We start from the raw sequence: 54,693 nt of genomic DNA, 5'->3' as shown, positions 1-54,693 counted from the left end.
GAAGTGGAGGCGCGCTCCGGCGACGACTCGTGCCATACCGGTGGTTAGCGAGCGACGGGGTTCGTAGTTCCGACAGTGGCAAAAACTGGTCAGGTTAGCTCTTCGAGGACGTGGCTGGCCACGCGCTCGACGCCGTTGTCGTGGTCGGGCGACTCGGGCGGCTGGCGGACCGCCCGTGCGACGTGCGTAACCGAGTGTTCGACCTGAAAGCCCTCGACGCCGCGGCGTTCGATGACGCGGGTCACGCCGTGTTGCTCGTCGGTGAACGGGTAGATTACGCAGGGGGTCCCGCCGACCGCGGCCTCCATCACGGTCGAGTAGCCCGAACAGACCACCACGTCGGCGGCCCGAATCCACGGCAAGAGTGCGGGCACTGCCTCCCAGTCGTCGTCGCCGACCAGCGTCACGCGGTGGCCCTCTGTCCGAAGGGTCTCGGCGAGCACGTCGAAGTTCGTCGAGTAGACGCTCGGCACGACCAACACGTCGATTTCCTCGTTCGGGCCGCGACAGTCGTCGGGGTCGAGCGCGACGGGCGGAACGTGGGTCACGCCCGGCGGGTCGCCGCCGTCGGACGGCCAGACCGCCGGGTAGAGGAACGTCTCGGCCGCGCCCAACTGGTAGCGGTTGAGCAGCCAGGTAAACACCTGTTCGACCGCGGCGTCGTAGTAGGAGGCCGCGTTGTGGGTGACGATGTAGAGGGGCGTCCCCGTCAGCGGCGCGGCCATCGCGGCGAACATGTCGTCGGTCACCAGCGCCGCGGGGTCCTCACGTCGGAGCCAGCGCACGAAGTCGAAGACGCGCTTGCCGCTGTAGGGGAGGCTTCTGGTCAGCACGCGGCCGAGCGACCCCTGTTGGTAGTCGCCGATGTAATCGACCGGCGCGGCCCGGAACACGTCGTAGCCGTTGTGTTCGATGAAGCGCGAGCCGGGACCGCCGCCAGCGAGCGCGATGTCCGCCCCCGCGTCTTCGAACGCTTGCCCGACTGCGAGCATCCGGGTGGCGTGGCCAGCGCCTTCGGGGTAGTGCGCGACGGCGACCGTCAGGTCCATGACCTCTTTTCGACGGCCGCCCGAAAAGTATGTTCTCATTCCGAGATTTTGTCGGGCGACCAAGATGTGTCCTCGCGGTGACGCGAGACAGGTCGTCGGGCGGATACACGGTGTGAGCGACGACCACCGGCGCGACGATTAGCTACTCGGTGCGAGACCGAACGGCGCGCCACGCTGGTCGCTCTCGACTAGCAGCAGGTACATCGCCTGACTCCACTGGAGGTTGGAGTTCCACTGCACGTCGCCGTTGCCGTCCACGCGCTCGGGCAGGAGTCCGGCGGCGGTGGTCCACTGCTCGGCGTGGTCGAAGACGTAGTCGCTCATGGCGTTCGAATCGACGCCGCTCTGCCACCGAACCACGTCGGCGTACGCCTCGCAGAGTGGCCACCCGCCGTCGTTGGCGCTCCCGCTCGGCGTGTAGTCGTCCTGTGGATACCGACCTAAACAGGGCGTGTCGTCGGCTTTCCACGCGGTGTCGTCGGCCTTCTGGACAGTCGAGGTCATCTCGGGACTGCTCGCGTCCTTGACGTTCCACGGCCACGCGGCCATGAACGCCGCGGCGTCGGGACGAACGTCGGCGTCGAGCGTGCCGTCGTTGTACGTCGGGCTGTCGGCGGTGACGTAGTGGTCGCCCAGATAGGCGTTCGTCTTGTAGCAGTAGCCGTCAAAGTTGCTCGCCCACGTATCGGCCTTGTTCCGGCAGTCGTCGGCGAAGGCCGTCTCGCCCTTCGCGTCGGCCAGTTCGGCCATCGCTCTCAGTCCAGCAATCGCCGACGCCGTGCCTTCGGTCGAGTAGCCCCAGATTTCCTCCCACGGGTCCTGATGCTTCTTCGGGAAGCCGTAGCCGTTGTCGTAGCCGAGCAGGAACTGGCCCGCGCTCTTGGACATCGAGTAGTGGTCGTCGAGGACCGCGCTGTCGCCGGTCTCCTGCCATGTCAACCAGTGGGCGTAGATGGGACCGCCGACTTGGTCCAGTTGGAGCGCCTCCCAGTGGGCCGACCCGTCTACGTAGTAGTTCTGCCACCACGTTCCCTCGCGGTCGATGCCGCGGTCGTCCGTCGTCGCGGTCTTAATCTGGTGGTCGTCGAGCCACTGGAGGGCCTCTCTGGCCTCGGTGGTCGCGTCCGCCGAGAGGAGCGACTGAATCATGACGACTTGGTCGCGCGGCCAGACGTAGGTGTACTCCTCGCTGCCGGGTTCGAACGCTCCCGCAATCATCGGCCCGCGGGGGTCTTGAGCGCACTTGAGGCTGGTCAGGGACTTCTCGTACATCGCGTCCGCGGTGGCGTCGCCCGTTGGACCCGAGGAGACGCTGGCGTGCCAGTCGTCCCACGCCGAGACGAAGCCGTTGCGCTCGGCCGCGTACCCGTTGTCGAGCGCGGCGGTGGCGTTATCGATGGCCTCGCTTTCGGACTTCCCGAAGCCGATTGCGGTGAGCCACGTCACATCCGTCGCGCCGCCGACGTAGAGACCGACGCCGGAATCCACGTTGCCCGAGGCCGAGGAGTTGGCGTCGATGTAGCCGTCGTTCTCGCCGTAGATGTCGTGCCACGCGCTCTTGTCCGACCCGGAGGTCGAGCCTTCGACGCCGACCCGGTGGCCGTCGAAGGTCGTCTTTCCGGTCGAGGGGCGCTGCTGGGCGTACGCGAGGTACCACGACCCGTCGGACGCGACCACGCAGTCGTAACCGTTCGCGGTCGTGACGTAGCCGCTGTCGCCCTCGCCGCGACTGTCGAACTCGTCGATGGCCGGGTTGACGAGCGTAAAGAGGGTGTGGTCGTTTGCTTGGTCGAACTGCGCGTTGTTCTGCACGAGGAGCGCGGGCTTGTCGGCGGTGACGAGTACGTCCTGATACAGGTCGGCGGAGTAGCCGCTGTCGAACTGGAACCAGTTGTGGACGTGGACCTCCGGCACCGTGCTGGACTCGTAGGACACCTCGCTCCCCGCGGCGTCGTTGCGCACGTCGAGGGTCTGGCCGAGGTCGGCGTCCCAGAGTATCGTGTGAACGTCCCGAAGATGCTCCACGTCGCGGCGGAACGCCGAGGTGTCCTCGATGAGGGTGCCGTACCGGTCGCCACCGGCGGTTCCGGGGTACTGGTTGAGCGTCGCCAGCACGTTTTGGCCCGCGCCGTTGGGCGCGCTGACAACGGCGTCCTTGTCGCTGTCGGGGTAGTTTTCGCCCGCCGAAGCGGGGGTCGAGACGCTTCGCAGGAGGGCGCTCCCGGTGGCCGTGCCGCCGATTCCTTGCAGGACCGTTCGTCGGCTGAACCTGTTGTTCGACATGTAGTGTTCCTATCTTGGATTGCCTGAGTAAAAAATTTACTTAGAATCAAGTTAATATAATATCCTGGGGTTCGAGGCTCGTTCGAGAGCAGTCGAACAGCAACATCTGTCCGAGGGCGGCAACTTAAGCCCCTCCGCGGTCATGCGGACGTATGACCGAGAAGTCCGGAAATCTGCGGAGCAGCGAAGTCACCGAGGGCGTCGAGCGCGCGCCCCACCGCGCGATGTTCCGCGCGATGGGGTACGACGACGCCGACCTCTCGTCGCCGATGGTCGGCGTCGCCAACCCGGCGGCCGACATCACACCGTGCAACGTCCATTTGGACGACGTGGCGGCCGCGGCCTACGAGGGCGTCGATTCGGCGGACGGGATGCCAATCGAGTTCGGGACCATCACCATCTCCGACGCCATCTCGATGGGGACCGAAGGGATGCGCGCCTCGCTGGTCTCTCGGGAGGTCATCGCCGACTCGGTGGAGTTGGTCGCGTTCGGCGAGCGCATGGACGGGCTGGTCACGCTCGGCGGGTGCGACAAGAACCTGCCGGGGATGATGATGGCCGCGATTCGGACCGACCTGCCCTCCGTCTTCCTCTACGGCGGGTCCATCATGCCCGGCGAGCACGAGGGCCGAGAAGTCACCGTCCAGAACGTCTTCGAGGGCGTCGGCGCGGTCGCCGAGGGCGAGATGAGCGAGGACGAACTCGACGACCTCGAACGCCACGCCTGCCCCGGCGCGGGGTCCTGTGGCGGGATGTTCACCGCGAACACGATGGCCTCAATCTCGGAGGCGCTTGGTCTCGCGCCGCTCGGGAGCGCGGGCGCACCTGCCGAGTTTGAGGAGCGATACGACATCGCCGAGCGCGCCGGGGAACTCGCGCTCGACTGCATCGAGAACGACCGCCGCCCCTCCGACATTCTCGACAAGCGGTCGTTCGAGAATGCCATCGCGCTACAGGTCGCCATCGGCGGGTCAACCAACGCCGTCCTCCACCTGCTCGCGCTGGCCGCCGAGGCCGGTGTGGACCTCGACATCGAGGAGTTCGACGAGATTTCTCGGCGGACGCCCAAGATTGCGAACCTCCAACCCGGCGGCGAGCGGGTGATGTTCGACCTCTACGAGCAGGGCGGCGTCCCGGTCGTGATTCGCCGCCTCGTGGACGCGGGCCTGTTCGACGGCGACGCCATGACGGTGACGGGCCGGACGATTTCGGAGGAACTGGACGAGTTGGACCTGCCCGCAGACGACGACATCGACGCCGAGTTCGTCCGCCCGGTCTCCGACCCCTTCCACGAGGAGGGGGCCATCAAGATTCTCACGGGCAACCTCGCGCCCGACGGTGCGGTCCTCAAGGTCACGGGCGAGGACAACTTCCACCACGAGGGACCAGCCCGCGTCTTCGAGACCGAGGAGGACGCGATGGCCTACGTCCAAGAGGGCCGCATCGAGTCGGGCGACGTTATCGTCATCCGCAACGAGGGACCGAAGGGCGGTCCCGGAATGCGTGAGATGCTGGGCGTCACGTCCGCAGTCGTCGGCGCGGGCCACGAGGACGACGTGGCGATGGTCACGGACGGCCGGTTCTCGGGCGCGACCCGCGGGCCGATGATCGGCCACGTCGCGCCCGAATCGTTCTCGGGCGGTCCCATCGGGGCGCTGGAGGACGGCGACCGCGTGACCATCGACATCGCCGAGCGGACTCTCGACGCGGACCTCTCGGACGAGGAACTTGAAGCGCGCCTCGACGCGCGCGACGAACCGGAAATGGCCTACAAAAACGGCGTGCTGGCGAAGTACGGCGCGACGTTCGGGTCGGCCGCGAACGGTGCCGTGACGAATCCGGGTGTGAAACGCGACGAGTAGGCGAATGGCGTTTTACGGACGTGACGGCGCGCTCTGTACGCCGTTTCGCCGCGTGCGAGCGAACGAGCGTAGCGAGTGAGCGAGCAGGCGTTTCAAACCACGATGCGGAGCAGTTCGTCGGCACCCTGTTGGAACTCGAAGGGAACCGACCGAATCTTGGTCTCGTACCCCTCGTCGGCCAGCATCTCTCGAAGGTCGTCCAGTCGCGGGTAGCGTTTCCCGTCGAAGCGTTCGAGCGGGTAGACTCGAACCTCCTCGCTGGCCACGCGGGCCAGTTCCAGTAGGGACTGTCTGTGGAACTCGTGGTCGAGTTTGTCCATGTAGAGGAACATGAGGTGCGCCGAGAGGACCAGGGAAAACGAGTCGTCGGCGTACGGGAGGTCCGGCAGTTCGGCCTTCACGTATCGGTCGGTGTCGTGGTAGTCGGCGTAATCCGCGATGAACTGTTCGTAGGCGCGGGTCCAGTGGTTTCGAACGTCGGTCACGTCGTCGTAGAACTCCCAGACGAACTGGTCTTCGACGCCGTCGAACCCGGCGATGGCGGTGTCGATGTCGCGCTCGCACTTCTCCCGTAACTCGTCCGGCGGGATGTGATACAGCATGTCCACGCCGACTGCGTCGATATCGCGCCGATTCGCCTCGGCGACGAACGCGCACGCTCCGCCCGGACAGTCGAGGACAGACTCGCCCCCCCACGCTGAGAGGTCGATGTCGAACATCTTCTCGTACTCCCCCACCGTTCGACCGATGAAGGCAACATCGTCTATCGCGTACGTCTCCGTGTCACCCATGTATTATACGCCTAACTTTCGGATTATAAAATTATCCTCCGAGACACATCATATAACGTATGGTCAATTTGCATAGTATAGCTTCTGAAAATCCAAAATTCACCATACCGGAACTCGATTTCCAAACCCCACTACCATTATCAATTATCATAACTGATAATATTACACCGTTAAACCTATGTTAACTAAACATTATAGGGTGAGTATGGCACAACAGAAAGCGTTCAGTCGAGATGGCGAAGTAAGCGGACAGACCGTCCGGTCTATCGTTGACGGTGTCGCCCAGTTCTCCAGCACGTACGAGGATCGTGCGCTCGACATCCTTGACAACCACGGCCTGCCCGAACCGGAAGAGGACGACTGGTACTCGTGGGGCGCGTACATCGACGCCTTCGAAGAACTCGCCGACACTGTCGGCCCGAAGACGGTGACGAAGATCGGTTCCGAGATTCCCGGTCTGGTCGATTGGCCGCCGACCGTCGATAGCGTCGAGGGCGGTCTCGCGGCCCTCGACGAACAGTACCAGAACACCCACCGCGGCGACGACATCGGTTACTACGACTTCGAGAAGACCGGCGACAGCGGTGGCGTCATGGAGTCTAAGAACCCCTATCCCGCAGCGCTCGACGAGGGCCTGCTGAAGGCCACCGCCGAGAAGTTCAGCGGCGACGGCGCATTCGTCCGCGTCGAACAGACTAGCGACGGCGAGGTCACGACGTTCCAGATTTCGTGGTGAATCGCTCGCCGTCGCGGTAGTTGGGCCGTCGTTTTCGGCGGGCCGACCGCTTTTGAGACCCTATCGCGGTGAGGTGTACTCCATCCCGAGGAACTCCCGAGCGCGCTCGGGGTCGGTAATCACGTCTCGGCCGAGCAGTTCGGCGAGTTCGACCGCCATCTCTACCACCTCGGAGTTCTTCTCGATCAGTTCGTCGCTGTGGGGATATTTCCAGTAAGCGTCCTCGATGCCGACGCGCACGACGTTTGCGCCCGCGATGAGTCCCATCGCCAGCGTCGGAAGCCAGTTTCGCCCGCCGGGGTAGAGACCGACGACGCTCTCCGGGACGCTCTGGCGCACGTTGTATATCTCCGAGAGGACTTTGAAGTACGACCACGGGTCGTTACCCGTGGTCAGCGAGTCGTGAGCGCCCGCACGGATACAGAGAACGAACGGGTCCCAGACGGCCTCGTTGGCGTCCAAGATGTGGTGTTTCACGTCGCGCAGGACGTGGGTATCGTACAACTGGAAAATTGGCTTAACGCCGTTCTCCTCGTAGAACCGGACGCCCTCCGTGATGGACGACAGCGAGTGAAGTGCGCCCGCGCCGAACAGACCGGGCGGGAGGACGACGCTCCCTTGGCAGTATTTGTTCCCGTCGCCGCGCTCCAGCAGGTCGGCGACGCCCGAGACGTAGTCGGCGTGGGCGCTCACCTCCCACCCCTGACTGAACGTTATCACATCGCCGCACTCCTCGAATACGGGGTCAAGCAGGTCCACGAGCAGGTCGTTGTCGTTCCACTGCGGGCGGCGGTTCTCGTCGCGCGGATGGACGTGGACGGCGGCGGCACCGGCCTTGACGCTGTCCACGAGTTCCTGTATCTGCTCGCCTTTCGAGTCCGGAACCGCAGGGTAGTGGTCGCCGCCGGGTTGCCACCCCGGACATGCGCACTCGATGACGACGGGACTGTCCATCGTGTCAATCTGGTCGTCCTCGTGGACCGGGAAGAACTGCTTGGCCGCATCCCGCGTGAACGTGCCCGCTGGTTCCAACTCGTCGAACGCGAGGTCGTCGTAGAGGTTTCGGTGTAAGGAGTCGCCGTCCGAATCTGGGCTGTCCGGTGCCATAACGTACGAAGTTAGAGTATGTTTTATTTAATATTTTCTTTAAAAAATAAATATAGGTGTGGCGGACGACGAGCCGATGGTTTCTTCCCAACTCCCTGACACGATGCGGTTACTATCAACTTCTACAGGATGTTCCAAGAGACTTGGAATTCGGTCTTGCCGGAGTCGGCGTCGCCGTCCGGCGACTGCGGATGTCGGGACGATGCGCGGCGCGACGGCTATGAAACGTAGTGTCGCGTAGAATTTGGAATGGGACTACCGACGTATCAAACCGCGATACCTCGTGCTCCCATTTTTGCTTCGCAAAAAGTGGGACCGCCGAGATTCGAACTCAGGTCCAACCGACCCCATCGGCTGAGGATACCGCTACCCCACGGTCCCGCAATGCACTCCGTGTGCATATCGACAAAAGCCCGTCTCCGAGTTAAGCGCTTCGTTTCGAGTCGAGTAGCTCACGCCGAATCGCCGTCTTCGTGCGAATCGTCCGCATTGCGCGGGACCACGAGGTCGCCGTCGTCGCGGACCGCCATGCTCGCCAGTGCGTCGTTCTCGTAGACCGCGACGCCAGCCATTCGCCCGAGGACGTAGCCGTCGTGGTTGGACTCAACGGTCGCCTTCGACTCGCCGTGGGGCGTGCAGATGTCTGCGATTGGGTCGCCCTCCGACACCATGTCGCCCGCTTCGACGCGATGGCGCGCGATGCCCGGCGTATCTGCGTGGGGATGGACCGCGCGCTTGACGGGGTACTCGACCGGTGGTTCCGGGCCGACGGCGTCGGGGTCCGGGTCGCCCGGAAGCACACCGAGTTCGCGCATGACGTTCCGAAGGCCCTCGACGCCAGCCTCGCGGATGTCCCCCTCCACGACTTCGTGGCCGCCCAACTCCGCGGTGAACGCCGGGATTCCGGCGTTGTTGAGCGCCGCGCCCGCCGTCGAACGCTGGAGGTTCTGCTCGGTGTACTCCTCGGCGGCGTACTCGTTGACGATAGGCATGCCGAACGCCTCCGCGAGCGATTCGAGGTCGGCCGCGAGGTCGCGGGCCTCCGACTTCGTGCGCTCCTCGCCATAGAGGACTCTATCGCGGATGAGGAACGGCATCGACCCGACGTGGGCAGTGTGAAGGTCAACGAGCGCGTGGGCCGAGTCGGCGAACGCCTCGTAGATGCGCTCGTCAACGAGTTGCTGGACGCTCGGCGGGCGACTGCTCTCGGCGTCGGGGTCCGGGAAGTAGCGGTTGGGGTCCTCGTCGTCGTAGTAGGAGGTCCGGGAATTGCGGCGCAGGCCCGCGGGGTTGAGATTTGGGATGCAGACCACGGTACCCCGGATTTCCGCCGCGAGTTCGTCGGTCATCACGTCTTGGGCGACGGCGAGACCCGTCACCTCGTTGCCGTGGATGGCGGCGGTAATCCAGAGTGTTGGTCCCTCTTCCTCGCCCTCGGCGACGAGGACGGGCAGGCGCTCGGGGGTGCCGGTCGGGAGGTCGGTCACGTCGAGCCACCCGGTAGCGAGTTCGCCGGGGGCGGATTCCGCGGTTCCGAGTTGCATGTCGGTGAGGTTGCAGGGCGCGGTGAAAAAAGTGGGCGTGGCGGCAGAGGAGAGCTTCGAGTCTCGGAGATTCGAACCTCCACTCCGGCGCGCGCTGGCGTCTGCGCGAGCGGATGCGAGCGCAGGCTCGTCGGACGCGGGTTGTCCGACGGCGCGGCGCGACTGCGCACCGCCGAGGTTGGGGAGGTGTGAGGCTGATGCGGTGCTGTGCGGGGCGGTCGGGGTATGATTGGTGTCGGAAATAGCTATCTCTGCTTTCTGTCTCGTTTCGTACGTCGCACCTCTTCCCAAAAACCAGAGAAAGAACCGAATTTACACCAACACGCGCTCTAACTCCACGACTAACCCCTCTTCGGCGTCGGCGTCACCGACCATCGTCCCCAAGCAGACCGCGGCGTCGTCGGGGGTGAAACAGACGACCAATTGTCCGTCCGCCGCATCCTCCGCGTCGATGACGCCCGGCGCGTACACCTGCGCGCCCCGCGCGACCTGTTCGGCCGCGCTCGGCGCGATGGTCACCGCGGGGAGGTGCGAGAGGGCGCGCTCGGCCGGTTGGACGACCTCTCGGAGCCAGTCGTCCTCCCCATCCTCTCGCCACCTCGCCAACCCGTCCGCGAAGTCCTCCATCGTCGCCAGCGTCGTGTCGTCGAAGGGGTCGGTCGCGGTCCGCCGCAAGTCGCCCATATGCCCGCCCGTGCCGAGCGCGAGACCGAGGTCGTGACAGAGCTTCCGGATGTAGGTGCCGCTCTCGCAGCGAATCCGGAGCAGGGCTTGGCGGTCTTGCACCTCCAGCACGTCGAGGTCGTACACTTCCCGGACGCGCAGTCGGCGGGCGACCGCGCTCTTGCGCGGCGGTTTCTGGTAGAGCGGGCCTTCGAACTCCGCGGCGATGGCCTCCGTGTCGGCGGGGGCGTCGTCGTGGAGTTCCAGCACCGAGACGTACTCCTTCGCGCCTTCGAGGAACACCTGCGAGAGTCGGGTCGCCGCGCCGGTCAGGACCGGGAGACAGCCAGTGACTTTCGGGTCCAGCGTTCCGGCGTGGGCCGCCTGCTCGACGCCAGCCATGTCCCGCACCCACGCCGCGACCTGATGGGCCGAGGGACCGGGCGGCTTGTCGAGATTCACGACGCCGAAGGCGAGCAGTTCGTCGGGAGTCCGTTCGTCCGGAGGTCCGCGGAGCATGGCGTCAGAAATCGTAATCCGTGTCCACGGGGTATTTGCCCTCGTCGGTCTCGGGTTCGTACTCCTCGACTGCGGTCACGAGCATGTCGAGTACGGCCGGGGCGTCCCACCGAGCGGTGTTGACCGAGAGGTCGTAGATGGTCAGGTCGGTGATGTCGATGCCGTAATACTCTCGATAGCGCTCGGCCTCGCTCCCCTGCCGGGCCGCAGTCTCCTCGCGGGTTTCGGCGACGGCCTTTCCCTCACGGTCGGCGATGCGCTCGGCGCGGACTTCGAGGGGCGCGTCGAGCCAGATTCGGAAGTCGGCGTGGTCGCCCGCTAGCCATCCGGCGAGACGCGACTCCAAGACCACGTCGTCGCGCTCGGCCGCGATTTGCTGGAGGCGACGGTCCAAATCGCGGTCTATCTGGTCGTCCTCCTCGGCGAGCTTGTTGAACTCCAAGGTGGTGTAGTCGCGCTCGTCGGCGAGTTCGCGGAAGATGTCCCCGCCGCTGACGTGGTCGAAGCCGAGCGTCGCCGCCAGTTCGGAGGCGGTCGTACTCTTGCCGCTCCCCGGTGGTCCAGAGACGGTAATTAGCATAACTCCACTCGGAGCGGCGGTTTGAAAGAGGTTTTGAACTTCGCCGGGGCCGGTGCGACGTTCGCGGCGAGTACGTCGCTCACGGACTGCAAATCGACCGCGGAGGAACGCTGCAGAGAACTGGCCGTCGGCGGACCCCGACGAAACGAAAGAGAAACGCCGCGAACCGACCGCAGAAACGCCGCGTTATGTCGGCGTCGTCTGGATGTTCAGCGACTTCCGGATGAGCTGAGTCAGGCTCATCGAGCAGAGGAAGTACCAGATGATCCACATTTGCATCGGGCCGAGGACCTTCGCAGTCCACGTCGCCTCGCCGATGAGCGGCGCGACGATTTGGGTCTCGCTCGCCGCGACGTGACCGTCCAGAACCATCCAGTATATCCAGAGGAACACCGGAATGGTGACAAACATCGTCCAGACCATCGGGCGGAACTGCTCTTTGAACATGCCCAACTGGTCGCCCATCGCGTCCATCTGCTCTTCACGAATCTGTTCGAGTGCCTCGTCGTCGCCGCGCTCTTGGGCCTCCTTGCGCTTCTCCTGAATCGCCTTCATGCGTTCCTGATAGGCGCTCATCTTGTCCATGTTCATCAGGTTCGCTTGCAGGAGCGTGCTGAACAGGCCGGTCAGGAGCGCGACGACCAACACGACCACGTAGAAAGGCAACACTTGGTCGATAGGCCCGATGAATACCTCAACGGCGCTCCCCACGACGTTTCGCACCGGCTGTTGGGAGTAGCCGAGGAACAGTCCACCCGCGCCGACCGCCGCGAGTTTGTCCCACGTCGTCCACGACGACCCTTCGGTGTCTGCGTCGTCTCCGATATCCGGCGTCGAAGTCGAGACAGTCGCCGACGAATCGTCGTTCAGCGCCGTCTCGACCGCGTCTGGGTCGGCGATTTGGAACTCGTCGCCGACGCTCTCCAACACGTCCTTTTCGATGAGTCGGCCCCACTGACCGCTCGTGAGGTCGTCGTTGACTTCGGCCCACTCGATGCGCTCGGAGCCGCCGTCGGTGCGGTCGTAGACGACCGCCAAGGCGTCGGCCATCGCCGAATCATCGGCGATGAGCGACTCGATTTTGTCCGCGGTCCGTGCCATTGTGAGGGATTTGGAATCCCCCGGTTAATCAACTTTCGCTCTTGCTCGCCAGTCAGAGCCAGTTATCGGTCGCTCCGCGGAAGAAAAACGGCCGCGCTCAGGCGTTCGATTCGATGGCGTCCCTCACGCCCTCCCAGACCTCGTCGGGGGTCTGCTCGCCGTCAACGCGGACCAGACGGCCCTCGTCGTCGTAGAACTCCACGACGGGCGCGGTGTTCTCCTCGTAGACGCGGATGCGCTCGCGGGCGGTCTCCTCGGTGTCGTCCTCGCGCTGGTAGAGGTCGTCGCCACACTCGTCGCAGACGCCCTCCTCTTCGGGCGCGTTGAAATCGACGTGGTAGGTCGCGCCACAGTCCTCGCAGACGCGACGACCGGTCAAGCGGCCGACCAGCACGTCTTCGTCCACGTCGAGATAGAGGACCACGTCGAGGTCGGTCATCTCGGAGAGCGTTTCGGCCTGTTCGAGGTTCCGGGGGTAGCCGTCGAGGACGTAGCCGTCAGCCTCGTCGAGCGCGGTATCGACGATTTCGTTGACGACTTCGTCGGGGACGAGTTCGCCTTGGTCCATGTACTCGCCCGGCGTGTCGTATTCGAGGCCAAGGTGGCTGATGTCCATCTCCTTGTTCGACCGAAGCGCGTCGCCCGTGGTGACGTGTTCGACGCCAAACTCCGAGACGATGCGGTCGCTTTGAGTCCCTTTGCCTGCGCCCGGCGCGCCCAGTATCAGAATGTGCGGGTCCATGTGTCTGAACCTGCGTCTCCCACATATAAAGGCTTTAAAGAAAGTCGTCGCGCGCTCCCGCGGGGACCGTCGGTGCGCGACACCCCGACTTCCTCGCCCCCGCCCGGCAGGTTTTTGATTTGGCCCTGACTAGCCACGGGCATATGCTCACGGTGCGGGCCCCGGCGACAACTGCGAATCTCGGCAGTGGCTTCGACGTGTTCGGCGCGGCGCTCGGCCACCCCGCGGACGTGGTGCGAGTCGAACGCGCCAGCGAGACGACGATTTCGGTGACCGGCGCGGGCGCGGAGTACGTCCCGACCGACCCCGAGGAGAACACGGCGGGCGTCGTCGCGCGCGAACTCGACGCGCCAGCCCACATCCGAATCGACAAGGGCGTCAGACCCTCGTCGGGACTCGGCTCTTCGGCGTCGAGTGCCGCTGGCGCGGCCGTCGCGCTCAACGAACTCTACGACCGCGATCTCTCGCGCGAGGAGTTGGTCCGGTTGGCGGCCGAGGGCGAGGCGGTCGTCTCGGGCGAGGCCCACGCCGACAACGTCGCACCCTCGATTCTCGGCGGATTCACCATCGTCACCGACGACGGCATCACGGCGATAGACGCCGACCTGCCGGTCGTCGTCTGCCTGCCCGACCTCGTGGTCTCGACCCGCGACGCTCGCGGCGTCGTCCCCGAGACGGTGGCGATGGACCAGCTGGTCGAGACGGTCGGCAACGCCTCGACGCTGGTCGCGGGGATGGCCCGCGACGACCCGGAACTGGTCGGGCGCGGCCTGACCGACCCGGTGGTCACGCCCGCGCGCGCCGAACTCGTGGAGGGGTACGACGCCGTCACCGAGGCGGCCCATGAGGCGGGCGCGACCGGCGTGACGATTTCGGGCGCGGGTCCCGGCGTCTTGGCGGTGTGTCGCCACCGCGGCCAGCGTCGGGCGGTCGCCTCGGCAATGGTCGGGGCGTTTGACGACGCGGGGTTAGACGCGTTCGCCTACCAGACCGAAATCGGCAACGGTGCGGAGATTTATGAGTGAGTTCGGTCGCCCGCAGAACGGCAGTTAGCGCGGGGGTGGTCTCGGAGTTCTCACGGAATTACGTTCGGGGGAAGTCGTTGTTGGAGTAGCCACTCCGAGTAAGTAGAGCGTTTAGATCCCAAATCAGGGTTGCGTCGGCTCGAAACCCACGCGCGTCCCGTCCGCGCGAAAAACGGTCGCTTTCGAGGCTCAGTTTCCGCGACCCTGAAGCTTCTCTTCGTCGGGCAGGTCGGCGTTGGCCTCGCCTTTCATGCCCGAGCCGATGTCCTTGCTGATTTCGGCGAGTCGTTCGGGGTCGTCCCAGTTGTTCGTCGCCTCCACGATGGCGTTGGCCATCTCCACGGGGTCCTCTGCGCCGAAGATGCCCGACCCGACGAAGATACCGTCACAGCCGTGGTGCATCATCAGCGCGGCGTCCGCAGGCGTGGCGATGCCGCCAGCCGCGAAGTTGACGACCGGCAGGCGACCCGCCTCGGCCGTCTCGTGGACGAGCGGCGCGGGGGCCTCGATGTCGCGGGCGAAGGCCTCGCGCTCCTCTTTGGTCATGCCCTCCAGCTTGCGAATCGCGCTCTTGATGTTGCGCTGGTGGTGAACCGCTTGGTTCACGTCGCCGGTTCCGGCCTCGCCCTTCGTGCGAATCATCGCCGCGCCCTCCTCGATGCGGCGAAGCGCCTCGCCGAGGTTGCGCGCCCCGCAGACGAAGGGACTCGTGAACTCGCGCTTGTCGATGTGGTACTTGTCGTCGGCCGGAGTGAGAACCTCCGACTCGTCGATCATGTCCACGCCAATGGCCTCCAAAATCTGGGACTCCTTGGCGTGGCCGATTCGGGACTTGCCCATCACCGGGATGGACACCTCGTCGATGATCTCCTCTACGTCCGCGGGGTCGGCCATCCGCGCGACGCCGCCGCGCTTGCGGATGTCCGCCGGGACGGCTTCGAGCGCCATCACCGCGACCGCGCCCGCGTCCTCGGCGATTCGGGCTTGCTCGCGGTCCACCACGTCCATGATGACCCCGCCCTTCTGCATCCGCGCGAACCCGCGCTTGACGAGTTCGCTGCCTCGCTTTAGCTCCTCGATGTCTGTCTCTTCGGCCATGTCTGAGAAGTGAGGACGCGATGGGCTAATGAGTACCGGTTGGTCACGGCGTTGCCGGGAGCGACTCCCGTCGTCGCTCCGTTCGCCTCCCGGCAGCGGCGTCGGCCTACGACGTGAGATGCCAACTACTTAGTTTTCCTGCGATACAGTTCCGCCAATGTCTGACCCCGACGCCGATTCACTCGACCCGGAGGAGTCGGTTCGAGAGGCGGTCGAACGCTCCAGAAGCGGTGCGCCAGCGGTCGGGTCGGTCGTTCGTGACCGATTCTCTTCCGACGAAATCTTCCAGCGAATCACCGCGGCCGCCGACGAGGAAATCACGTCGGGCAGTCGAGAGTTATTCTTCAGCGCCCTCGCGGCCGGGTTCGCAATCACGATCACGTTCATGCTGTACGTCTCGCTGACGGCCTCAACGGGCGGCGACCCCGTACTGAGCGCGCTGCTGTATCCGCTCGGGTTCATCTACATCATCATCGGCGGCTACCAGTTGTACACCGAGAACACGCTCCCGCCAGTGGCGCTGACGCTCGAACGACTGGCCAGCATTCCGGCGCTGTTGCGCAACTGGACGGTGGTGCTAGCCGGGAACTTCACCGGCGGCGCGCTCGGCGCGGCCGCGCTCGCGTTCGGCGGCGTCATCTCTCCGGAGGCCGCGACGGTGGCCGCGGACCTCGGACAGAAAGGCGTCGCAACCGCGTGGTGGAGCCTCTTCTCGAAGGCCGCGTTCGCCGGTCTCATCGTCGCTGGCGTCGTCTGGGTGGAGTACGCCGCCCGTGACACCATCTCTCGCCTCGTGGTCGTCTACATCGCCTTCCTCTCGATTCCGCTCGGCGGACTCTACCACTCGGTCGTCTCGTTCACCGAGATGGTGTATCTGGTCCTCCACGGCGACCTCGCAATCGCGGTCGGTCTCGTCGAGTTCGTCCTCCCGGTGTTGCTCGGCAACACCCTCGGCGGGGTCGTCCTCGTCACCGTGGTCAACTACTTCCAGACGACCGAGCATCGACTCGAATCCGCCCGCTTCGAGGGCGCTAACCGACAGCTCTCGGTCCGCGAGTGGCTGTTCGGCGGACTGGCTGGCCGGTCGTACGTCCCGCTGATAGACACCGCCGAGGGACACGCCAGCGAGGGCGACGACGACTACCGAATCGTCGTCCCGATTTCGAACCCGCGGACCGAGACGGCGCTGGTGGACTTAGCGTGTGCGTTGGCGAGCCAGAAATCGGACGCCAGCGTCCACGTCGTTCACATCGTCCAGACGCCCGACCGGACGCCGCGGGGCTACAGCGTTGACCAGCGCGGCCGTATCGTCGCCGAGTCCAACGAGTTGATGGCGGACATCCGCTCGATTGCGGAGGATTACGACATCGACTACGAGACTTCTACGGTCGTCTCCCACCGCTCGTTCGAGGAGATATTCGACATCGCCGAGCGCAAGCACGCCGACCTCGTGGTGATGGGTTGGGGCGACGACCGACTCTGGTCGGCCGGGCGCGCGGAGCGCGCGCTGGGCGAACTCACGAGTACACTTCCGGCCGATTTCCTCGTGTTCAAGGACCGCGGACTGGACGCATCGCGGATTCTCCTGCCGGTCGTGGACAACGCTCACGCCGACCTGAACGCCGAAGTCGCGCGGGCGCTCCGCACCACCGCCGGGTCGGACATCGCGCTCCTACGAGTCGTCAACGACTCCGACGAGCGCGAGGCGGGCGAGCAGTTCCTCGCCGACTGGGCCGCCGACCACGACTTAGCGGAGGCGACGTTCGTCGTTGACGACTCCGGCGACGTAGAGAGCGCAATCGCCACGCGGGCCGCCGACCACTCACTCGTGCTGGTCGGCGCGACCGAGCAGGGACTGCTCTCTCGCCTCGTCACCGACTCGCTGCACTTCGACATCGTCAACGAGACCGATAGCTCGATGGTGCTGGCCGAGCGCGCGACCGACCGGAGCATTCGCCAGCGACTCCTCGGCCGTCGGTAACGTCGGCGACTCCGGCGCGAGACCGCCAAAGCTTTGCGCCGGACGCGAGAGGACTCGGGTATGCTCCCCGACCGGGCCGACCTGCCGCGCTATCTCGCTCCCCTGCCGGAGTCGCTGGAGGATTTCGCGCTCCGGTACGCGTGGCTCATCGTCGCGGTCAACCTCGCCGGGACCGCGTTCGGCTTCTGGTACTACGGGTTCCACCCGCTCCCGCTCTCGGACCCGCTGATAACGTTGCAGTTCGCCGTCGAACCCCCCGTGATGTGGCCGTTCGTCCCCGATAGCCCGATGGCGACGTTCTTCATCGCGGCCAGCCTTGCGCTCTGGAAACTCGGCCGCAACTCCGAGGTGGTCAACGCGCTGGCGTTCTTCGGCTGTCTCAAACTCGGTCTCTGGACGCCGTTCACCCTGCTGGCGTTCATGGAGGGCTTTTCGTACAACTCGGTGTTGATGTACAACTTCCTATTCTGGAGCCACCTCGGCATGGTCGCCGAGGCGTTCCTGATTCACCGCTACAGCGACTTCCCGGTCGGCGCGGTGTTCGTCGCCGTGGTCTGGTACGGCTTCAACGACGTGGTGGACTACTTCATCCCCGTCGTCGGAACGCCCCACCACACCACGCTTCCCGGCCAAGAGGCGCTGGCGAACGGGTTCTCCCACCCGTCGCCGACCCACGAAATCGCGGCCGCCGGTGCAGTCGTGATTACCCTCGCGGCGACGTTCCTCGCGCTGGCGACGCGCGTGAAGAAGTTGGAAGTGAGTGTGAACTGACCGCTGTTTTTAGTACGATTACACACGAACCATGACGCATGCCTATCAGCAGAGACGAATTTGAGGGCTTCTCCGAGACACTCGACATCGATTTCACGGCGAGGAGTACGTCTGTGCCTTGATAACGACGGACCGCTCGGAAACACTCACTCCGTTCGTGCCTCCCCCTTGCGGCTTCGCCGCTCGCACTTTCGAGGCCTCCACTACGTTCCGGCCTCGCCATTCGCGTGCGCTCGGACCCACAACTCCCCAATTCTGGACAGCTTCGTCCGGTAGGACTTCCCGCGTTCCTCCTGCTCGATGTACCCCTTGCCGCCGGGACCCAACCTATCGACGTTGTAGATGACCTTCGACCGAAAGCTGTCGGTGTACTCCTCGTTCAGTTCGCGCGCGAGGGCTTCGGCGAGTTCCGAGACCGACTCGAACTCGCCCTCCTCGCCGAGTTTGAACAGGATGACCTCCTCGAAGGGCTTGACGTTCGAGAAGAGCGCGACCGGGAGTTCCGCGATGTGGCCGTCGTTTATCTCCTTCGCGCCGATGGTGGTCCCGCGCTCGTCGAACTCCGAGAGCAGGTCGCGGGCGCTCTTGAGGCGTTCCTCGATGCGCTCGGCTTCGTCGCCGGGGTCCGCGTCGTCCGCCGAGAGGTCTTCGAGCAGGTCCGTCTGGCGGCGAAGCTCCTCGGCGAGTTCGGTTTCGAGGTACTTCTCCGGGGCGGTGTAGTAGGTGTGAATCTTCTCGCGGTCCTCCTCGCGCTCGACCATCACGGAGTGGGCCGCCGTGGCGAAGGCGAAACTGACCGTCCGGGGCATCGCGGAGATGTTGACCCAGACCTCTCGGCCCTCGTCCAGTTCCGCGTTGATGAGGTCGTAGGCCTGCTCGAAGGCGGCGTCGTAGTCGTACACGTCCGCGACGACGACGCGTTCGGTGGTCGCGCCCAAGAGATTCCGGAAGTCCTGTTCGAGTTTTTTCGAGAGGTTCTGGGAGTATTCGACGTTGGCTTCGCTCCCGACCGCACCTTCCAACAGGATGACGCGGTCAACGTCCAACTGGTCGCGCACGAGCGGCGCGATGAGCCGGTCGTAGTCGAACCCGACCGGGACAATGTGGGTCTGCATACGCGGTACGTGGGGCCGGTGTTTAAATAAATCACCAGTCTCACGAGCGTTGATCTGCACATCACCGATGGTAGACGAAGCGCTTGACCCGACCGAACTTTCCGAGACAGACGTGTACGAAATCGAGGATATCGACGAAGTTAGGGATGTTCCTCCACTTCGCCGGGTAACACCACTGCGATTGACGCCACAACTCTCGAACCGGACGACGAGAACTACCTCCGTGGTCGTCTACGACGCGGTCAGTGTTTGCTTGATTACAACCGAGTTTGTCGGTGTGTGGACGATACGAACGGTAATTTCGTCCCCCTGAGTAATCGGACAGGCGCTAGAAGTGATACGGAATGCAACTTCGTCGGTGGCTGCGTACTCCGACTCGTGAATCGCGTTTGGGCCGGGTACGCCGGAGAAGCCGTATGCTCTCTGGTCGAAGATATCATCGCCCTCGATGTTCGAATCTTCGATGTCATTGCCGCTTGAGGGGACTGGCAAGTTGACCAATCGACCGTGTTTCCCGCAGGCATCCGACGCGTCAACGACGACTTCCATGTTAGACACCTGTATCGTGTCCCCGCCGAGGTGTGTTATTCGGACGATGCCATCGTCACTACCGTCTTGAGGGACGAGCTTACCGCTCGATTGACCGACAATAGGTCCTGCTTCGGTCGTTTTTTCGGTGAACCCGAACGCAAACACCGAAACTGTCACCGCGAGTATCACCACGATAGCGACCATTAGGATGCTCGCTACAACCGGTGAAACTGCCCGAGATGAGGAACCCATTGTAGTCGGTATAACGGTGCGGTGACCCTAATCGGTTCTCATTACTGTACTCGGACCTCGTGAGGGCAGTTCCCCGTATTTGGAATTTCTCTATTTGGCTACGAACTAGCTCTTTGACGCTTCTATCGTGACTTCGATGTTCTCGGCGACAGCGAGCGACCGAGGACCCTCGAAGCTGTACTCGCTCTCTCTCGGCCCGCTCTACCGATAGGCCAACGTTCACCGAGAGAACTCCTTCGCCGAAGAACCGCCAGCTTTACCCACCACTCCCGCACCACTCACATCCGAATGAGTCTCCGAAGTACGGTGGCCGCCCCGTTCCAGCAGAAGGGCCGCGAGTCGATGCCCGAGAGCGAGTTCGTCGTCGCGCTGTCGCTGGACCGCGACTGGTTCTCGCCCGACCAAGCCGAACGGCTCATCGACGTGGCGACCGGACAGGGTTTGCTGGCCCGCGACGACGGCGACGTGGCCGCGGAGTTCGACCCCGGCGAGGTCGAGATTCCCGAAGAGTTCGTCCCTGACGAGTCCATCCTCCAAGAGCAGTCCACTTTCGAGAAGTTGCTCGACAAGGTGGTCTCGGCCGGGACCGACAAGCAGACCGCGGTGGCCGAAATTAACGACCTGCAGAGTCGCCTCGGCGTGACCATCGAGGCCGCCGCGGTGGTCTACGCCCGGCGGCGCGGCGTTGACGCCAGCGCGGAGACCACCGAGGCCCGTGAGGAACTGCGGAACTGACCGCCTGAGTCGCCCCGTCCGACTCGAAAGCCGAAGGCTGATTCGCTCGCGGGCCGACCGTCCGGGCATGGTCGAGGACCGAACGACCGACGGCAAGCGCATCGCCCAACTGCTCTCCTCGGAGGTGTCGAGCCGCGAGGACTCCGGCTTCGACGCCCTCGAAGTCGCCAACGCCGACGCCGACGTGGAGCCGTCGGCCGAGGGCGAACTGGCCTACGAGATAGCTCGCGGGGAGGAAATTCTGGCCGAAGTGTACGTCCACGACGAGCGCGCCCGCGTCGAGTTCCGCGAGCGGACGGACGCCGCGGCCGAGACCGCCGACGAGGTGGGTCTCCGGGTGCGACCCAAAGCGGTCCAACCGCCGCGGACGCTCGTCTTCGTGGAGGACGGCGCGGAGGTCAAGCGCGCGACAGACGTGTTCGTCGCGGTGCTATAGAGTTTTCAGTATCTCGGGCAACTCGGTCGCCAGCGCGTCGCGCTCGACGTGCGCGTCGGCGTCGGCGTGCGGGTCGGGTCCGCCCTCGAAGACGACCTGTATCGCGTACATCCCCGCGTTCCGCGCGCCCTTCACGTCGGCGTCAACGTCGTCGCCGATGTAGACCGCGTTCTCCGGGGCGACGCCGAGGTCCGAGAGGACGGCCTCGAACGCACGCTCGTCGGGCTTTCCGGCCTCAAGGTCGCCCGTGACGACGACCGCCTCGAAGTTGTCCACCCAGTCGAAGCGGTCGAGTTTGCTCATCTGGGCGTCCGTGGGACCGTTGGTGAGCAGGCCGAGCGCGTACTCCTCGCGGAGGTCCGCGAGCAGGCCCGCGACGCCCTCGACCGCGACCAGCGAGTCGGCCACTTTCTCGCGGTACGCCTCGCTCAGCGCCTCGGGGTCCGTGTCGCTGTCCTCGGGGAGAATGTCGGCGAAGATGGGCGTGCGGTCCGGACTGTCGAGGTGTCGAGAGTGGGCGTCGAGATACTCCTCGCGGGACAGGTCAGGCGCACCGACCGCCGCGGTCGCCTCGTCCAGCACGTCCTGTCGCGGGCGGTCGGGAACCGTCAGCGTGTAGTCGAAGTCGAAGACGACAGCGGAGAGAGTCATGCAGTTGCATTGTCGGGACTCCCCCTTGAGAGCTACGGGACCGGCTGCGGAACGAAGGCAAGAGCCATGTCGGACCCGCAGCAACCGCCAGTATGACCTTCTTCGACCGCCTCCGGGAGCGAATCCGGCGCACGGAGGGCCTGCTTGCGGTGGGCCTGAACCCCGACCGCTCGCGGCTTCCCGACGACTGTCTGGAGTACGACTACCCCCGGCGGGCGTTCACCCGCCGTATCGTGGACGCGACCTACGAGCGCGTCGCCGCCTACAGCGTGAATCCGGCGTACTACGCCGATTCGGAGGGATGGACCTCACTGGCCGAAACCGTCGCCTACGCGCAGGGTCGGGGCGTCCCGGTCGTCCTCGACGGCAAGTACGCCGACCTGCCGAACCCCGACGCCGACCTGCTCGACCGGGTGGACGCCGTGACGGTCTCGCCGTACTGGGGTCGCGCGGCCCTTCGGCCTGCGCTCGACTCGGACCTCGGCGTGTTCGTGACCTGCCGGACGCCGAATCCGGGCGCGGCGGCGCTTCAGGACCGACGGATTGCGACCGACGGGAACGAAGCGAGCAGCGAAGACGGCGAAATCGAGGGCGAGAGAGACGAAGAGAACGACGACGAATCCGCGGGCGGCGACCCCACAGTGGCCGACGCCGTCGCCGACCTCGCGGCGTCGTGGGCCACCGACGCACGGGCGGACGTAGGCCTGCTGGTCGGCGGAGAGAGCGACGATCTCGAACGCCTCCGAGAGCGCGCGCCGGACCTGCCCTTCCTCGCGGTCGGCGGGGCGCGAAACGAACCGGAAGTCGCGGCGTGGGCCGCGCCGGAGGGCGGCCCGAACGAGGGCGTCGGTCTGGTCGAAGCGACGCGGGAAGTCCTCTACGCGGGCGAGACCGTCGGAGCGGGACGCGGTCGGGGTCGGTCCCGCGGACAGGACGACTACGCCGGGGCGGCGGGGCAGTCGGCCCGCCGCCTCTCGCGGCAACTGAACCGCCACCGAAAATAGTTGGTCGGCGCTCGGTTCAGAATCGCATCACTTCGTCGTCGTCGAGGTCGTCGGGACTGACAGTCCCTTCGTCGCGCCTGCCGCGTTCGACGGTCGCGGCACACTGCGCACAGAGGCCCTGTATCTCGTCCCAGTGGTCCTCGCACGCGAGGGTCCCGCAGTTGGGACAGGAGTGTTCGGCTTCGTTCTGCTCGCAGATTTGACAGAGACCTGTGACGCTCATGGGCGCTCACTCGACTATGGTACGGCGTCGAGGCGTATCAGTGTGTGGGAGTACGAGGCACGCGGTCGGAGAGATAGGTGGTCGTGAGCATTGTTGTGGCGGTTGTCGTGACTATCGTGGTGGTAATTGCTGTGAACACCTCTGTGTCAGTCTCGGTGTAGCTAGCTACTGCCGACACCAAGGAGTCACAGCACTGCACAACACCGCAACCGCCCCGCAACTGCGCCCCGAGCCTCCCCGCTTGCGTCTTCGCTCGGCCGCGACCGCACCGTAGATGCGGCCGAGAGAAGACGCGGCGCGTCCGGTGGTTCGGTTCATTGAGCGCGTCCGGGTGTTCGTGGCGGACGACGCTCTCGGTTGTTCGTCGGATACTCGCTGATTAGCGGAGCGAACCGCGGCGACCGAACAGACGGCAGAAAGCGCAGACAGAGTCGGTTAGTCGTCGGCCAGTTCTTCGCGGAGCGATCCCACCTCGGCCACGCGCTCGGCGTGGGCGTTGTGCTGGTGGATGGACTCGTCGTTGCTCTGTTTCATCGTCACCACGGCGTCGTCCGGCAGGTCCGGGAACTCGCTCACGACGCCCTCGGCCATGTCGCGCACGCAGTCCTCGACGAACTTCGCGTTCGCGTGGGCCTCGAAGGTCATGTGGTCCTCGTCGGGGCGCTTGGCGAGGTTGTAGATGCGCGCGCTCATCGAGTCGCGCGCAACCTCGATGAGTTCCATCAGGTTGACTTCCGGCGCGCCCTCGCTCTCGACGGTCAGGGTGGCGTGACCGCGCTGGGAGTGGCCCGCCTGCGGAATCTCTTGGAGAAACTCTCGGACCTCTGCCTCGCCGACGCCCAACTCTTCGAGTTTCTCGCGGGCGGTCTGTCCCATCATCCCCTGCGAGCAGGGACAGACCGTCATGCCGGTGACGCGCGCGCCGATTTGTTCGCGGGTGCCCTCCTCGGTCGCGGTGGCGCTGGCGATGATGTCGGCCGTGGCCTGCGTCGGCCGGTCGCTCTCGGGCGTCCGGTCCTTTATCATGTACTCGGCCTCCATCTCGACCTCGGCCTTCGAGGTGTAGTCGTGTTTCTCCAGCAGTCGCTCGGCGGCCTCGCCACAGACATCCTCGACGCGGTAGGTCGGTTCGCTCACCGCATCCTCCAGAATCTCGTCAACGACCTCCATGTTGCGACTCATGTCCGCGCCCTTCCGCCAACTCGGCAGGTCAACGAGGACCTCGAACTCTGCGGTCAGCACGATGGGTCGCTTCTCGGGGCGAGCGAGTTCGACCAACTTCGTGACGCCGGTGACGCCGACACGATTCAGTCCGACAGTCACGTCGGGTTCCGACGCCTGCACGTCCGGCAGTTGTTCGTCCATTATCGCATCCTTACGAATCCGTGGGATTAGGGCTTTCCTTTCCGGAAAGTTCAGTCGAGCTTTCCGAGCGCCCGGAAGAAGTCGCTCGACGGTTCGGCGATGTGGGTCGGTTCCTCCGTCGGGGAGACCCGCACTCGTTCGGGGAACTCGACTCGCTTTCTGGTGCTGTCGGCGCTCACGTAGCCGAACTCCGCGCCCGTCGCGCGGATTTCGACCGCGCTGTCCTCCGGCACGACCAGCGGCGGCATCGATTCGGCGGCGCACATCTCGGTGACGACGAGCGCGTCCGTCTCGGGATGGACGAGCGGACCGCCCTCGCTCAGGTTGTACGCCGTGCTTCCGGTCGGCGTCGAGACCAACACGCCGTCGCCGTGTCCGGTAGTGAACACGCGGTCGTCCACCCGGACCTCGTAGTCGAGACCCTCGCCGTGGCCGCGCTGGGGTCCCTGAACGACGATTTCGTTCAGCGCAGGGTGGACCGACCAGTCGCCCTCGCCCTCGGCCCGAAGGCGGGGCACGTCCCGCGAGGGAATCGTGTCCGTCTCTCGATAGCCCGCGACGACCGCCTTGACGGTCTCAACCGCGTCGTCCGGCGCGACGCCGTTCAGGAATCCGACCTCGCCCAGGTTGACGCCCAGAATCGGCGTCGCTCCCGCGCCGCGGGCCGCGAAGAGGAACGTCCCGTCGCCGCCGATGGAGACCACGAGGTCGCAGTCGTCCATCTCGTCCACGGGGTAGCCCTCGCGGTCCAACTGCTCGGCAGTCGCGGTGTCCAGACGGACCGACACCTCCTCTGGCAGAGTCTCGCGTATCCGGTCGGCCAACACGGCGGTCTGCGAGTTGCCCTTCTGGGCGACGATGCCGACTCTCATCGTCGGTAGTTCTCCCCCGGTGGTGAAAAGTCCGCCGACGCGACGCCGAGAAACATTGAAATGCGGCCAGTCCGAGGTGCCGGATATGCGACGCGCTCGACCGACGAGGAGGTGGGTCTCGTGACCGAGGACGACGACTGGTTCGAGCGCGCACTCCGCGAGGAGGAGAGCGAGGAGTCCGAGGAGAAAGCGGAGACAGAGGGAGAAGATTCCGAACGCGGGGAAGAAACTGAAACGTCCAATTCCTCCGAAGTCGCGGACCTCGAATCCGGTACCGACCCCGACGACCAACCGGGAGGGTTCGCTGGCGCACCTGACCCCGAAACTGATGACGGAGCGGCCTTTGGGACGGGAGACGAGACTGAAGACTTCGGAATAGAGGACGATGGAACCGAAGGCTTCGGAATGGATTCGGACGCCGGTTTCGAGACGGATGAGACCGACTCGGGCGACACCGGCGGGCAGTCGTCGGCCAGCGAGTCCACCGACTCCCAAACGTCGGCGAGCGAATCCGCCAGTGGCGGATTCGCGGACGCCGACCCCTACGACGACGGCGACGACGAGGGACTCTTCGACGAGGACTTCGCCAGCGCGTTCGAGAGCGCGCCCGGCGGCGGCGGTCCGGAGGGCGGCGTAGACTCCGGCGGCGGTGGCGGGTTCGGCGTCGATACGTCAGAAACCGAGTCGGGAGGCTTCGGCGGCGGAGGGGGCGAGTTCGGCATGGGCGGCGACGACTTCGGCGGCGGCGAACCCTTCGAGGACGACGCCTTCGACGACGAGGAGTTCGAGTCGTCGATTCCCCGCATTGACGTGGGAATTGAGGGTCTCGACAGCATGATACAGGGCGGCGTCCCCGAGCGTTCACTCATCACGACCATCGGGTCGGCGGGAACCGGGAAGACGACCTTCGGTCTCCAGTTCCTCCACGAAGCCCTCGTGAAGGGCGAAAACGCGGTGTTCATCACGCTCGAAGAGAGCCACGACCGCATCGTCAACACCGCGACCGAGAAGGGGTGGGACTTCGACGAGTACGAGGAGGAGGGCAGTCTCGCGGTCATCGACTTGGACCCCATCGAGATGGCGAACAGCCTCACCTCCATCCGCAACGACCTGCCGCGACTCATCGAACAGTTCGGCGCGACCCGCCTCGTCCTCGACTCGGTGTCCCTGCTGGAGATGATGTACGACGAGCAATCGACCCGCAGGAACGAAATCTACGACTTCACCAAGAGCCTGAAAGACGCCGGAGTGACGACGATGCTCACCAGCGAGGCCAGCGAAGACACCGCCTACGCCTCCCGACACGGCATCATCGAGTACCTCGTGGACGCCGTGTTCATCCTGCGGTACATCCGGTCGGGCGATGACTTCCGGGAGACGCGGCTGGCCGTCGAAATCCAGAAGATTCGGGACGCGAACCACTCTCGGGAGATCAAGCCCTACTCCATCACGAACGAGGGCATCAGCGTCTATCGACAGGCGAACATCTTCTGATTGATTCTCCGTCTAAATTCTCCGCGCCGACCCACGGACGGTGGGAAACTGTACTGAAACGTTCCTAACCGAAACCACCGTGTTTCGCAGTCCCGAAGCGGGGGAAGATGAGAACTTTAAAGAGTAACACCCCCCTACTCGAAACTGAGCCCGGGTGGCTTAGCTGGACATAGCGCCGCACTCATAGGGTTACTGAGATTCGGTGCTCAGGCCTTGGAAGCCTCCCATGCCCGAGAGGCCCGCCGAGCCTCGTACCTGGGTCATGCGGAGATCGAGGGTTCGGAGCCCTCCCCGGGCACTTTTCGACGCTCGTTTACGTTCCGAAGGAACTCCTGTATCCGACCAGAACGTCGTGCCCTGTCATCTCCGCGACGTGGTCGGTGCCAACACAGCAACCCCTCGGTTCGAGATAACTATTGGTACTGCTTGTTTCGGTACAAGCGAAGCCTGCGTCCCCCATACTCCCGCCGAGCGGATGAGTAGTTCCAACCTCCGTAAGGAAAGAGAAAAACTCTAAGAATCGGTTTTAAATTTTATAAATCCCTTAGGGCCTGTTTTGAAAGATACTTTTTTGCGGGTTCGCCGATAAACTATTCTGAAATCGCGCTAACGCTCGGCCCGTTATATGACCCTCCCGGTCGAAGGAGGTATCGAGGTCGAGATGTCCCCATGACCGAATCCACCCTCCAAAACGAAAACAACTCCGCCGTCGGCTCCCCCGCAGAGACCGGTGAGGCGACCGCAGGGCGCACCAAGCTTGCGACCCTGTACGACCGCTATCAGGACCACACGCTGACGACGCCCGTCGAAGTCCTCGGCTTCTGGTCGGCCGTCGCGCTTCCGTTCCTCTACGTGCCGCTGCTGTTCAACGGCATCTCCTCGCAGGGCGAACTGCTCACTTTCGTCGGTCTGCTCGCGTTGAACGTGGCGGCCCTCCTCGCTGGACATGGCCACAAGCGCGAGTGACGAACGCTTCGGCCCTCCCTCTCTCACGCTCTCTATCGCTTGCGTTCTTGATACTCCTCGACCGAAAGGACGGATTTAACGGCTCGCCGCCGGAAGCGTCGGCGTATGGAACTCGATACGGTCTCGCTCGGTCCGACCGGGACGACGGTCAGCGAACTCGCGTTCGGGACGTGGCGCTTCGGCCGAGAAGACGACGAGGGGAACGTCGAAATCGGCGAGAAGCGCGCCCACAAGCTCCTCGACGCCTACGCCGACGCGGGCGGGAACTTCATCGACACCGCCGACATGTACGGCGACGGGCGGAGCGAGGAGTTCATCGGCAACTGGCTGTCCGACCGCGAGCGCGAGGACTTCGTCGTCGCCTCGAAGATTTACTGGCCGACGCGCGACGACCCGAACGGACAGGGCCTCTCGCGCAAGCATCTCCAGAACAACATCGATGAGATTCTGGAGCGTCTCGGAACCGACTACGTGGACCTGCTCTACATCCACCGCTGGGACGACGAGACGCCCGCCGAGGAGTTCATGCGCACGCTCGACGAGTTCGTGCGCGACGGCAAGGTCAACTACCTCGGAACCTCGACGCTCGACCCGAACGCGTGGAAGGTCGCTAAGGCCAACGAACTGGCGGACAAGCGCGGCTACGAACCGTTCAAACTCGCCCAGCCGCGGTACAACCTCGCCAACCGCGAAATCGAGGGCAACTATCTCGAAATGTGCGCCGACTACGACATCGAGGTCGTCCCGTGGAGTCCGCTCGCGGGCGGATTCCTCACTGGGAAGTACAACCGCGGCGAGAAACCGGCGGAGGGAACCCGCGGCGCGACCGACCAGCAGTTCCGCGACTCGTATCTCACCGCGGAGAACTTCGACGCGTTGGAGGCTGTCGAAGCCGTCGCCGAGGAAGTCGGTGCCAGTCCCGCACAGGTCAGCCTCGCGTGGCTGACCGACCACGAGCAGGTCACGGCACCCATCGTCGGCGCGCGCACGGTCAAACAGTTGGAGGAGAACCTCGCGGCCACCAACATCGACCTCTCGGCCGAGCAGTTTCAGCGACTCGCCGAGGCGAAGTGACGAGCGCCGGAGGCGACTTGCCCGACGTTACGGGTCGGTCGTGACGACGCCGTCTGCGCCTTTTGTTGCGGCCACCACTATCTCGCGCGATTCGCCGCCCGGTTCGAGTATCGTCACCGTGTAGACCAGCGAGTCGTCTCGGGTCCCGAGCGCGAGTTTCGTAACGCTCGAATTTTCAGGAGCGGCCTCGGTTTCGTTCAGGGCGACCCGAACGGCCTCGATTCCGGACCGAAGCGAACTCGCGTTGCGCGCCTCGTCGGGGACGCCGTCGTCAGAGCCGAGCAGGTCGTCGAAAAAGCCGTCGCTCTCGTTTGACGCTTCGACGCCGATAACCGTCTGGTTGCTCGCGTAGACCTCCGCCACGAGTCGCGTGCCGTTGGCCGCTAACACGTTGAGTTCGTAGACGAACGTCGATTGGGCCAACTCGCTGTTTCCTTCGCCGGTGAGGCGCGCGCCGACGACGGTGCCGTTCGTCCGGTTCTCTACGGTTCGCATCGCATCGAAGGTCTGATTCGGGGAGACCGTGGTGTCGTTGCCGTCGCTCTCGTTCTGCAGTCCGACTGCCCCGACTGCCCGGTCGGCAGTGTCGGCGTCTGGTTGTAGCGTCTCGTCGCTCGCTCCGGCGTCGAACGCGCCAGCGACGACACCCCCAGCGACGGCACCGACGACGAGCAACACGCCGAGTCCGACCGCAACGAACGTGGACCGCCTGATAATGAATGCGCTCATCGAGCAGAGAACTACCGGAGTCGGTTCAAAAGCGGTTGTGGCCACACATCCACCACCGAGCGCGGCCGACAGCAACTCTCCGTCAGCGGACTCCGAGTCCAGTCATCGCTCGCGCAGATACAGCGGCAGCAACAGCGCGAGACCGAGAACCGAAACCGCCGGGTGCGAGAGCAGTTGCACGTCGAAGAAGTAGAGCGCGCTGTTCGCGGCGACGACGCTCAGACCGACGACGAAGAGTACAGTTGCGGTCCGCGAGCGGGCCGGGTTCGACCGGTCTCGCCCGATTTCGTCCCGTTCGGGCGCGAATCCGGTGAAATCGTTCCGTTCGGTCATTTGTCGGTGGTGTTCGTCGCGCCCTCAAAGTCCTTCTGGTCCGGGCAGTCCGTCGTCGGGTCGCGGGTGACCGTCGTTTCGGAACCCCGGCCGACCATCAGCGCCGGGTCACGACGGCGCGGAGTTTCGGGAGTTCGCTGGCCAGCGTCTCGCGCTTCAGTAGACAGAATCCCGCGAAGATGACGAGGAAGCCCGCGACCGTCGTGAGGTCGATGCTCTCGCCGAGGAACCACCACCCCGAGAGCGCCGCGAAGACGGGCGCGACGTAGGAGACGAAGTTGATTTCGATGGGACCGAGTCGCTCCAGTAGGTCGAAGTAGACGAGGAACCCGAGCGCACTCGCCGCGATGGAGAGGTACGCTATCGCCCAGATAGCCTCGGGCGTCCAGCGGACCGCGGCCAGCGACTCGCTCGGCCGGGCGAAGCTAACGGCGTGCATCAAAAGTGCGCCGAGGACCATCGACCACGCCTCCATCGTCTCGATGGGGAGTTCGACGTCGATGCGGCGGGTCAGGACGCTCCCGAGCGCGAACGACCCGGCGGCGGCGAACACGAGCACTTGCCCCACCGCATTCGAGGTCACGAGGTTGTTCGGATTCGGGTCGCTCAGGACGACCACGCCGACGAGTCCGAGGAGGAGTCCCGCGATACCCGCCGGGGTCAGTCGCTCGCTCGGGAGAAAGAGACGCGCGAACCCCGTCGTCAGGACGGGACTCAGGCTAACGATGACGGCGGCGACGGCGCTGGTCGTGTACTGCTCGCCGACGAACAGAAAGGCGTGGTAGCCCGCAATCAGGAGCGTTGCGCCGACTGCAACTAACTGCCACTCGCCGCTGGTTCTGGGTCGCCAGCGGTCGGTGGCGTAGACGGCGTAGGCCAACATCAGTACGCCCGCGATGTCGTAGCGAATCGCCGCGAAGAGAACCGGCGGGAAGTAGGTGAGTCCGGCCTTGATGGCCATAAATGCCGACCCCCAGACCGCGGCCAATGCGACGAACAGCGCGACGTTCCGGTATCTTCTCACGGTCGGACTGGCTTCCCCCAAAGCCTGAACGTTTCGATGGGTACCGAGGGTTGCCGGTTACGAGACCGATTTTTCGCCCGCGCGTCGCTCGTCGCGGACCGCCCGAAGCACGTCCTGTCGGGCCACGATGCCGAGGAGTTTCCCCTGCTCGTCAACGACTGGCAGGCGGTTGATATCGCGCTCGTCGTCCACCAGCAAGTCGAGAATGCGGTCGAAGTCGGTGTCGGGAGCGACCGTCACCACGTCGTCGGTCATGACGGTCCGAACCGGCTTGTTTGCGTGTTTGAGCAGGTCGAGTTCGGTGTCGAGGTCGTCCCACGAGAGGTCGATGGCGTACTCCAGCGTTTCGAGGAACGGCGGAAAGCCGATGGGAATCCACAGCGTCCGGTCGCTCGGTTGGAACATGTGGACGAGGTCGTGTTGGGTGACGATGCCGACCACGCGCTCGTCGTCGTCCACGACCGGGAAGCCGTTGAACTCAGCGCTCCCGAGGCGAGTCAGCACCTCGCTGATTTCGTCGTCTTCGTGGACCGTCTCTACGTCGTCGGTCATCAGGTTGCGAGCGTTCATACTCGGACCCTGTGGGCGGCGGGCCGTATCATTTCCGGTCGCGCGACAGATTCGGCGTCGAGTCACCGTCGAACGAGACGGTGCGCTGTTCGACGCCGTCTTCATGCGCGACGGGGGTGTGGGAAACCATCCCGAATCGGACGAACGTTTACCTACCGGAACGAGACCAACTCGGCGCGTGCCCGTTCGTCCCCTCGCTCGCGCGATTGGACCGACGCGCCCGCTACTCGCGGCGCTCGTCGTTTACGTTTCCCGATGCTTCGACCAATGTTTACGCCGTTTCCGACCGTCTCCGCGGTCATGTGGAACCACGAGACGTGCGTGTGCGAGGCGTGTGGGGAGTCGTTCGAGTCCGAATCGGAACTCCGCGGACACGTCTACGCCGTGGGTTTGGTCGAGTAGGCCGTCCCACGATTCGCGTCTGCGCTGTCGAATTCGAAACTCGGTAGCGCCCGACTCTCTGGGGAAACCGCCCCCGAACGGCCGACGAGCTTTGCGCGGTCGCTGTCCGCGGATACCGATAGCGACAGCCACATCGACCGCGGGCCAGCCAGCGACTGCGAGTCCGTCCGGTCGTGAACTGGATAGTCACGGAGCCGTCAGTCGCTTGCCCGCGAATCACCAGTTTGCCGGTCTGCCCGCGAGGGCGGTGGAATCTGGGCCTCGCTGGAGGTCGTGCGCTCGGGCAGGAGACACCGGTCCGACTCGCGGTTGACGTGCGCGAACTCCTCGGGCGCGTTCGCCAGCGCGTGAGCGGGGTTTTGGCCGCTTTCGAGGACCGCGGCCCGGATTTCGCCGAACCGAGAGACTCGCGCCCGAATCCCGCGCCAGTGGTGTTCGCCCGCGGGTGGCACCGACAGTTTCCGCGGCGGCGTGTTGTCGGTCCGACGAGTCGCCAGCGCCGCGCTGTTGACGTTGGCCGCGAGGTCGTCGTGGTCCACGAGGACGCCGACGCGCGCGCCGGTCGGCGCGCGCGCCGCCAGCACGTCGAGTCCGAGGTGGAGCGCACGATACTCGGCCACGTTGTTGTCGGTGACCGATTCGTCGGGGACCGAGAGGCGAGCGACCCGCTTACCGTCCCGCGTTTCGATGATGGCACCCAGTCCGCCGTCGTCGCTCTGGAGGCTGTACGAGCCGTCCGTGGCGACGTAGAAATCGCGGTGATGCGTCCGCGGCGGGTGGGCGATGTGGGGCGTGGGCGATTCGTCGAACAGTGCCCGGAGTGGAGAGGAGCGGCCGTGAACGGCCATATATGAGCTACCGGTCCGGTGTAACTTAAACTTACGGCTGCAAATCACGGGAGGGCAGAGCGGACCTCGAGACCGGCGAATGGTGTGGTACACCACAGCATATTTATGATAGAGTAGCTGTTGTAGTGGATATGGCGCACGACGAAGGTCCATCTCGACGGAAGTTTCTGACGGCTGCCGGTGCCGCGGCCGCGACCGCTTCGGTCGCGGGGTGTACCGGCGGTGGCGGTCAGGAAACGACGACGACCGAGACGGATACGACGACGGAAGGAACCGAAACGACCGAAGAGAACGGCGGCGACGGCGAGGAGTTTGCGGTCACCATCACGCAGGGCCAGATGCCCTCGACGCTGGACCCGCAGAACCACCGCGAGACGCCGACGGACAACGTGGTTCTCCACGCCTACGAGGGTGTACTCGGCCGAGAACAGGACGGGACAATCGTCGAGAAGTTGGCGACGGCTTACGAACGCCAAGAGCCGGGGCGCATTCGATTCACCATCCGGGAGGGCGTCACCTTCCACAACGGCGACCAGCTAACGCCACAGGACGTGGCGTTCAGCATCAACCGCATCGTTCAGGAGGACGTTGGCATCGCTAGCCCCCAGTCCGACCAACTCGCTGGCGTCACGGGTGCGGAAGTCGTCGATGGCGAGCGCGCGGTAGACGTGATGTCCGACGGCATCAACCCCGTCGTGTTCTCGCTGTTTGCGACTTACTGCGACGTGATGCAGCAGTCGTGGGTGCAAGAGCGCTCGAAGTCCGAAGTCGCCCAGCAGATGAACGGCACCGGACCGTTCCAACTCGAAGAGTACCAGTCCGACGTGAAAGTCGAGTTCTCCAACTACGAGGACTACTGGCGGGAACCGGCCGCAGTCACGTCGCTGACGTTCCGTGCGGCCTCGGAATCGAGTACGCGCGTGAACCAACTGGTGGAGGGCGAGACCGACATCGTCGTCAACGTCCCGCCCCAAGACGTTTCGCGGGTCCGGAACTCGGGGAGCGCCAAAATCAGCGCGGCCCCGAGTACGCGGGTCATCTACAACGCGATGAAGTACAACGTCGAACCGTTCTCCAGCCCGAAGTTCCGCCGCGCGATGAATCACGCGGTGAACCTCGACAGCATCATCGAGAACGTCCTCTCGGGATTCGCCGACCCGACAGGCCAGCCCACGCTCGAAGGCTTCTTCGGATACAACTCAGACGTGAACCCGTACCCGTACGACGTGGAGCAGGCCGAACAACTGGTCGAGGAGAGCGGCCACGCCGGAGCCTCCATCACGCTCCACACGCCGGTCGGTCGATACCTCAAGGACCTCGAAGTCGCGCAAGCGGTCGCCAACCAGATCGACCAGCTCTCGAACGTCTCCTGTTCGGTCCAACAGCGCGACTTCGGGACGCTCGCGGGCGAACTCACCGACGGGAATCTGGAGACGAGTCCGGACTTCTACCTCATCGGGTGGGGCAACGCGACGTTCGACGCGAGCCAGACCATCATCCCGCTGTTGACCACCGACGGCGCGCTCAGTTCATACAGCAACGAGGAGGTCGATAGCATGATGGAGCAGGCCCAGAGTCAGGGCGACCAGGACCAACGCGAGCAGACGCTCCAGTCGGTCAATCAGACGCTCCACGACCAAGCGCCGTGGATATTCCTGAACCGCCAGTACAGCGTGTACGGAGTCCAGAACCGGATTCAGTGGCAGGCCCGCCGCGACGAGCGAATCGACGCCTACGCGATGGCACCCGCCGACGGACAGTAAGTCTCAACTCATGTTTTCGCTTCGACGGAGTGATGGCTAATGTCGATGGGACGATTCTTACTCAAGCGTAGCGCACAGGGAATACTGGTCGTCTGGGGCGTCGTAACGGTGGTGTTCGGACTGCGATACGTGACGCCGGGCAACCCGATTACGTTCGTCGCGCCGCTGGACGCAAGCCAAGAGTTACGCCAACAGATAGCCACGGAATTAGGTCTGAACAGACCCTTCTACGTCCAGTATTTCGACTACCTCCTCAACCTGTTACAGGGCGACATGGGCTACTCCTACATTCGGGGCGTCGAGGCAAGCGGTCTCATCTTCGCTCGCCTCCCGGCTACCCTCGAACTGGCGGTCGCCGCGAGCATCGTCGCCGTGGTAATCTCGATTCCGCTCGGCGTTATCTCGGCCACGAGGCGACACGAACCCGCCGACTACGCCGCGACCAGTTTCTCGCTCGTCGGCATCTCGACGCCGAACTTCTGGCTCGGCATCATGCTGGTGCTGATTCTGTCGGTCCAGTTCAGCCTGTTCCCGACGAGTCGCCGGGGTATCGGTCTCTACCCGGCGCTGACGATGCTGGTGACGCAGTTTCAGGTCTCGGGACTGATAACGTGGCTCAACCACATCACGCTCCCGGCGATTACGCTCGGTACCTACTTCACCGCGCTCATCACGCGACTGACTCGGAGCGGGATGCTCGACGAACTCGGCAAGCCCTACGTCCGCTCGTCGCGGGCGAAGGGACTGCCCGAGACGTTGGTTCGGTACAAGCACGCGCTCCGGAACACGCTGATTCCGGTCATCACCGTGCTTGGACTCCAACTCGGGACGCTCATCGGCGGCGCGGTCATCACCGAGGCCGTCTTCGCGTGGCCCGGACTGGGAACCCTGCTCATCAACGCCATCAACGCCCGCGACTGGCCGCTGATTCAGGGGTCGCTCATCGTCATCGGAATGGGATTCGTCGTCATCAACATCTTCGTTGACGCGCTGTACGCCTACATCAACCCGCAGGTGGTTCACTAATGGTCGGACCGATAGAGAGACTCTTCGAGGCGTTCTGGAACGGACTCAAGCGGGGCGTCTCCCCGCGAACAGTTCGGAATCTTCGGAAGGAGCTTCGCCAGAGCGCACTGGCGAAAATCGGTATCGTCGTCGTGGTCGCAATCGTGCTGGTGGCGCTGTTCGCACCCCTAATCGCGCCCCACAACCCCACGAATCAGAATTTGGAGCAGTCCCAACTTCCCCCGCTCGGGTTCAGCCAAACGTCCACCGAGACCAGTTCCGAGATGGTCAACGGGTCGATAGAGGTCGTCAACGAGACAGTCACGGTGTCGGCGACGCCGAAGTACCCGCTCGGAACCGACTCGCTCGGCAGGGACATGCTCTCGCGGGTCATCTACGGCGCGCGGACCTCCCTATTGGTCGGTCTCCTCGGGACGCTCATCGCCGCGTCGGTCGGCGTCACCGTGGGACTTGCCGCTGGCTACTACGGCGGGAAAGTGGACGACGCGCTGATGCGGAGTGCCGACATCATGCTCGCGTTCCCGTCGCTCGTGTTGGCCGTCGCGCTGGTCGGTCTGTTCGGCAGGGCGGTCGTTGACTTGCCCGACCCGCTCGTACAGGCGGGTATCGCGCCGAACATGCCCGAGACGTTCGCGTTACCGGGGACGGTCATCATCGTCGTCGGACTCGTAAACTGGGTGTGGTTCGCCCGCGTCGCCCGCGGCGAGGCGTTGTCCATCGAGGGCCAAGAGTACGTCAAGGCCGCCCGCTCGGTGGGTGCGAACGACGGCTTCATCCTTCGCAAGCACATCCTGCCCAACAGCGTGACACCCATCCTCGTGCTGGCGACCATCCAAATCGCGGCCATCGTCCTGCTGGAGTCGGCGCTGTCGTTCCTCGGCTTCTCGGGGACTAGCCTCTCGTGGGGCTTCGACATCGCGCAGGGCCGGGATTATCTGGCGTCGTCGTGGTGGATTTCGACGGTGCCCGGCGTCGCCATCGTGCTGACGGTCATCGGCATCAACCTCGTGGGCGACTGGCTTCGTGACGCCTTGGACCCCGGTATCGAGGGCGAAGGAGGTGGCGTCTGATGGCTGATGACCTCCTGCGCGTCCGGGACCTCTCGACGCGCTTTTTCACCGAGGACGGACAGGTCAACGCAGTCGAATCCGTTGACTTCGACGTGCGCGACGGCGAAGTCTTCGGCATCGTCGGCGAGTCGGGGTCGGGCAAGAGCGTGACCGCGCTCTCGGTCATCGACCTCGTGGAGTCGCCGGGCCGCGTCACCAGCGGCGAGGTCTGGTACCGCAATTCGGACCTCGCTGAGGAAGTCCGAGACGACACCCCGGAGGCAGTGGACGGCGAGTTCGTGGACGTGCGTCGGGTGCCCGAGAACGTCCGGCGGTCGCTCCGCGGGCCGTCGTTCAGCACCATCTTTCAGGACCCGATGAGCAGTCTGAACCCCTCGCTGACCGTCGGCGAGCAGATAGCCGAAGCGGTCGAGGTCCAGCGCCGCGCGCGCTCGAATCCGCGTTCGACGCGCTCGCGCACGCAGGGGTTCGGACTCACTGACCTGCTTACGAGTGCGGTCCTGCCGTCGCGGAGCTACGTCAGCGAGGAGAGTCGGGCCGAGGCCATCGACCTGCTCGAACAGGTCGGCATCCCCGACCCGGCCGAGCGCGCCGACGAGTACCCCCACGAGTTCTCGGGCGGGATGCTCCAGCGCGCGATGATAGCCCAAGCCCTCGCGGGTGAACCCGACCTGCTCATCGCCGACGAACCGACGACGGCGCTCGACGTGACGATTCAGGCCCAGATTCTCGACCTCCTGCGCGACTTGCAGGAGGACACCGGGATGAGCATCATGATGATTACGCACAACCTCGGCGTCATCGCCCGGATGTGCGACCGAGTCGGCGTGATGTACGCCGGAGAAATAGTGGAGCGGGGCACGCTCCAAGACGTGTTCGACGACCCGGTTCACCCCTACACGCAGGGGCTACTCGGTTCGATTCCCGACATGGACGAACCCGCGCCCCGACTCCAACCCATCGAGGGCAACGTGCCGGACCTCTACGACGACGAGATGGAAAACCGATGTTACTTCGCCGACCGCTGTCCGAAAGCGATGGAGGAGTGTCTGAACCACCCCCCGGAGTTCGACGTGGAGACTGGAGACCCCCGAGACGGGACGACCGAGACCGGAGAACACGGCGCTCGGTGCGTTCTCGCACGGCGCGAGTACGACCCCTCGCAGGCGCTTCCCGACGACTACTTCAAGAGCGACGCGCGACGCGCCGCGGACCGCGCGGGCGAGGAACCAGCGAGCGAAAACGAGGAGGTGAGCGCGGATGACTGACCCGCTCGTTCGCGTCGAGGACCTGCACAAATACTACTTCGAAGGGGACAACCTCACCGACCGACTGCTCGGTCGAGAACCAGAGAGCGTGCAGGCCGTCGATGGCGTGAGCTTCGAGGTGCGGGAAGGCGAGACGCTGGGTCTGGTCGGTGAGTCGGGATGTGGCAAGTCCACGACGGGCGAGACCCTGCTCAAACTCCGGGAACCGACCGACGGAAAAATGTACTTCGACGGCGAGAGCGTCTTCGAGAAGGACGACCTCACCGAGTTCCGCAAGCGCGCGCAGGTCGTCTTTCAGGACCCCTTCTCCAGTCTCGACCCGCGGATGACCGCGGGTGAAATCGTCCGCGAACCCCTCGACGTTCACGGCATCGGCACGAAGGCCGAGCGCCGCGAACACGTTGCGGACCTGATGGAGCGAGTCGGTCTCTCGGCCGGACAGGTTGACCGCTATCCCCACGAGTTCTCGGGCGGTCAGCGCCAGCGCATCGGCATCGCCCGCGCGCTCGCGCTCGAACCGGACTTCATCGTCTGCGACGAACCGGTGTCGGCGCTGGACGTGTCGGTGCAGGCCCAGATTCTGAATCTCTTGGAGGACTTGCAGGAGGAGTTCGGTCTGACCTACCTGTTCATCGCTCACGACCTGAGCGTCGTTCGGCACATCTCCGACCGCGTGGCCGTGATGTATCTGGGCGAAATCGTCGAGGTCGGTCCCGTCGAGGAGATATTCGAGAACCCCGGCCACCCCTACACCGAGGCCCTGCTGGAGAGCGTCCCGCGAGCCGACACCAGCGAGCAGGGGCGGCAGGTGGACACGCTGGCAGGCGACGTGCCGTCGCCGCGAGACCCGCCCGCTGGCTGTCGATTCCACACGCGCTGTCCGTACGCCCGCGAGGCCTGCACGCAGTCGTCCCCCGAGGACTACGAGGTCGAAGATGAAGACCACCGGGCGGCCTGCTTCCGGCAGGTCGAGTCCCACGAGTATTGGGACAGTCCGCCGCTCGAAACCGACGAGCAAGTGGCCGAACAGGTCGCCGACGACTGACGAGGGCGTCGCGCGGTCGGCGCTCGCGCCCGGTCTCGGGATTCGTCCGGCACCGTTATCCGTCCAGCGACCCTTCTCGCAGGCATGGCAGACGACCTAACCGCGACGCTGTACACGACGCACGGCGACATCGAAGTCCGACTGTTCGACGAGCGCGCGCCGAAGACCGTCGAGAACTTCGTCAATCTGGCGACACACGACCCCGCCGCGAACGACGACCCCGCGCCGGAGACGCCGACGTGGAAGGACCCCGAGTCCGGCGAAGTCCGCGGCGACGCGCTCTACAACGACGTGCCCTTCCACCGAATCATCGAGGACTTCATGATTCAGGGCGGCGACCCGACCGGCACCGGCCGCGGCGGTCCCGGCTACGAGTTCGAAGACGAGTTCCACGACGAACTCCGCCACGACGGCGCGGGCGTCCTCTCGATGGCCAACAGCGGTCCCGACACCAACGGCTCGCAGTTCTTCATCACTCTCGAAGCCCAGCCGCATCTGGACGACCGCCACGCGGTCTTCGGCGAGGTAATCGACGGAATGGACGTTGTCGAGGAGATCGGCGACGTTTCGACCGACCGCAACGACAGCCCCAACGAGGACGTGACGCTCGAACGCGTCGAAATTCACGACTAACCGACGCTATCGACGTTTCGAACGCCCGCTCGGACGCCGAACGACGGTCACGGCTCTGTCCGTTTCCTTTCGGCCCGCACAGACCGAAACCCACTTCGGGGAGAGTCGTCAATCTGCTCCTGAGCGAGGGTTGCCGAGCGGCCAAAGGCGGCGGGCTTAAGACCCGCTCTCGAAGGAGTCCATGGGTTCGAATCCCATCCCTCGCATTTCTCTCGACGCGCGACGCCGCGAGCGCCCCGTGCGCTCGCAAGCCCAGCGCGTCGTGAAAATTGAACCGGATGGATTCGAAGTAGACCAGTCGCACGCCCGCGCAGGCCGTAGGCCGAGCAGGAACGTCTGGGCGTGGTTCGAATCCCATCTCTCGCATACGACCTTTTTATTGCGAGCGCAGTCGCCGTCGGCGACTGCGCTCGATAAAAAGCTCGATCAAAAAGCACTGCGCTCCTCCCGCCGCTCACTTCGTTCGCTCTCGTCGTCGCTTGGCCCGCTCGCTCACTCCCTTCGGTCGTTCGCTCGCGGTGAACTGCTGGTGCGTACTCGTGGATGAATCGCTGGTGCGTACTCGTGGATGAACCGCCACCACTCCAACCGACTACACGTCCGGAGCGGTCGTCGCGTCACCGTCCGAGTCCGGCGAAAGGACGCCCCGAAGCGACCCGCCAACCGACGAGACTTGATTGAGCGCGTCCCGAACGAACGGTCCGGGGTCGTCCAGCGTCAGGTAGTCGAAGTTGGGTTGGCGCGCGACCGACTCGGTGACCTCCCGAACCTTCGCCGAGAACGACGGCGGGTTCTCGTAGGGGAACTCCTCGGTGAGGACGCTGTGGAGGTGGACGGCTTCGCCGCGCAGGAGGTGGGTGGCGACCCCCGTCTCGTAGTCGTCGCTCGGGGCGACCGACTCGCCGCTCGCCAACTGCCAGAAATACTGCGGGAAGTCGAGACCGGCCCTGACCGGACACGACAGCGAGACCCAGAAGCGGGGGTTGATTTCGAGGAGCGTGAACTCCCCCGTCTCCTCGTCCTTGACAAACTGAACCGACGCGGGACCGTGCCAGTCGAGTTCGTCGAGGAGGGCGCGCCCGGCCGCCTCCAGTTGCGGGTCGTCGGTGGTCTCACGGCAGATGCTCGTCCCGCCAGCCCACGAGTACGCTCGGCGCTGGCGTTTGCCGCAGGTCGCCACCGGGTCACCCTCGTCGTAGAGTGCCCACAGAGCGTACTCGTCGCCCGGCACGTACTCTTGGACGATGGGGACGTGACCGCTCTCCGCCCGAATCGCCTCGCGGTCGGGTTCGACGCCGGACCGGAGGTACCGCGTCGAACCGCCGAACCGATACTGGTCGGGCGAGAACGAATCGACGTAGGCGTCGGTCAACACCGTGTAGCGCGCCTTGACTATCTGCTTTCGGGTCCAGTCCTCGACTTCGTCAAGGAGTCGCGTCTCGGGCACCGCGACCCCGGCCGACTCCGCCGCCTCGACCAGTCGAAGTCGGTCCTGAGCGTCCGCGAGCGTCTCCATCGTCGGCCAGACCGGATCGAGATGCTCGGCGAACTCCGACCGATACCGCGAGAGGACGTACGTATCCATCTCTTGGAGCGGGAAGACGGTGCGTACCGACGGCCGACGGGCGAGCGAGAGGAGCGCGTCTTTGTACGCGACCACGTCGTCGCGGTACGACGGGACGCGGACCGCGTCGTCGCAATACTTCGAACGAAACGCGGGGGGCGTGTCGCGGAACGACGCCGCGATGGTCCGGATGCCGCGCCGACCGAGCGAGCGCAGGACGCAAGTGGAACTCGCCGAATCGACCGCGGGGACGACGACTGCCCCGCTCGTTGAACGCTGTGTCTTCATGCGTTAGCCGTCCGTTTCCACCGGTTAAAGTATGGGCCGGGTAGGCTCCACCGAACTCGGCGTAGGGACCGCCTGACGGTGCTTCGACCGGAGCGAACAGCGACGAGAGACGACGCGTCTCGGTCGTTCGGACCGGACGGCGGCCAGTCGAAACCTCCATTTCCCCGAGTCCATTACGGAGACCTAATGACCGACGAGCGAGTCGAGCGCGCGTTCCGACAGCATCCCGATTTCGAGCGAATCGACGACAGCCGGTTCGAGACGCCCGAGAAACCGTTTCCCGGCGTCGTCGCCGCGAGCGAGGCGGCAGGCGACGGCGATGCGACGAGCAAGTACCGCATCGAGGTCCGGACGCCGATGCTCGACGCCGTTGTCGAGGGCGAGGAAGTCGCCGAAGTGGTCGAAGACGGCTGGTTCGAGACGCTGGAGTTGCGACTCGGAGACGCTCACACCGTCGCCAACGCCGACGCCGCGCCGCCCGAAATCGAGCGCGAAGGCGAGGAGGTCGTCGTGACCGTCGAGTTCGCGTCCTCGGACCCCGAGCAGGCCGTCGAGGACGCGCTGGCGGTCGTCGAATACGTCGAGGGGACGTGGGTGCAGGGTATCATCCCCGGCTACGACTACCGGGAGCCAGCGGCGAGTCTACGTCAAAACGCTCGCCAGAACGACGACGAAGACGGGTCGGGCGGGTCGTCGGGACCCGGCAGTTCCGGTGGCCCGACCGGTCCCGCCGGAGGGTCCGGCGGCGCGCCGCTCTAAACTCAGTCCATTGCGATGTAGGTCTGGGTGTTCTCGACGCCCTCGACGCCCTGAATCCCGTCCGCCGCGACCGCTTTCACGTCTGCGGTCGAGTCCACGTCGAGTTTAGCGACGATGTCCACGTCGCCCGCGACGATGTGGGCGTCAACCACGCCGTCGAGGTCCGTGATGGCATTCTTGAGCCTGTCCGCCTCGCCCGTGTTCGCTTTGACCATAACGTACGCTGTGACCATGTTAGTTGCCTCCCGTCATTGCTTGGGCGCTCGCTCTGCTGGCGTCGCCGACCAGAATCTGGCGCACGTCCTCCAGCACCTCGAAGTCGGCGAGAACCGCCAGTCTGTCCCCGACCTCTAGCGAGTCGTCGGGGAGCGGGATGCCCATCGCCTCGTCGGCTTTCCCGAACGCCAGAAGTCGGGAGTCGGCCGGAAGCGAGAGTTCGCTGATGGTGTAGCCCTTCACCGGCGATTCGTCGGTGATGGTGAGTTCCACGACCTGTAGGCTCTGGGCGATGTCGGCGATGGCGCGGATGTTGCCCCCGAGCAGGGCGTTTTTCGCGCCGATTGCGCCGAGGCGCTCGGGGTAGACAACCTCGTCCACGTCGCTGGCGAACTTCCGGTAGATGTCCTCCCGGTAGTCCTCGTCGATTCGCAGGACCGTCCGGCAGTCGTAGTGCTTGCCGACCATGCACGCCGCGAAGTTGACGTTGAGGTCGCCGGTCAGCGCGCCGACGGCATCGGCGGAGTCGAGGTCGGCTTGGGTCAGCACGTCCTCGCGCCCGCCGTCTCCCTCGATGACCTCGAAGTCGTCGTTCCGGGCGCGCTCGACCTTGTTGGCGTCGCGCTCGACCAGCGTGACCTCGTGGCCCTCCTCTCGAAGGACGCGCGCGGTCCGGAGTCCGACCCGACCCGAGCCGATGATAACGAATCGCATGGTAGTGCTTACGCGACACTGCCTGAATAACTTTTCTCCCCCCAAAGGTTTTTCTCGTATGGTACTGAACCACATACCGAGATGGTTCACGCGTTTATCATGGTGAAAACCGCCGCCGGGCGCTCCGAAGACGTGCTGGCGGGAGTCCGCGAACTGGACCGCATCTCCGAGGCCCACGTCGTCGCTGGCGAGTTCGACGTTATCGTGGAGGCCGACGGCGACGAGGTCTACGACGTACTACAGGTCTCCTCGTCGGACATCTCGGGGATGAACGGGGTCGCGGACACCAAGACGTACATGGCAATCGACTGAGCGCGGTCGGGTTTCCGCGACGCGCTCCGTGGTCAGTGGTCCAGTTCCTGCACGTCGTTGTCGGCGAGGAACGAGTCAAGCCACGCCTTCTGGTCTCGGAGCGTCGGCGGCAGGTTCTCGTACACTCGGTCGAACACGTCGTGGGGGTCGCCGGGGTCGGCGGATTCGGCTCGTTCGACGGCCTCGTCCAGTTGCGCGTCGATTTCCGCCTCGACTTCCTCGACGAACTCGTCGTCAAGCACGCCCTGCTCGCGGCAGTATTCTTCGTAGCGCTCGACGGGGTCGGCGGTCCGCCAGTCGGGTAGTTCCTTCGCGGCGTCCTCGTACTGGCTCGGGTCGTCGCTGGTCGTGTGTGCGCCCTGCCGGTAGGTCAGACTCTCGACGAGAACCGGCTCGCCCTCGCGCGCCGAATCGAGCGCCTCGGCGACCGTCTCTCGGACCGCGAGCGGGTCGTTGCCGTCAACCTGCACGCCCTCGAACCCGTAGGCTCCGGCCTTCTGGGCGATGGTGTCGCTGGCGGTCTGGCGGTGGCGCGGCAGGCTAATCGCCCACTCGTTGTTCTCGCAGAAGAAGACGGTCGGCGCGTCGAAGACGCCCGCGAAGTTCAGGCCCTCGTGGAAGTCACCCTCGCTGGTCGCGCCGTCGCCGAAGTAACAGAGCGTGGCCGGGGCGTCGCCGCCGTCCGCTTGCGTTCCCTCGGCATCCGCGCCGTCGCCTTTCACCGACCGCTCGTAGTTCATCGCCATGCCGACGCCCGCGGCGTGGGGAATCTGGGTAGCGATGGGCACCGCCTGCGGGAAGTTCGGCACGTCGTGGCCCGAGTGGTACTCGGGCATCCCGCGCCGGAAGAGCAGAATGTCGCTCATCGGCACGTCGCGGGCTATCTGCATCGCGTTCGACCGATAGGTCGGGAACAGCCAGTCGTTGTCGGCCATCGCCATCGCGGCCCCGACCTGCGAACCCTCCTGCCCGCGGTAGGGCGGCCAGCTACTCATCCAACCTCTGCGCTGGAGCGCCAGCGCTCGCTCGTCGAACGCCCGCGCACGGACCAGTTCCCGGTAGGTCGCTCGCGCCTGCTCGGGCGTGAACGGGGTCTCCGAGAGGTCGCGTTCGCCGATAATGCGGTTCATGGGCCGCGGTTTGTCCGCCCCTCGCATAGTGGTTCCGGAACCGAACGACACGATGGTTCACCAGAACAGCCTTACCCCGCGCTGATGAAGGTAGGTCGGGATGAGCGTCATCTCGGAACTGTCCGTCCCGGTCGAGGACTTTCCGCTCGGTCGGGCACTTGCCACGACACCCGATATGCAGGTCGAGTTGGAGCGAATCGTCCCGACCGACACCGGTGCCCTCCCGTTCTTCTGGGCGTGGGGCGACGACGTGGACGCGTTCGTGGCCGAACTGAAGCGCGAGGCGGACATCGAGGCGGTCTGCGTGCTGGACCGAGTCGAGGACGGCGCACTCATCCGCGCGACGTGGGCCTCGACGCCCGACCTCGTGGAGGGCATCCTCCAGTCGGAGGCCACCCTGCTGGGAGTGACCCGCTACGAGGGCGTCTGGCGGTTCCGCCTCAGGTCGCCCGACCGCGGCGCGGTCGCCACTCTCCAGCGGTACTGCGCCGAGAACGACATCGACCTCCGTCTCGACCGAATCAACAGTCTCGGCGAGGTCAAGGCTGGCGAGCAGTACGGCCTGACCGACGACCAGCGCCGGACTATCGTAACGGCGTTCAAGGCTGGCTACTTCGACGACCCGCGCCAGACGACCCTCGAAGACCTCGGGAGCGAGTTCGACATCTCCTCGCGGGCGGTCTCGAAGCGACTCCGGGGCGGTCTCCGAAATCTCGTGGGCGCGACGCTGATAACTGAGAAGTAAGCTTATAAAACCGTTCAGCACCGAACCGGACCGAGTAGGCCTCCCGAACGCGAATCATGTAGTAACCACTTCGGGGAGACGCGCGTCCCTCATTCGAAGACGCACGTCCTCCGCGGAGTCAAACATCATGAGCGAGAACCACTCACCCGTCCGTCCCGGAACGATACTGACTCACGAACTTGAAGGCGACCAAACCCCCAGCGAGGGCATCGTCGCGGCCGTCTCGTCTGCCTCGAACACCGACCCCGCCGCGCTGAAACCGCTGGCGACGACCATCGACCCCGACGCGATAGACGCGCTCTTTTCGGACCACTACGACGGCACGCCCCGCGGGGTCGGTCTCGTCAAGTTCGGCTACGCTGGCTACGAAGTCGTCGTGAACGGCAACGGGTGCGTTTCGGTGCTCGAAGACGAGTAGCGTTCGACCGATAGCTCGGGTCGCTCTCCGATTCCCCAACGGTTATCGCCTCTCCGACGTACGTAACTGCCATGACAGCGGCGGCAGACTGCATCTTCACGAACGCGGAGGTCCACACTCTCGACGACGCCGACAGCACCGCGGAGGCGGTCGCAGTGCGCGACGGCGAAATCGTCCGCGTCGGCAACGCCTACGAACTCGACTTCCTGAACGGCGTCGAGACCGAGGAAATCGACCTCGGCGGACGCATCCTGCTCCCCGGATTCATCGACGCTCACACCCACCTCTCGCACCTCGGTCGCTCGCTGGTCTATGCAGACCTCGCGGACGCCGACTCGCCCGACGACTGCGTGGCCCTGCTGGCCGATTCCGCGGACTCCTCAGAGTCCGCGGAATCGGCCGTGCGAGACGCGACCGACGCCCACGGAGGCGACCGCGAAGCTGACGATTGGATTCTCGGCTTCGGCTACGACGAGAGTTCGTGGGACGAGTCGCGCTATCTCACTAGCGAGGACTTGGACCGCGTTTCGGCGGAGCGCCCAGTCGCGGCGTTCCGCGAGGACATGCACATCGCGGCGGTCAACTCGGTCGCGCTGGACCGATACGTCGCCGAGATGCCCGACGACGACGTGCGGGCGGAAGGCGGCGACCCGACCGGCGTCATCGTCGAGGAGGCGGTGGACGTAATCTACGAAGCCATCGAACCCGACGCCGAGGAGATGCGCGACTTACTCGACGCGGCACAGCGCGAGGCCCACCGGAAGGGCGTCACGGGCGTCCACGACATGGTTCGCCAGTCGCGCGCGCCCGAGGTCTACCGCCAGATGGAACTCGACGGCGACCTCGCGCTCCGAGTGCGACTCAACTACTGGTCGGACCATCTCGACGCGCTGGTCGAGACCGGTCTCCGGACCAACCACGGGAGCGAGTTCGTCCGAACCGGCGGCGTCAAGACCTACACCGACGGGAGTTTTGGGGGCCGGACCGCGAAGCTCTCAGAACCGTACGCTGATTCGTCGGAAGCAGAAACCGGCCAGTGGGTCGTCTCGCCGGAGGAACTGCGGGACTTTGTCGCCGAGACCGACGACGCAGGGTTCCAACTGACCGCCCACGCCATCGGCGACGAGGCGGTCGAGGAGGTCCTGTCGGCGTACGAGACCACGGACGACCCCGATACCGCGCGCCACCGGGTCGAACACGCCGAACTCGTCAGCGACGAGAACGTCGAGCGATTCGCCGAGAGCGGCGTCGTGGCGTCGGTCCAGCCGAACTTCCTCAAGTGGGCCAAAGAGGGCGGTCTCTACGATGACCGCCTTGGACCCGAGCGCCGCGAGCGGTCGAACCGCTACGCCGACCTGCTGGACGCGGGCGTGACCCTCGCGTTCGGGAGCGACTGCATGCCGCTTGACCCCCTGCTCGGCGTCCACCAGACGGTCAACGCGCCCGTCGAGAGCCAGCGACTCTCCGTGACCGAGGCACTTCGGGCGTACACCCGCGGAGCGGCCTACGCCGGGTTCGACGAGGACCGACTCGGCACCGTCGAGGCGGGCAAAAAGGCCGACTTCACCGTGCTGGAGCGGTCGCCGTGGGAGCATTCCTCGGACATCGAGGACATCGACGTGGCGTTGACCGTGGTGGACGGCGAGGTCGCGTACGACGCTCGGAACTGATTCGGCGTCGAACCGGTCGAGTCGCGCGGTCGCAGTTTTTGAGACGTTTTCCGGGTTTGTTTCGGTTCCCCTAGTCAACCACTCGGTTATAATTTAGAGTTATTCAGATTCGAGTGAGGATTCCGTTAGCTATCGCTCTCTATAGAACTCACAGAAACCGACTGGCGATTCACAGATGAGCTATGAAGAGAAAATATTTTCAATACCGGAATCCGAAGTCTATCACAATCGTAGGTGGTTGACTGTGCCAAAAATGGAAACTGCGGACATCGAGACCGACCTGAGCCTGTTCAAATACGACAACCTCGAACAGTTGCCCGAAGCGTACCGGGGACTCGACGAGGACGAACGGACCGACCGCATCGAGACCGCCAAGCGGGAGTTGGGCGACGACCTCGTCATCTTGGGCCACAACTACCAGCGCCGGGAAATCGTGGACCACGCCGACTTCATCGGTGACTCGTATCAACTGAGCGTCGAGGCCGCGAACGCCGACGCCGAGTACGTGGTCTTCGGCGGCGTGACGTTCATGGCCGAGTCGGCCGACATCATCACCGACGACGACCAGACCGTCATTCTGCCGTCGATGGAGGCCTCGTGTCCGATGGCGGGGATGGCCGAGGCCCTGCAAGTGGACGCCGCGTGGGCCGAGATTACCGCGGCCGCACCCGACGCCGACATCATTCCCATCACGTACATGAACTCCTACGCCGACCTGAAGGCGTTCTGCGCCGAACAGGGCGGCGCAGTGTGTACCTCCTCGAACGCCCACGAGGTGTTCGAGTGGGCTTTCGAGCAGGGCGACAAGGTACTGTTCCTGCCCGACAAGCACCTCGGCGAGAACACCGCCCACCGGTTGGGGATGGAAGACAGCATCGCCGAGTGGGACCCGTGGGACCCCGAGGGGAAGTCCGCCGAGGAAGTCGCCGAGAGCGATATCATCCTGTGGGACGGCTACTGTCAGGTCCACGAGCGGTTCCGGGTGGACCACATCGAGCAGATTCGTGACGACCATCCCGACGCGAACGTCGTCGTCCACCCCGAGTGTCGTCGGGAGGTCGTGGAGGCCGCCGACAAGGCTGGTTCGACGGCGGCTATCACCCAGACTATCGAGGAGGCCGACCCCGGCGAGACGTGGGCCATCGGCACCGAGATTCACCTGACGAACCACCTCCAGCGGTGGCACCCAGAGGTCGAAGTCCTGCCGCTCTGTGGGGACGCCTGCATGGACTGCAACGCGATGCGCCAGATAGACCCGAACTACCTGACGTGGGTGTTAGAGGAGTTGGTCGCCGGGCGCGAGCGCAACGTCATCGAGGTCGCGCATCAAGAGGCCGAACTGGCGAACGTGGCGATGGAGCGCATGCTGGAGATATAACCATGAGCGAGACGGAACCCCACACCGACCCGACCGAGACCGACGTACTCGTCGTCGGAAGCGGCATCGCTGGCTGTGCGACCGCGCTCGCGGCCGCCCGCGAGGGCGCGGACGTGTTGGTCGTGACGAAGGCGTCCCGGCCCGAACAGACTACCTCCCACTGGGCGCAGGGCGGGGTCGCCACGACGCGCTCGGACCCCGACGCGTTCGCCGAGGACGTGCTGGCGGCGAGCGCCGACACCGCCGACCCCGAGGCGGTCGAAGTCCTGGTTTCGAACGCCCGCGAGGCGGTCGAGGACGTGTTAGTCGAGACCCTGAACGTGCCCTTCGACCGTGCGGCGGGAGGCGACGACGGTGACGGCACGGATGCCGCGGGGTTCGACTACGGCCGGGAGGCGGCCCACTCGGAACCCCGAATCCTCCACGTCGATGCCAGCACGGGCAAGCACGTCCTCGGGCCGTTCCTGAGCCACCTCGCGGACCACGAGCGCGTGACGGTTCGGGAAGACACCGCGGCGCTCGACCTGATAACCCGCGAGGGGCGAGTCCACGGCGCGGTCGTGGACCGCGCCGCGGATGCCGAGAGTGGCGAGAAGGGCGAACGCGACGATGGCGAGACCGACCCGGAACCGGTCTTCGCAGACGCGACGGTTCTTGCCACGGGTGGCATCGGCGCGCTGTACGGCACCTCCACGAACCCCGAAACTGCGACCGGCGACGGGATAGCGATGGCCGCGCTCGCGGGGGCCGACGCCGAGGACATGGCCTACGTGCAGTTCCACCCCACGGCCTTCGCCGGGGAGGACCCCTTCCTCGTCAGCGAGGCGGTCCGCGGGGAGGGCGCGCTCCTGCGGAACGGAGCGGGCGAGCGATTCATGCCCGACTATCACGACGACGCCGAACTCGCGCCGCGCGACGTGGTGGCGCGCGCCGTCGCCGACGAGCGCGAGGCGACTGGCGAGGTCGTGCTTGACGTGTCCCCGCTGGACTTCGAATCGGAGTTCCCCGACCTCGCCGCGAAGTGCGAGACGCGCGGCGTGGACTGGGAGAACGGAATTCCGGTCGAACCGAGCGAACACTTCCTCTGCGGTGGCATCTCCGTGGACGACCGCGGGCGCACCGACTTGGATCGCCTGTTCGCGGTCGGCGAGTGCGCCCGGACCGGCGTCCACGGTGCGAACCGCCTCGCCTCCACGAGCCTGCTGGAGGGGTTAGTCTGGGGCCTGCGCGCCGGGGAGTCGGCCGCCGGGACGACGAGTCTCGACCACGAGCGCGCCGAAGCGCCGGACCTGCGCGACAGCGACCCGGACCTACCTTCGGGGTTCGCCCGCGAGAAGTTCGTCCGCCTGCGCAGGGTGATGGACGAGAACGTCGGCATCCGCCGGACGCCGGGGGGATTGGGGCGCGCGACCGCGGTCCTCCGGCGACTCAAGGGTGAGGTAGACGCCTACACTCGGACCCGGACCGAACGAAGCCTCTACGAACTCCGGAACGCAAGCGTGGTCGCCCTGCTGGTCGCCCGCGATGCGATGGAGGCCGAGCCAGTCGGCTGTCACGCGCTGGAGAACGCGGAGACCGACGACGACGCCGAGGAGGTCGATGCCCGTGCGAGTGACTGACCGTAAAGTCGAGGACTGGCTCCGGGAAGACGTTGGCCACCGCGACGTGACCAACCACGTTCCCGGCGAGACGACGGGGCGACTCGTCGCCAAGGAGGCGGGCGTCGCGGCCGGACTCGACGCGGCGAGGGCGGTCTTCGACTACCTCGGCGTGGACTGCGAGACGACGGTCGAGGCGGGCGACCGAATCGAGGCGGGCGACGTCCTCGTTGAAGTTGACGGCTCCGCGGAGTCGGTCCTCCGGGGCGAGCGCGTCGCGGTCAACGTCGCGGGCCACGCCTCGGGCGTGGCGACTGCGACCCGGCGGGCCGTGGACGCCGCCCGCGAGGTCAGCGACGACGTGGCGATTGCGGGGACTCGCAAGACCACGCCCGGCCTGCGCGGCGTCGAGAAGCGTGCCGTCGCGGCGGGCGGCGGCGACACCCATCGGCTCACCCTCTCGGGGATGGTGATGGTCAAGGACAACCACGTCGCCGAGATGGGACTGGAGAGCGCGGTCCGGCACTTCCGGGAAGAGAAGTCGTTCGCCACCAAAATCGAGGTTGAGGTCGAGCGCCCGGCCGACGCGCCCAGAGCGGCAGAGGCCGGAGCCGACATCGTGCTATTGGACAACATGACGCCCGAAGAAGTCGAGGAAGGCGTCAAACTGTTGCCCGACGACGTGCTGGCGGAGGCCAGTGGCGACATTGGTTTCGGGGACGTAGCCGACTACGCGGCGACCGGCGCGGACGTGATTTCGATGGGTGCGCTGACCCACTCTGCCAACTCGCTGGACCTGTCGTTCCGGACCGGGGAGTAGCGTGAGGGAGGTGTGGATTTGTTTGCGCTCGGGCGAAGCGGATAGTTTGGGTTCGCAGAACCTGTTTCTGAACCCCGAAACCTCTACTCTAGCAGCGTCTGTCCGGTCATCGATTCGGGCCGTTCGACGCCGACAAGTTCGAGCATCGTCGGCGCAATGTCGCAGAGCGACCCGCCCTCGCGGACGCGCTTGCCTCCACCATCACCTCCGGGGGTCGCGTAGACGAACGGGACCAAATTGTACGTGTGGGCGGTGTGGGGGTCCGCCGGAGTGCCCATGTCGTCGGCGTTGCCGTGGTCGGCGGTGACAAGAACGTGCCCGCCCGCTCGCTGGACCGCGTTCACGAGGCGGCCCAACTGCTCGTCCACGGCTTCCACGGCTTCGACCGCGGCGTCGAAGTCGCCGGTGTGGCCCACCATGTCCGGGTTCGCGTAGTTCAGCACCAATACGTCGGGGTCGTCGGATTCGATGGTCTCGACGGCGGTGTCGGTGACCTCGACGGCGCTCATCTCCGGTTGCTGGTCGTAGGTCGGCACGTCTGGCGATTCGACGATTTTCCGGACTTCGCCCTCGAACTCGACCTCGCGCCCGCCGTTCAGGAAGTAGGTGACGTGGGCGTACTTCTCCGATTCGGCGATGCGCAGTTGCGTGAGACCGTGTTCCGAGAGAACTTCCCCGAGCGTGTCCTCGGGCTGGTGGGGCGGGAACGCGACCGGGAGTTCGAACTCCGCGTCGTACTGGGTCATCGTCGCCAGACGGATTTCGGGGGGCGAGGTCTCGAACTCCCAGACCGGGTCGATGTCGGCGAGCATCCGCGTGAGCTGTCTGGCGCGATCCGACCGGAAGTTGAAGAAGACGGCGGCGTCTCCCTCCGAGAGGGCGGGACCGCCTTCCACGAGCGTCGGTTCCACGAACTCGTCGGTGGTGTCGCGCTCGTAGCTCCGTTCGACTGCTTCGACCGCCGAGGCGGCCGAATGCTCCGCGTCGCGGTTCACGATGGCGTCGTAGGCCCGGTTGGTGCGCTCCCAGTTCTGGTCGCGGTCCATCGCGTAGTACCGCCCCGAGACGGTCGCCACGTCGCCGGTTCCCGCGCGCTCGACGACCGCTTCCAGTTCGCCCAAGAACCCCGCGCCGCTCTCTGGCGGCGTGTCCCGCCCGTCCGTGAACGCGTGCGTGACCGCCTCGACGCCGCGCTCGGCGGCGAGTTCTACCAGCGCGTAGAGGTGCGTCTGGTCGGAGTGGACGCCGCCCTCGCTGACGAGACCCATGAAGTGGACCCGGCCGTCGTTCTCGTCGGCGTAGTCGAACGCCGATGCGACGGCCTCGTTGTCGCCTAACTCGCCGTTCTGAATGGCGTCTTCGATGCGGGTGTACTCCTGTTTGACCACCCGGCCCGCGCCGATGTTGAGGTGGCCAACCTCGCTGTTTCCCATCTGGCCCTCGGGCAGGCCGACCCGCCGCCCGGTGACGTTCAGCGTGCCGTACGCGCCCGCGTCGGCGAACCGGTCGAAGTTCGGCGTGTCGGCGGCTTCGATGGCGTTTCTCCCGCCGTCCTCACTGCCTAAGCCCCACCCGTCGAGGATTATCAGCGCGGCCTTCATGCGCGAAAGCAGGGCGTCGCGTCCTAACTACTCTTCGGCTTCGGCGACCGGTGGACGATTCTCTTCCGGCGCGTCGAAGCGAGACAATCGAACCCAACCCTTTTTGCCGAGACGGCGAGAACCCACGCTCCATGACCCTCGACCCGGTGCATTTCGACGGCATCGCTGGGTTGGCCGACCACATCGACTACGACGCCGAGGACGAGAACCACCGGGAATCCGCCGAAACCGTCTGGGAGCATTATCTCGACCCGCTCGTCGGCGACGACGGTCCCATCCTCGAACCGCTCGGCGAACAGTCGCGCCGCCGGGTGAACTGTGAGGATATCGCGCTCGAAGACCCGCCCTTCCCGACGACCCACGGTCTCGACGCCGGAACGCTCAACTCCAAGCCGTTCAAGAACGGACTCGTCCTCGATGTGGCCCACGCCGCGATGAGCGCCACGCCGTCGGACTTGGACCTCCACGACTGCCGGACGGTGGTGAAGGCGCTCCACCTCAACGACACGTCCCGGAAGTTCGGGACCGAGTGGGAGTCGTACAACGATGGCAGTCAGCGCCGCATCGTCCACACCGAACTCCCGGAAAGCCAGTACGAAGAGGACGTGGTCCACGCGCTTGCGCTCTACCTCGCCGAGAGCGGGCACGCGCTCGAACACGCCGACCGCGTGAGCGATTTCCTCCTGCTCGACGGTCCCATCTACCCGAAAGGGGTCCTGCGGTGGGACTCCCGGAGTTCGGTCCTGACCCGTCTGTTCGAGGACTCGGACCACGTCGGTCGGGTTCTCTCGAACTACGTCGAACTGGTCGAGACGTTCGCCGAGCGCGGGGTCCCCCTCGCCGGGTTCGTCAAGAACGTCTCGGCGAAGTCCATCGTCCGCACGCTCAAGCGGGAGACCGATTTCGGACCGGTGCCGTGGGCGCACGACGCGGGCCTGTTCGCCCAGATTCTCGAACGCAGGGAACTCGTGGACGGCGACTTCGAGCGCCTGACCGACGATCTGACGCTGACGAACTGGTTCGAGTCCCACGCGGGTCTCGACGGCTTCTTCGACGAGGACCCGAATCCGCACCTCGACCGAGAACTCGACCCCGAGCAGTACGCGGTCACGTTCTGTATCGTCTACGACCCGCGGCGAGACCTCGTGTTCAAAATCGAGTCGCCGAAGGCGTTCACCGAGGACCCCGAGGTCCGCGAGCGAATCGAGCGCCAGATTCTCCAAGAGGTCGCGCTCCAGCGCGGCCCGCCACAGGCTGTCTCGAAGGCCGACGAGTTGGCGGCTATCGACCGGGGGAGCGCCAATTCGCTGGTGAAGTCCTTCGAGAAGTCGCTGAACACCGAACTGGACGAGAACTACAACGCGGTGCGGTGGGGTCGGGACTACTAATACCGACTGTTTCGGGAAAACGGACAACTGCGAGACCGTCGGTCTCGCGGTCGTTGAAACGGGTCTCAAAAACGGTCAGCGAGAAAATCGGGTTACTGCGGTTCCGCCGTCTCGATGTCCTGTTTCTCGACGGTGACTTCCACGTCGTCGGCCTCGATGCCGATACGCGCGAACTGCGTTCGGATGTGGCTCTCGGCGGCCTCCGTCGCCTGCTCGCGGGTGTCGAACCCGCGGGGCATCGGCGACTCGAACGCGACGTTGACCTCCTCGCCGCCGACCTTCTGGACCGTCCCGCCGCTCTCGACCTGATAGAACTCGTCGCAGACCCAGACGTACGGCGCGTCCTCGTCGGGCGCGCCCTTGAACCGCGGCGCGCGCTCCCCCCGCTCGTACAGCGTGCCGGTCAGGGTGGTGCCCCCCGCTTCGCCACGGATGAGTAGCATAATCAGAACTACGTCGCGGGGAGGTAAAAGCGGCCCGTTCACGGGAAGTATTCACACTCGTTGTCTCGGCGACGCGACCTGCCTCGGAGGGAAACCGGTTTGTCCCATGCGCTCGTTGCCCAGGAACAATGGCCGACTCCGACTTCGACCTCGACGACTTCGAGACTACGTCGAGTTCCGGCGCGCGCGACGACGACCGATTCGACTCCGTCTCCACCGACCCGAAGGGCACCGACAGGGGCATCGGCACGCTCTCGGCGGCCGACGGACTCCGAATCGGCGAGGACGAAGACGAGACCCACGTCCGGGCGTACGTCACCGCCGACAACCGCGAGAACGTGCGGGTCGGCAAGTACCTGCTCGTTCCC

The 54,693-nt window shown here is 65.1% G+C and carries 55 protein-coding genes and 3 tRNA genes (2 of these 58 cut by a window edge); 29 read left to right on the top strand and 29 right to left on the bottom strand.

What is annotated here, in order from left to right:
* From EP007_RS03715 to EP007_RS03705, 3 genes are all read right to left on the bottom strand, one after another.
* Window positions 1-36 carry the beginning of a beta-ribofuranosylaminobenzene 5'-phosphate synthase family protein gene (locus tag EP007_RS03715; protein WP_128476370.1) on the bottom strand. The gene continues 930 nt to the left of window position 1, outside the view, so 36 of the gene's 966 nt are visible here — the first part of the coding sequence; the start codon lies at window positions 34-36; its stop codon lies off the left edge, out of view.
* Window positions 37-89: 53 nt separating this feature from the next.
* Window positions 90-1,049 carry a glycosyltransferase gene (locus EP007_RS03710; protein ID WP_128476369.1) on the bottom strand — a complete coding sequence of 320 codons (960 nt, stop codon included), beginning with the start codon at window positions 1,047-1,049 and terminating at the stop codon, window positions 90-92.
* Window positions 1,050-1,187: 138 nt separating this feature from the next.
* Window positions 1,188-3,332 carry a glycoside hydrolase family 15 protein gene (locus EP007_RS03705; protein WP_128476368.1) on the bottom strand — a complete coding sequence of 715 codons (2,145 nt, stop codon included), beginning with the start codon at window positions 3,330-3,332 and terminating at the stop codon, window positions 1,188-1,190.
* Window positions 3,333-3,484: 152 nt separating this feature from the next.
* On the opposite strand from EP007_RS03705, the gene ilvD reads away from it, so the two are divergent.
* A complete protein-coding gene (ilvD, locus tag EP007_RS03700; RefSeq protein ID WP_128476367.1) occupies window positions 3,485-5,194 on the top strand; it encodes a dihydroxy-acid dehydratase in 1,710 nt (569 codons plus the stop codon).
* Window positions 5,195-5,286: 92 nt separating this feature from the next.
* Here ilvD and EP007_RS03695 read toward each other — a convergent pair whose 3' ends face one another.
* The gene (locus tag EP007_RS03695; protein ID WP_128476366.1) at window positions 5,287-5,985 is read right to left on the bottom strand and encodes a class I SAM-dependent methyltransferase; all 699 of its coding nucleotides are present in this window, start codon (window positions 5,983-5,985) and stop codon (window positions 5,287-5,289) included.
* A gap of 205 nt (window positions 5,986-6,190) precedes the next feature.
* Between EP007_RS03695 and EP007_RS03690 the strand changes: the two genes are divergently transcribed.
* Window positions 6,191-6,721, top strand: a complete 531-nt coding sequence (locus tag EP007_RS03690; protein WP_128476365.1) for a hypothetical protein — start codon at window positions 6,191-6,193, stop codon at window positions 6,719-6,721.
* Window positions 6,722-6,781: 60 nt separating this feature from the next.
* On the opposite strand, the gene EP007_RS03685 is transcribed toward EP007_RS03690, so the two are convergent.
* The 7 genes from EP007_RS03685 to EP007_RS03655 all read right to left on the bottom strand — a co-directional run bounded on the left by EP007_RS03685 (window position 6,782) and on the right by EP007_RS03655 (window position 12,977).
* Window positions 6,782-7,828 carry a 3-keto-5-aminohexanoate cleavage protein gene (locus EP007_RS03685; protein WP_128476364.1) on the bottom strand — a complete coding sequence of 349 codons (1,047 nt, stop codon included), beginning with the start codon at window positions 7,826-7,828 and terminating at the stop codon, window positions 6,782-6,784.
* 310 nt (window positions 7,829-8,138) lie between these two features.
* Window positions 8,139-8,209, bottom strand: a tRNA-Pro gene (locus EP007_RS03680).
* A gap of 71 nt (window positions 8,210-8,280) precedes the next feature.
* Window positions 8,281-9,372, bottom strand: a complete 1,092-nt coding sequence (locus EP007_RS03675; protein WP_128476363.1) for a succinylglutamate desuccinylase/aspartoacylase family protein — start codon at window positions 9,370-9,372, stop codon at window positions 8,281-8,283.
* Between the two features lie 312 nt (window positions 9,373-9,684).
* Window positions 9,685-10,554 carry an RNA-guided pseudouridylation complex pseudouridine synthase subunit Cbf5 gene (locus EP007_RS03670; RefSeq protein ID WP_128476362.1) on the bottom strand — a complete coding sequence of 290 codons (870 nt, stop codon included), beginning with the start codon at window positions 10,552-10,554 and terminating at the stop codon, window positions 9,685-9,687.
* A 4-nt stretch (window positions 10,555-10,558) separates the two neighbouring features.
* A complete protein-coding gene (gene cmk, locus EP007_RS03665; RefSeq protein WP_128476361.1) occupies window positions 10,559-11,134 on the bottom strand; it encodes a (d)CMP kinase in 576 nt (191 codons plus the stop codon).
* Between the two features lie 186 nt (window positions 11,135-11,320).
* Window positions 11,321-12,235: a DUF106 domain-containing protein gene (locus EP007_RS03660; RefSeq protein ID WP_128476360.1), complete on the bottom strand. Its 915-nt coding sequence runs from the start codon at window positions 12,233-12,235 to the stop codon at window positions 11,321-11,323.
* Between the two features lie 97 nt (window positions 12,236-12,332).
* Window positions 12,333-12,977: an adenylate kinase gene (locus tag EP007_RS03655; RefSeq protein ID WP_128476359.1), complete on the bottom strand. Its 645-nt coding sequence runs from the start codon at window positions 12,975-12,977 to the stop codon at window positions 12,333-12,335.
* A gap of 143 nt (window positions 12,978-13,120) precedes the next feature.
* On the opposite strand from EP007_RS03655, the gene EP007_RS03650 reads away from it, so the two are divergent.
* Window positions 13,121-14,002 (top strand): homoserine kinase, encoded by an 882-nt coding sequence (locus EP007_RS03650; RefSeq protein ID WP_128476358.1) that lies wholly within the window; start codon window positions 13,121-13,123, stop codon window positions 14,000-14,002.
* Between the two features lie 189 nt (window positions 14,003-14,191).
* Here EP007_RS03650 and pdxS read toward each other — a convergent pair whose 3' ends face one another.
* A complete protein-coding gene (gene pdxS / locus EP007_RS03645) occupies window positions 14,192-15,100 on the bottom strand; it encodes a pyridoxal 5'-phosphate synthase lyase subunit PdxS (protein ID WP_128476357.1) in 909 nt (302 codons plus the stop codon).
* A gap of 157 nt (window positions 15,101-15,257) precedes the next feature.
* On the opposite strand from pdxS, the gene EP007_RS03640 reads away from it, so the two are divergent.
* Window positions 15,258-17,081: a formate/nitrite transporter family protein gene (locus tag EP007_RS03640; RefSeq protein WP_128476356.1), complete on the top strand. Its 1,824-nt coding sequence runs from the start codon at window positions 15,258-15,260 to the stop codon at window positions 17,079-17,081.
* Window positions 17,082-17,141: 60 nt separating this feature from the next.
* Window positions 17,142-17,852 carry a DUF1405 domain-containing protein gene (locus EP007_RS03635; protein WP_128476355.1) on the top strand — a complete coding sequence of 237 codons (711 nt, stop codon included), beginning with the start codon at window positions 17,142-17,144 and terminating at the stop codon, window positions 17,850-17,852.
* 203 nt (window positions 17,853-18,055) lie between these two features.
* Here EP007_RS03635 and EP007_RS03630 read toward each other — a convergent pair whose 3' ends face one another.
* Complete coding sequence (locus EP007_RS03630) at window positions 18,056-18,967, bottom strand: HFX_2341 family transcriptional regulator (protein ID WP_128476354.1); 912 nt, start codon at window positions 18,965-18,967, stop codon at window positions 18,056-18,058.
* 231 nt (window positions 18,968-19,198) lie between these two features.
* Window positions 19,199-19,702, bottom strand: coding sequence for a type IV pilin (locus EP007_RS03625; protein WP_368408088.1), 504 nt, complete (start codon window positions 19,700-19,702; stop codon window positions 19,199-19,201).
* A 336-nt stretch (window positions 19,703-20,038) separates the two neighbouring features.
* On the opposite strand from EP007_RS03625, the gene EP007_RS03620 reads away from it, so the two are divergent.
* Both EP007_RS03620 and EP007_RS03615 read left to right on the top strand, forming a co-directional pair.
* Window positions 20,039-20,485, top strand: a complete 447-nt coding sequence (locus tag EP007_RS03620; RefSeq protein WP_128476352.1) for a DUF2240 family protein — start codon at window positions 20,039-20,041, stop codon at window positions 20,483-20,485.
* 67 nt (window positions 20,486-20,552) lie between these two features.
* Window positions 20,553-20,921: a hypothetical protein gene (locus tag EP007_RS03615; protein WP_128476351.1), complete on the top strand. Its 369-nt coding sequence runs from the start codon at window positions 20,553-20,555 to the stop codon at window positions 20,919-20,921.
* On the opposite strand, the gene EP007_RS03610 is transcribed toward EP007_RS03615, so the two are convergent.
* Window positions 20,916-21,572 (bottom strand): HAD family hydrolase, encoded by a 657-nt coding sequence (locus EP007_RS03610; protein ID WP_128476350.1) that lies wholly within the window; start codon window positions 21,570-21,572, stop codon window positions 20,916-20,918. The genes EP007_RS03615 and EP007_RS03610 overlap by 6 nt on opposite strands.
* Before the next feature lie 92 nt (window positions 21,573-21,664).
* Between EP007_RS03610 and pyrF the strand changes: the two genes are divergently transcribed.
* Entirely contained in the window at window positions 21,665-22,576 is a 912-nt protein-coding gene (pyrF, locus tag EP007_RS03605; RefSeq protein ID WP_128476349.1) for an orotidine-5'-phosphate decarboxylase, read from the top strand.
* 16 nt (window positions 22,577-22,592) lie between these two features.
* Here pyrF and EP007_RS03600 read toward each other — a convergent pair whose 3' ends face one another.
* From EP007_RS03600 to EP007_RS03590, 3 genes are all read right to left on the bottom strand, one after another.
* Window positions 22,593-22,799: a hypothetical protein gene (locus EP007_RS03600; RefSeq protein ID WP_128476348.1), complete on the bottom strand. Its 207-nt coding sequence runs from the start codon at window positions 22,797-22,799 to the stop codon at window positions 22,593-22,595.
* Window positions 22,800-23,234: 435 nt separating this feature from the next.
* Complete coding sequence (gene mptA / locus EP007_RS03595; RefSeq protein WP_128476347.1) at window positions 23,235-24,164, bottom strand: GTP cyclohydrolase MptA; 930 nt, start codon at window positions 24,162-24,164, stop codon at window positions 23,235-23,237.
* A gap of 50 nt (window positions 24,165-24,214) precedes the next feature.
* Entirely contained in the window at window positions 24,215-25,036 is an 822-nt protein-coding gene (locus EP007_RS03590) for an NAD(+)/NADH kinase (RefSeq protein ID WP_128476346.1), read from the bottom strand.
* Between the two features lie 60 nt (window positions 25,037-25,096).
* Between EP007_RS03590 and EP007_RS03585 the strand changes: the two genes are divergently transcribed.
* The 4 genes from EP007_RS03585 to EP007_RS03570 all read left to right on the top strand — a co-directional run bounded on the left by EP007_RS03585 (window position 25,097) and on the right by EP007_RS03570 (window position 28,570).
* Window positions 25,097-26,530: a KaiC domain-containing protein gene (locus tag EP007_RS03585; protein ID WP_128476345.1), complete on the top strand. Its 1,434-nt coding sequence runs from the start codon at window positions 25,097-25,099 to the stop codon at window positions 26,528-26,530.
* Between the two features lie 148 nt (window positions 26,531-26,678).
* Window positions 26,679-26,828, top strand: a tRNA-Met gene (locus EP007_RS03580).
* Between the two features lie 371 nt (window positions 26,829-27,199).
* Window positions 27,200-27,496 (top strand): hypothetical protein, encoded by a 297-nt coding sequence (locus EP007_RS03575; protein ID WP_128476344.1) that lies wholly within the window; start codon window positions 27,200-27,202, stop codon window positions 27,494-27,496.
* Window positions 27,497-27,601: 105 nt separating this feature from the next.
* A complete protein-coding gene (locus EP007_RS03570) occupies window positions 27,602-28,570 on the top strand; it encodes an aldo/keto reductase (protein WP_128476343.1) in 969 nt (322 codons plus the stop codon).
* A 27-nt stretch (window positions 28,571-28,597) separates the two neighbouring features.
* Here EP007_RS03570 and EP007_RS03565 read toward each other — a convergent pair whose 3' ends face one another.
* The 5 genes from EP007_RS03565 to EP007_RS03545 all read right to left on the bottom strand — a co-directional run bounded on the left by EP007_RS03565 (window position 28,598) and on the right by EP007_RS03545 (window position 32,476).
* Window positions 28,598-29,299: a hypothetical protein gene (locus tag EP007_RS03565; protein WP_128476342.1), complete on the bottom strand. Its 702-nt coding sequence runs from the start codon at window positions 29,297-29,299 to the stop codon at window positions 28,598-28,600.
* A gap of 102 nt (window positions 29,300-29,401) precedes the next feature.
* The gene (locus tag EP007_RS03560; protein WP_128476341.1) at window positions 29,402-29,632 is read right to left on the bottom strand and encodes a hypothetical protein; all 231 of its coding nucleotides are present in this window, start codon (window positions 29,630-29,632) and stop codon (window positions 29,402-29,404) included.
* Between the two features lie 97 nt (window positions 29,633-29,729).
* Window positions 29,730-30,656 (bottom strand): DMT family transporter, encoded by a 927-nt coding sequence (locus EP007_RS03555; protein WP_128476340.1) that lies wholly within the window; start codon window positions 30,654-30,656, stop codon window positions 29,730-29,732.
* Window positions 30,657-30,713: 57 nt separating this feature from the next.
* The gene (locus tag EP007_RS03550) at window positions 30,714-31,226 is read right to left on the bottom strand and encodes a CBS domain-containing protein (RefSeq protein ID WP_128476339.1); all 513 of its coding nucleotides are present in this window, start codon (window positions 31,224-31,226) and stop codon (window positions 30,714-30,716) included.
* Window positions 31,227-31,825: 599 nt separating this feature from the next.
* On the bottom strand, window positions 31,826-32,476 hold the full coding sequence (locus tag EP007_RS03545) for a reverse transcriptase-like protein (RefSeq protein ID WP_128476338.1): 651 nt from the start codon (window positions 32,474-32,476) through the stop codon (window positions 31,826-31,828).
* Between the two features lie 131 nt (window positions 32,477-32,607).
* On the opposite strand from EP007_RS03545, the gene EP007_RS03540 reads away from it, so the two are divergent.
* The 7 genes from EP007_RS03540 to EP007_RS03510 all read left to right on the top strand — a co-directional run bounded on the left by EP007_RS03540 (window position 32,608) and on the right by EP007_RS03510 (window position 39,487).
* Window positions 32,608-34,239 carry an ABC transporter substrate-binding protein gene (locus EP007_RS03540; RefSeq protein ID WP_128476337.1) on the top strand — a complete coding sequence of 544 codons (1,632 nt, stop codon included), beginning with the start codon at window positions 32,608-32,610 and terminating at the stop codon, window positions 34,237-34,239.
* A 39-nt stretch (window positions 34,240-34,278) separates the two neighbouring features.
* Window positions 34,279-35,265, top strand: a complete 987-nt coding sequence (locus tag EP007_RS03535) for an ABC transporter permease (RefSeq protein ID WP_128476336.1) — start codon at window positions 34,279-34,281, stop codon at window positions 35,263-35,265.
* Window positions 35,265-36,335 carry an ABC transporter permease gene (locus EP007_RS03530; RefSeq protein ID WP_128476335.1) on the top strand — a complete coding sequence of 357 codons (1,071 nt, stop codon included), beginning with the start codon at window positions 35,265-35,267 and terminating at the stop codon, window positions 36,333-36,335. The genes EP007_RS03535 and EP007_RS03530 overlap by 1 nt, the downstream gene beginning before the upstream one ends.
* The gene (locus tag EP007_RS03525) at window positions 36,335-37,603 is read left to right on the top strand and encodes an ABC transporter ATP-binding protein (RefSeq protein ID WP_128476334.1); all 1,269 of its coding nucleotides are present in this window, start codon (window positions 36,335-36,337) and stop codon (window positions 37,601-37,603) included. Before EP007_RS03530 ends, EP007_RS03525 begins: the two co-directional genes overlap by 1 nt.
* The gene (locus tag EP007_RS03520; RefSeq protein ID WP_128476333.1) at window positions 37,596-38,648 is read left to right on the top strand and encodes an ABC transporter ATP-binding protein; all 1,053 of its coding nucleotides are present in this window, start codon (window positions 37,596-37,598) and stop codon (window positions 38,646-38,648) included. Before EP007_RS03525 ends, EP007_RS03520 begins: the two co-directional genes overlap by 8 nt.
* Window positions 38,649-38,732: 84 nt before the next feature.
* Complete coding sequence (locus tag EP007_RS03515; RefSeq protein WP_128476332.1) at window positions 38,733-39,281, top strand: peptidylprolyl isomerase; 549 nt, start codon at window positions 38,733-38,735, stop codon at window positions 39,279-39,281.
* Window positions 39,282-39,404: 123 nt separating this feature from the next.
* A tRNA-Leu gene (locus EP007_RS03510) sits at window positions 39,405-39,487 on the top strand.
* Window positions 39,488-39,873: 386 nt separating this feature from the next.
* Here the strand turns inward: EP007_RS03510 and EP007_RS03505 are convergent.
* Complete coding sequence (locus tag EP007_RS03505; RefSeq protein WP_128476331.1) at window positions 39,874-41,133, bottom strand: carboxylate--amine ligase; 1,260 nt, start codon at window positions 41,131-41,133, stop codon at window positions 39,874-39,876.
* A 186-nt stretch (window positions 41,134-41,319) separates the two neighbouring features.
* Here EP007_RS03505 and EP007_RS03500 point away from each other — a divergent pair, with 186 nt between their 5' ends.
* Window positions 41,320-41,892 carry a DUF5813 family protein gene (locus EP007_RS03500; protein WP_208023525.1) on the top strand — a complete coding sequence of 191 codons (573 nt, stop codon included), beginning with the start codon at window positions 41,320-41,322 and terminating at the stop codon, window positions 41,890-41,892.
* 2 nt (window positions 41,893-41,894) lie between these two features.
* Here the strand turns inward: EP007_RS03500 and EP007_RS03495 are convergent, their stop codons facing one another.
* The gene (locus tag EP007_RS03495; protein WP_128476330.1) at window positions 41,895-42,125 is read right to left on the bottom strand and encodes an Lrp/AsnC family transcriptional regulator; all 231 of its coding nucleotides are present in this window, start codon (window positions 42,123-42,125) and stop codon (window positions 41,895-41,897) included.
* A 1-nt stretch (window position 42,126) separates the two neighbouring features.
* Window positions 42,127-42,822, bottom strand: coding sequence for a potassium channel family protein (locus EP007_RS03490; protein WP_128476329.1), 696 nt, complete (start codon window positions 42,820-42,822; stop codon window positions 42,127-42,129).
* Window positions 42,823-42,903: 81 nt separating this feature from the next.
* On the opposite strand from EP007_RS03490, the gene EP007_RS03485 reads away from it, so the two are divergent.
* Complete coding sequence (locus EP007_RS03485; protein ID WP_128476328.1) at window positions 42,904-43,134, top strand: Lrp/AsnC ligand binding domain-containing protein; 231 nt, start codon at window positions 42,904-42,906, stop codon at window positions 43,132-43,134.
* A gap of 32 nt (window positions 43,135-43,166) precedes the next feature.
* On the opposite strand, the gene EP007_RS03480 is transcribed toward EP007_RS03485, so the two are convergent.
* Window positions 43,167-44,264 (bottom strand): thiamine pyrophosphate-dependent enzyme, encoded by a 1,098-nt coding sequence (locus EP007_RS03480; protein ID WP_128476327.1) that lies wholly within the window; start codon window positions 44,262-44,264, stop codon window positions 43,167-43,169.
* A gap of 100 nt (window positions 44,265-44,364) precedes the next feature.
* Here EP007_RS03480 and EP007_RS03475 point away from each other — a divergent pair, with 100 nt between their 5' ends.
* From EP007_RS03475 to nadC, 6 genes are all read left to right on the top strand, one after another.
* Window positions 44,365-45,009, top strand: coding sequence for a helix-turn-helix domain-containing protein (locus EP007_RS03475; protein ID WP_128476326.1), 645 nt, complete (start codon window positions 44,365-44,367; stop codon window positions 45,007-45,009).
* A gap of 127 nt (window positions 45,010-45,136) precedes the next feature.
* The gene (locus tag EP007_RS03470; RefSeq protein ID WP_166035422.1) at window positions 45,137-45,427 is read left to right on the top strand and encodes a HalOD1 output domain-containing protein; all 291 of its coding nucleotides are present in this window, start codon (window positions 45,137-45,139) and stop codon (window positions 45,425-45,427) included.
* A 71-nt stretch (window positions 45,428-45,498) separates the two neighbouring features.
* Complete coding sequence (locus EP007_RS03465; RefSeq protein WP_128476325.1) at window positions 45,499-47,097, top strand: amidohydrolase; 1,599 nt, start codon at window positions 45,499-45,501, stop codon at window positions 47,095-47,097.
* Window positions 47,098-47,341: 244 nt separating this feature from the next.
* On the top strand, window positions 47,342-48,475 hold the full coding sequence (gene nadA / locus EP007_RS03460) for a quinolinate synthase NadA (protein ID WP_128476324.1): 1,134 nt from the start codon (window positions 47,342-47,344) through the stop codon (window positions 48,473-48,475).
* A 2-nt stretch (window positions 48,476-48,477) separates the two neighbouring features.
* Window positions 48,478-50,094, top strand: coding sequence for an L-aspartate oxidase (locus EP007_RS03455; protein WP_128476323.1), 1,617 nt, complete (start codon window positions 48,478-48,480; stop codon window positions 50,092-50,094).
* The gene (gene nadC, locus EP007_RS03450; protein ID WP_128476322.1) at window positions 50,075-50,893 is read left to right on the top strand and encodes a carboxylating nicotinate-nucleotide diphosphorylase; all 819 of its coding nucleotides are present in this window, start codon (window positions 50,075-50,077) and stop codon (window positions 50,891-50,893) included. Before EP007_RS03455 ends, nadC begins: the two co-directional genes overlap by 20 nt.
* Before the next feature lie 83 nt (window positions 50,894-50,976).
* On the opposite strand, the gene gpmI is transcribed toward nadC, so the two are convergent.
* Window positions 50,977-52,494, bottom strand: coding sequence for a 2,3-bisphosphoglycerate-independent phosphoglycerate mutase (gene gpmI, locus EP007_RS03445; RefSeq protein ID WP_128476321.1), 1,518 nt, complete (start codon window positions 52,492-52,494; stop codon window positions 50,977-50,979).
* A 131-nt stretch (window positions 52,495-52,625) separates the two neighbouring features.
* On the opposite strand from gpmI, the gene EP007_RS03440 reads away from it, so the two are divergent.
* Complete coding sequence (locus EP007_RS03440) at window positions 52,626-53,882, top strand: DNA double-strand break repair nuclease NurA (protein ID WP_128476320.1); 1,257 nt, start codon at window positions 52,626-52,628, stop codon at window positions 53,880-53,882.
* A gap of 92 nt (window positions 53,883-53,974) precedes the next feature.
* Here EP007_RS03440 and EP007_RS03435 read toward each other — a convergent pair whose 3' ends face one another.
* Window positions 53,975-54,325 carry a DUF7113 family protein gene (locus tag EP007_RS03435; protein ID WP_128476319.1) on the bottom strand — a complete coding sequence of 117 codons (351 nt, stop codon included), beginning with the start codon at window positions 54,323-54,325 and terminating at the stop codon, window positions 53,975-53,977.
* A gap of 128 nt (window positions 54,326-54,453) precedes the next feature.
* On the opposite strand from EP007_RS03435, the gene EP007_RS03430 reads away from it, so the two are divergent.
* Window positions 54,454-54,693: the start of an ATP-binding protein gene (locus EP007_RS03430; RefSeq protein WP_128476318.1), read on the top strand. Its footprint extends 1,551 nt past the window's final position; 240 of the gene's 1,791 nt are visible here — the first part of the coding sequence; the start codon lies at window positions 54,454-54,456; its stop codon lies off the right edge, out of view.

The organism is Halorussus pelagicus (genome assembly GCF_004087835.1).
Lineage (GTDB): Archaea > Halobacteriota > Halobacteria > Halobacteriales > Haladaptataceae > Halorussus > Halorussus pelagicus.
Note: the sequence above shows the minus strand (reverse complement) of the source record. Positions and strands in the feature narration are given on the sequence as shown.

What these genes read in the sequence shown, in the direction of transcription:
- EP007_RS03620 (WP_128476352.1), top strand. Translation starts at nt 20,039, where the DNA reads ATGAGTCTCCGAAGTACGGTGGCCGCCCCGTTCCAGCAGAAGGGCCGC.
- EP007_RS03560 (WP_128476341.1), bottom strand. Translation starts at nt 29,632, where the DNA reads ATGACCGAACGGAACGATTTCACCGGATTCGCGCCCGAACGGGACGAA.
- EP007_RS03525 (WP_128476334.1), top strand. Translation starts at nt 36,335, where the DNA reads ATGGCTGATGACCTCCTGCGCGTCCGGGACCTCTCGACGCGCTTTTTC.
- nadC (WP_128476322.1), top strand. Translation starts at nt 50,075, where the DNA reads ATGCCCGTGCGAGTGACTGACCGTAAAGTCGAGGACTGGCTCCGGGAA.
- EP007_RS03470 (WP_166035422.1), top strand. Translation starts at nt 45,137, where the DNA reads ATGAGCGAGAACCACTCACCCGTCCGTCCCGGAACGATACTGACTCAC.
- EP007_RS03635 (WP_128476355.1), top strand. Translation starts at nt 17,142, where the DNA reads ATGCTCCCCGACCGGGCCGACCTGCCGCGCTATCTCGCTCCCCTGCCG.
- EP007_RS03570 (WP_128476343.1), top strand. Translation starts at nt 27,602, where the DNA reads ATGGAACTCGATACGGTCTCGCTCGGTCCGACCGGGACGACGGTCAGC.
- pyrF (WP_128476349.1), top strand. Translation starts at nt 21,665, where the DNA reads ATGACCTTCTTCGACCGCCTCCGGGAGCGAATCCGGCGCACGGAGGGC.
- EP007_RS03590 (WP_128476346.1), bottom strand. Translation starts at nt 25,036, where the DNA reads ATGAGAGTCGGCATCGTCGCCCAGAAGGGCAACTCGCAGACCGCCGTG.
- EP007_RS03600 (WP_128476348.1), bottom strand. Translation starts at nt 22,799, where the DNA reads ATGAGCGTCACAGGTCTCTGTCAAATCTGCGAGCAGAACGAAGCCGAA.
- pdxS (WP_128476357.1), bottom strand. Translation starts at nt 15,100, where the DNA reads ATGGCCGAAGAGACAGACATCGAGGAGCTAAAGCGAGGCAGCGAACTC.
- EP007_RS03440 (WP_128476320.1), top strand. Translation starts at nt 52,626, where the DNA reads ATGACCCTCGACCCGGTGCATTTCGACGGCATCGCTGGGTTGGCCGAC.
- EP007_RS03475 (WP_128476326.1), top strand. Translation starts at nt 44,365, where the DNA reads ATGAGCGTCATCTCGGAACTGTCCGTCCCGGTCGAGGACTTTCCGCTC.
- EP007_RS03630 (WP_128476354.1), bottom strand. Translation starts at nt 18,967, where the DNA reads ATGCAGACCCACATTGTCCCGGTCGGGTTCGACTACGACCGGCTCATC.
- EP007_RS03610 (WP_128476350.1), bottom strand. Translation starts at nt 21,572, where the DNA reads ATGACTCTCTCCGCTGTCGTCTTCGACTTCGACTACACGCTGACGGTT.
- EP007_RS03465 (WP_128476325.1), top strand. Translation starts at nt 45,499, where the DNA reads ATGACAGCGGCGGCAGACTGCATCTTCACGAACGCGGAGGTCCACACT.
- EP007_RS03550 (WP_128476339.1), bottom strand. Translation starts at nt 31,226, where the DNA reads ATGAACGCTCGCAACCTGATGACCGACGACGTAGAGACGGTCCACGAA.
- EP007_RS03655 (WP_128476359.1), bottom strand. Translation starts at nt 12,977, where the DNA reads ATGGACCCGCACATTCTGATACTGGGCGCGCCGGGCGCAGGCAAAGGG.
- EP007_RS03540 (WP_128476337.1), top strand. Translation starts at nt 32,608, where the DNA reads ATGGCGCACGACGAAGGTCCATCTCGACGGAAGTTTCTGACGGCTGCC.
- EP007_RS03660 (WP_128476360.1), bottom strand. Translation starts at nt 12,235, where the DNA reads ATGGCACGGACCGCGGACAAAATCGAGTCGCTCATCGCCGATGATTCG.
- EP007_RS03535 (WP_128476336.1), top strand. Translation starts at nt 34,279, where the DNA reads ATGTCGATGGGACGATTCTTACTCAAGCGTAGCGCACAGGGAATACTG.
- EP007_RS03640 (WP_128476356.1), top strand. Translation starts at nt 15,258, where the DNA reads ATGTCTGACCCCGACGCCGATTCACTCGACCCGGAGGAGTCGGTTCGA.
- EP007_RS03495 (WP_128476330.1), bottom strand. Translation starts at nt 42,125, where the DNA reads ATGGTCACAGCGTACGTTATGGTCAAAGCGAACACGGGCGAGGCGGAC.
- EP007_RS03490 (WP_128476329.1), bottom strand. Translation starts at nt 42,822, where the DNA reads ATGCGATTCGTTATCATCGGCTCGGGTCGGGTCGGACTCCGGACCGCG.
- EP007_RS03575 (WP_128476344.1), top strand. Translation starts at nt 27,200, where the DNA reads ATGACCGAATCCACCCTCCAAAACGAAAACAACTCCGCCGTCGGCTCC.
- EP007_RS03545 (WP_128476338.1), bottom strand. Translation starts at nt 32,476, where the DNA reads ATGGCCGTTCACGGCCGCTCCTCTCCACTCCGGGCACTGTTCGACGAA.
- EP007_RS03710 (WP_128476369.1), bottom strand. Translation starts at nt 1,049, where the DNA reads ATGGACCTGACGGTCGCCGTCGCGCACTACCCCGAAGGCGCTGGCCAC.
- EP007_RS03530 (WP_128476335.1), top strand. Translation starts at nt 35,265, where the DNA reads ATGGTCGGACCGATAGAGAGACTCTTCGAGGCGTTCTGGAACGGACTC.
- ilvD (WP_128476367.1), top strand. Translation starts at nt 3,485, where the DNA reads ATGACCGAGAAGTCCGGAAATCTGCGGAGCAGCGAAGTCACCGAGGGC.
- EP007_RS03670 (WP_128476362.1), bottom strand. Translation starts at nt 10,554, where the DNA reads ATGCTCCGCGGACCTCCGGACGAACGGACTCCCGACGAACTGCTCGCC.
- EP007_RS03625 (WP_368408088.1), bottom strand. Translation starts at nt 19,702, where the DNA reads ATGGTCGCTATCGTGGTGATACTCGCGGTGACAGTTTCGGTGTTTGCG.
- gpmI (WP_128476321.1), bottom strand. Translation starts at nt 52,494, where the DNA reads ATGAAGGCCGCGCTGATAATCCTCGACGGGTGGGGCTTAGGCAGTGAG.
- EP007_RS03695 (WP_128476366.1), bottom strand. Translation starts at nt 5,985, where the DNA reads ATGGGTGACACGGAGACGTACGCGATAGACGATGTTGCCTTCATCGGT.
- EP007_RS03435 (WP_128476319.1), bottom strand. Translation starts at nt 54,325, where the DNA reads ATGCTACTCATCCGTGGCGAAGCGGGGGGCACCACCCTGACCGGCACG.
- EP007_RS03650 (WP_128476358.1), top strand. Translation starts at nt 13,121, where the DNA reads ATGCTCACGGTGCGGGCCCCGGCGACAACTGCGAATCTCGGCAGTGGC.
- EP007_RS03505 (WP_128476331.1), bottom strand. Translation starts at nt 41,133, where the DNA reads ATGAAGACACAGCGTTCAACGAGCGGGGCAGTCGTCGTCCCCGCGGTC.
- EP007_RS03675 (WP_128476363.1), bottom strand. Translation starts at nt 9,372, where the DNA reads ATGCAACTCGGAACCGCGGAATCCGCCCCCGGCGAACTCGCTACCGGG.
- mptA (WP_128476347.1), bottom strand. Translation starts at nt 24,164, where the DNA reads ATGGACGAACAACTGCCGGACGTGCAGGCGTCGGAACCCGACGTGACT.
- EP007_RS03500 (WP_208023525.1), top strand. Translation starts at nt 41,320, where the DNA reads ATGACCGACGAGCGAGTCGAGCGCGCGTTCCGACAGCATCCCGATTTC.
- EP007_RS03520 (WP_128476333.1), top strand. Translation starts at nt 37,596, where the DNA reads ATGACTGACCCGCTCGTTCGCGTCGAGGACCTGCACAAATACTACTTC.
- EP007_RS03515 (WP_128476332.1), top strand. Translation starts at nt 38,733, where the DNA reads ATGGCAGACGACCTAACCGCGACGCTGTACACGACGCACGGCGACATC.
- EP007_RS03480 (WP_128476327.1), bottom strand. Translation starts at nt 44,264, where the DNA reads ATGAACCGCATTATCGGCGAACGCGACCTCTCGGAGACCCCGTTCACG.
- cmk (WP_128476361.1), bottom strand. Translation starts at nt 11,134, where the DNA reads ATGCTAATTACCGTCTCTGGACCACCGGGGAGCGGCAAGAGTACGACC.
- EP007_RS03705 (WP_128476368.1), bottom strand. Translation starts at nt 3,332, where the DNA reads ATGTCGAACAACAGGTTCAGCCGACGAACGGTCCTGCAAGGAATCGGC.
- EP007_RS03485 (WP_128476328.1), top strand. Translation starts at nt 42,904, where the DNA reads ATGGTTCACGCGTTTATCATGGTGAAAACCGCCGCCGGGCGCTCCGAA.
- EP007_RS03585 (WP_128476345.1), top strand. Translation starts at nt 25,097, where the DNA reads ATGCGGCCAGTCCGAGGTGCCGGATATGCGACGCGCTCGACCGACGAG.
- EP007_RS03455 (WP_128476323.1), top strand. Translation starts at nt 48,478, where the DNA reads ATGAGCGAGACGGAACCCCACACCGACCCGACCGAGACCGACGTACTC.
- EP007_RS03685 (WP_128476364.1), bottom strand. Translation starts at nt 7,828, where the DNA reads ATGGCACCGGACAGCCCAGATTCGGACGGCGACTCCTTACACCGAAAC.
- EP007_RS03690 (WP_128476365.1), top strand. Translation starts at nt 6,191, where the DNA reads ATGGCACAACAGAAAGCGTTCAGTCGAGATGGCGAAGTAAGCGGACAG.
- EP007_RS03565 (WP_128476342.1), bottom strand. Translation starts at nt 29,299, where the DNA reads ATGAGCGCATTCATTATCAGGCGGTCCACGTTCGTTGCGGTCGGACTC.
- EP007_RS03615 (WP_128476351.1), top strand. Translation starts at nt 20,553, where the DNA reads ATGGTCGAGGACCGAACGACCGACGGCAAGCGCATCGCCCAACTGCTC.